Origin of the sequence: Kitasatospora cinereorecta, from assembly GCF_024172095.1 — a bacterium.
Taxonomy (GTDB): domain Bacteria; phylum Actinomycetota; class Actinomycetes; order Streptomycetales; family Streptomycetaceae; genus Kitasatospora; species Kitasatospora cinereorecta.
The window spans coordinates 1,348,839-1,405,515 of sequence record NZ_JAMZDX010000001.1; the positions used below are offsets into that span (position 1 = coordinate 1,348,839).

Sequence of the window (56,677 nt, forward strand, 5' to 3'; positions counted from 1 at the left end):
TGGCGGCGTCGCCGGACTTGGCCGAACCGGCGGAGCCGCAGGCGGACAGGGACAGCGCGGCAACGGTCAGCACGGCCGCGAGAGCAGCGGCGCGGGGGCGGTGCACGGTCACGGGAGGGTCTCCTGGGGGAAGTGGAGCAGAAGGGTTCGCGAAGGTGCGGGTCAGCTGAAGGCTGAGCCAAGTTGGCCAGCCAACTTGGCTGCCGGGGGTAAGTACGCCCGAGTCCGGTGACGGGAAGGTGAACGGATGGCCCAGTACAGGGGGCGGCTGTGGGAACGGTGACTTCGCGAGCGCCCCCGCTTGATCGGCAGCGGCTACAGTCAGTGGTGTACGCGCGGTCTCCTCGCGCCTGCACCGCCCCAGGAGAGGGAACTTGACTCACGTGGCACCCGACCCGGACCGCGCCGCCGGCTCGCTCTACCGCAAGGTGGCCGCCGACCTGCGCGAAGCGATCACCTCAGGCAGCTTCGGGGACGCCGGTCGACTGCCCGCCGAGGGCGCCCTCGCCGAGCAGTACGGCGTCTCCCGCGGCACCGTCCGCCAGGCCCTCGCCATGCTCCGGGCCGACGGACTCGTCACATCCCGTCGCGGCACCCGCCGGGTCGTCCTCGGCAGCGCCCGCGTCCAGAGCTTCTCCGAACTCCTCAGCTTCACCCACTGGGCCCGCTCCATGGGCGAAGAGCCCGGCGGCCGCCTCGAATCCCTCATCCGCCGGCCCGCCGACGCCGCCGAACGCGAACAACTGCGCCTCGAACCCGGCACCGACGTGTACGTCACCCTCCGCCTGCGCACCCTCTCCGGCACGCCGGTCATGGTCGAACGCACCGTCTACCCGCCCCGCGTCGGCGAACTCGTCGCCGAACTCCCGCCGGACGTCGTCTCCCACACCGAACCCCTGCGCGAGCACGGCATCCTGTTCACCGACGCGGACCACACCATCGACGTGGTCGCCGCCAACGCCGACGACGCCCGCCTCCTCGGCTGCCGCCGGGGGAGCCCGCTCCTGCGCGAGAAGCGACGCACCACCGACCCGACCGGCACCCCCGTCGAGTGGTCCCAGGACCGCTACCTGCCGGGGACGGTGGCCTTCTCCATCCACAACTCGCTGGCATCGTCGGCGCTTTCCCGCCACGCGCGGGACTCCGACTAGGTTTTTCAGGGGCGCGAGGAACTGCGCGACCGACCATGCACTCAGGTAGAGCGTGGTTGGTCGCGCAGTTCCTCGCGCCCCTCTTGGGGTTTACGCCATCAGTTCGGCCAGGAGCGGGCGGAAGTGGGCGAACGGGGGAGTCTCCAGGTCCGGGTCCTTCGCCTGCTCGTCCCAGCGGCGGACCGCCACCGCGTCCGTCGCTCCGGGGTGAGCGGCGAACTGCGCCGCCTGCTCCTCCGTCATCGGGCCGCCCTGCACCCGCAGCGTGTACTCGGACGCCTCCGACAGCTTCGCCCGGTAGCCGGGCTCAGCCGTGCACAGGTAGCGCTTGGCGGCGACGTGCAGCCGGATCGGCTCGGTGACGTCGGGGCCGAACCAGCGGCCCAGCCAGTCGGCGCCGGTGTGGCTGTGCCGGTTGTCCTCGCCCTGCATCAGCCGCAGTCCCGCACCGTGGAAATGCCCGACGTCGTGCAGCAGCGCCGCCGCCACCAGGTGCGCGGGGGCGCCCGCCGCCTCGGCGAGGGCGCCGGCCTGCAGCATGTGCCCGGCCAGGGTGACCGCCTCGCCCAGGTACTCGCCGGCGCCCTCGCCCTCGAACAGCTGCTCAAGGGTGTCCAGGGCGGCGGTCCGGCGCTCCAGGACGGCGTGGTGCGAGGCGAGCGAGTCGAGGTCGGCGTAACACCCCTGGAGGTGGCGGTGGCCCTCCCCGGTCTCGAAGGCGGTGCGGGCGTGCAGCAGGCGGGTGTTGTCGAAGACCAGGCAGTCGCCGGGGGCGAGCCGGAAGGTCAGCTGCAGTTCGGGTCGCAGGGTGATCGCGGCGAAGCGGCGGTACGCGGTGTAGAAGGCGTCCAGTTCGGCGGTGGTCAGCCCGCGCAGGGTGGCGATCGAGCGGTTGTTGAACCGCACCTCGCGGATCCGGCCGCGCCCGTCCACGTCGATCAGCGGACGGTCGGCGCGCAGTTCGGTGCGGCGGTCGCGGAAGACGAACGGCACCGGGGTGCGGGTGAGGACGGCGAAGTCCGCCGGGGACTCCTCGCGCAGCACGGCCGCGGCGGTGAACCCGTCCACCAGGCCGGAGTCGCCGCCGGTGGCGTCGCTGCGCAGGCAGTGCAGCAACTGCAGGGTGGGGACCGGGTCGCGGTACGGGTTGTCGGTGTGCGGGGCGATCGCGGCGCCGGTGAACGCCAGGTTGGTCGGGTCGGGCTCGACCCGGACGTCGAACAGCTCGCCGTAGTTGGTCTCGCGCACGTACCCGAAGCTGCGCGCCACCTCCAGCACCTGGCGCTCCACGGCCGGCACGCCGCGCAGCAGCGCGAAGCCGGAGCGGCGGACGGCGGCGAGTACGGCGGCCCGCTCCCGCTCGTCGCCCAGGTAGGCGGACCAGTCGGCCTCCGGCAGGCCGGGCCCGAAGTCGGCAGCCGTCCACAGCTGCTTGCCGTCCTCGGTCCGGCCGTCACCCTCGTCCGTCCCGGCGAGCCAGGCCAGCGGGTACCGTGACCGGTGCCCGTCCGACCAGAGCACGGCCAGGGCGTCCCCGTCCTCGACGGACTCGGCGACGGCCAGCCCGTCCGGCAGGTCGCCGACCTGGAACAGCTTCTGCCCGTTGCGCGGATCGCGGCACTCGACGCACGGACAGTTGTCGCGCAGCCAGTACGGGGACAGGCTCATGGGCGGATCCCTCCAGAGTTGTACAGCCAACTTCGCCAGGTGGATCAGCCAACCGAGCCCGCCCGTCCCCCGAGTGCCCACCGGATGAACACCACCCGGCCGGAACACCAACGATCGGTCCGGGTGTCGCTCGGTAGAGTGCGGGGCATGAGCGATGGCGCGGTGCTGCACATCACGGGTCGGGTGCTGGTCTCGGCGGAGGACGTCCGGGACGAGGTGTGGGTGGTCGACGGGCGGGTGACGTTCGAGCGGCCGACCGGGGCGCGGGACGTGCGGACGGTGACCGGGTGGGTGCTGCCGGGGCTGGTGGACGCCCACTGCCACGTGGGGCTGGACGCGCACGGCGCGGTGGACGAGGCGACCAGCGAGAAGCAGGCGGTCACCGACCGCGACGCGGGCACCCTGCTGATCCGCGACGCTGGGTCGGCCGCGGACACCCGGTGGATCGACGACCGCGAGGACCTGCCCCGGATCATCCGCGCCGGCCGGCACATCGCCCGGACCCGCCGCTACATCCGCAACTACGCGCACGAGATCGAGCCGGGTGACCTGGCCGCGTACGTCGCGGCCGAGGCGCGGCGCGGCGACGGCTGGGTGAAGCTGGTCGGCGACTGGATCGACCGCGAGCGCGGCGATCTGGCGGCGTGCTGGCCCGGGGACGCGCTGCGCGAGGCGATCGCGGCGGCGCACGCGGAGGGGGCCCGGGTGACGGCGCACTGCTTCGCGGCGGAGTCGCTGCCGGACCTGCTGGCGGCCGGGATCGACTGCGTGGAGCACGCGACGGGCCTCACCGAGGAGCTGATCCCGCAGTTCGCCGCCCGCGGGGTGGCGATCGTGCCGACGCTGGTCAACATCGCCACCTTCCCGGCGCTGGCGGCCGGTGGCGAGGGCAGGTTCCCGGCGTGGTCGGCGCACATGCGGCGGCTGCACGAGCGCCGGTACGACACGGTGGGTGCGGCCCACGAGGCCGGCATCCCGGTGTACGTCGGGACGGACGCGGGCGGTTCGCTCGCCCACGGGCTGGTCGCGGACGAGGTGGCGGAGCTGGTGAAGGCCGGCCTGTCGGCCACCGAGGCGGTGTCGGCGGCGAGTTGGTCGGCGCGGGCGTGGCTGGGCCGGGAGGGGCTGACCGAGGGCGCCTCGGCCGACCTGGTGGTGTACGAGGCGGACCCGCGCGCGGACGTCCGGGTGCTGGCGGCGCCGAGCCTGGTGGTGCTGCGCGGCCGGGTGGTCGGCCCGTAGGGGAGGCGGAGCATCGCGGGACCGCGCAGTCAAGTCTGTCCCAGGCGGCCGATAGGGTGATCGTCATGGCACCGCGACCCCTGCACGAGATCGTCGAACCCGGTTGGGCCAAGGCCCTGGAGCCCGTCGCCGGGCGGATCGCCGCGATGGGCGACTTCCTGCGCACCGAGCTGGCGGCCGGGCGCACCTACGTCCCGCCGGGCCCGGTGGTGCTCCGGGCGTTCCAGCAGCCGCTGGACGAGGTGCGGGTGCTGATCGTGGGTCAGGACCCGTATCCGACGCCGGGGCACGCGGTGGGGCTGAGCTTCTCGGTGGCGCCGGAGGTGCGGCCGCTGCCGGGCAGCCTGGTCAACATCTACCAGGAGTACGGGCGGGACCTGGGGTTCCCGCCGCCGTCCAACGGTGATCTCACCCCGTGGACGCGCCAGGGCGTGCTGCTGCTGAACCGGGCGCTGACCACGGCGCCGGGCCGGCCGGCCGCGCATCGCGGCAAGGGCTGGGAGGAGGTCACCGAGCAGGCGATCCGGGCGCTGGTGGAGCGCGGCGGTCCGCTGGTGGCGATCCTGTGGGGGCGTGACGCCCGTAACCTGCGCCCCCTGCTCGGGCAGGTGCCGGCGATCGAGTCGGCGCATCCGAGCCCGATGTCGGCGGACCGGGGCTTCTTCGGATCGCGGCCGTTCAGCCGGGCGAACGAGCTGCTGGTACGGCAGGGTGCGCAGCCGGTGGACTGGCGGCTGGCCTGACCGTCACCCCCGGGCGTCAACCTCACCCGAAGGAGTGAACTGACGCTCTGTGTTGCTCTTGTGACGGATTGTTCGAAGAGACTGGCGTTCAGTCGAGAGCGTACGCCCCTCACCCTCAAGTGCCCTGCGCGCAGGGTGAGTTCGAGGCGCGCTCGGTTCATTCGTCACCTCTGGGGGTTCCGTCATGTCCGCTGTCCTGCGTTCCGTCGTGGCTGCGTCGCTCGCTGCCGGCGCGCTCGCCGTCACGCTGCCGATGTCGGTGGCCCGGGCGGCGGACGCCGCCAGGCCGGGCAAGGCCAGTGCCGTCACCGCCGAGCTCGACCTGGACGTCAGTCTGCTGAACAAAGCGGTGGACGTGCCGGTGAACGTCGCGCTGAACAAGGTGCAGTCCCCGGCCCAGCAGAACGGTGCGATGCTGACCGCCAAGGTCGACGGGGTGGACCAGAACCGCCCGGTCACCCTGGTGAAGGCGCAGGTCGGCCAGTCGGTCACCAAGGCGGACGACAGCGGGGCGAGCGCCTCGGTGAAGCTGGTCGACGCGGACGTCCACGCGCCCGGCCTGCCGCTGACCACGCTGGTCGGCCTGGAGGCGCTGAGCGCCGAGGTGAGCTGTCCGGTCGACGGCCAGCCCACCGCCAAGGTGGTCGCGCCGGCCAAGGTGACGGTGCTGGGCAAGTCGGTCACGGTCGGGCTGAACGGGCCGAGCCACGTCGAGGTGCCCGGGGTCGGCTCGGTGGACGTGGAGTTCTCCAGGCGCACCGTGACCAGCACCACCGCGGCCGCCTCCGCGCTTCAGGTCAAGCTGGTGGTCAACCCGCTCAACCTGAACGTGGCCAAGGTCGAGGGCACCGTCACGGTGGCCTCGGTCAGCTGTGAGAAGCCGGTGCCGGCCTCCGTCCCCTCCTCCTCGGCCCCCGCCGCGGCGCCCACCTCCGCGGCGGCCCGGCCGGTCCCCGCGCAGGCGTCGGAGTCGCTGGCGTCCACGGGTGCCAACGGGACGGTGCCGCTGGTGGCCGGCGGGGTGACCCTGCTGGTGGCGGGCGGCGCGGCGCTCTGGATGACCCGTCGCCGCCGTGCCACGCACGCCCGTCGCCACTGAACGGCCGGCCCGGGCCGGCCCGTCCGTCTCACGGATGCGTCCACCTGGTGGGACTGGCACTGTCCGACCGTGAGCGTGCCGCTGCGGACGGTTGGTTCACATGGGCGTTACATAGGAGGAACAACCGGGAAACGGCGGCTTGCGACGCTACGCGGGCACCCACCACCCAAGCAGTGAGGTTCACCGCAATGGCAATCAAGGCCGAGTACATCTGGATCGACGGCACCAAGCCGACCGCGAAGCTCCGCTCCAAGACTCGGGTGCTGCCGAACGCGGACAAGATCCCCACCTGGGGCTTCGACGGCTCGTCGACCAACCAGGCCGAGGGCCACGCCTCGGACCGTGTACTCGAGCCGGTGAAGGTCTGCAAGGACCCGATCCGCGGTGGTGACAACATCCTGGTCCTCTGCGAGGTCCTGGAGACGAACGGTACCCCGCACGAGACCAACACCCGCGCCCTGCTGCGCGAGGTCGCCGAGAAGTACTCCTCCCAGGAGGCCATCTTCGGCATCGAGCAGGAGTACACCTTCTTCAAGGGCTCCCGCCCGCTCGGCTTCCCGGAGGGCGGCTTCCCGGCCCCGCAGGGCGGCTACTACTGCGGTGTCGGCGCCGAGGAGGTCTTCGGCCGCGAGATCGTCGAGCTGCACCTCGACCGCTGCATCGACGCGGGCCTCGCGATCTGCGGCATCAACGCCGAGGTCATGCCCGGCCAGTGGGAGTTCCAGATCGGCCCGGTCGACGCGCTGACCGTCTCGGACGACCTGTGGATCGCCCGCTACCTGCTCTACCGCACCGCCGAGGAGTTCGGCATCGACGCCACCCTGGACGCCAAGCCGGCGCGGGGCGACTGGAACGGCGCGGGTGCGCACACCAACTTCTCCACCAAGGCGATGCGCGAGGGCTACGACGCGATCATCACCGCCTGCGAGTCGCTCGGCGCCTCGCAGGAGAAGGTGCTGGAGCACGTCAACCAGTACGGTGACGACATCCAGTCCCGCCTGACCGGCAAGCACGAGACCGCCCCGTGGAACGTCTACTCCTACGGCGTCTCCAACCGCGGCGCGTCGGTCCGCATCCCGTGGCAGGTCGAGGTGGAGCAGAAGGGCTACATCGAGGACCGTCGCCCGAACGCCAACGTCGACCCGTACGTGGTGACCCGCCTCCTGGTCAACACCTGCTGCGAGGCGCTGGAGAAGGCCGGCCAGGTCTGATCCCGGCTCCATCGAGCACAACACGCGGCGTCCGCCGGTCCCCTCGGGGCCGGCGGACGTTTCGCGTTGTCCGCAGCTCCGGCCGGACCGCTCGGGCACGGGCCGGTGGACGGGAGAGAATGCGATGCCGCCACACCGGCGGGCCGGGCCGCAACCACGGGGGTGCCGATGCTCGAACTCGCCTTCTCCGCCACCGACCTGGGGCAGACCAGATTCGCCCTCTCGCCGCTCTGGGAGGTCCTGACCAGCCTGCGCACGCTGCACGCCGACGGCGTACGGCCGCTGCACCGGCGCTGGGTGGCGCGCACCCGGCCGCGGCTGAGCGGCGTCGGGCTGCTCACCGAACTCGTCCCGCCGCACGGCTACGCCCCGGACTTCCTCACCCCGCCGCCCGCCGCGCCCGCGCCCACCCTCGACGCGGAACTCGCCGCCCTCGCCCGCACCGACCACACCCGGCTGCGCGCCGACCTCGACCGGCTGCCGCACCTGGGACCGGCCGCGCGCCGGCTGTACGAGGACCCGGCGGACGGGCTGCCGCGGTTGATCGAGGAGATCCGGACCTACTGGGGGATCGCGCTCGCCCCGCACTGGACCCGGCTGCGGGCCGTCCTGGAAGCCGATGTGCTGCACCAGTCACGGCGGTTCGCGGCCGAGGGTGCGGCGGCGGTGCTGCGCGAACTCCACCCGGGGGTGCGGTGGGGCGAGGAGGTGCTCAGCCTGGCCAAGCCCGACTGCGGGCAGTCCGGCAGCCTCGCCGGGCGGGGGCTGCTGCTGGTGCCGTCCGCGTTCGTCTGGCCGTCGGTGCTGATCATCAACGCCGCGCCGGAGGCCGTCCAACTGTGCTACCCGACCCGTGGGGTCGGCTCGCTCTGGGAGCAGGCCCCGGTGCAGGTGCCGGACGCCGTCGCGGGCGTGCTCGGCCGGGCCCGGGCGCTGCTGCTCGCCCAGCTCGCCGAGCCCGCCTCCACCACCGAACTCGCCCACCGCACCGGCATGTCCGCCGGCGGCGTCTCGCAGCACCTCACCGCCCTGCGCGCGGCCGGCATCGTCACCTCGCACCGCGCCGGCCGCTCGGTCCTCTACCGGCGCACCGGCGTCGCCGAGACGCTGCTCGCGGCCGCGGCCGAGACGTGGTCCTGAGGACCTAGGGTCCGTCTTCGAGCCCCCGCCTGCCTGGCGGCGACGGACCCTAGCTGCGGGTGAAGCCGTGGGTGTGGGCGATCGGGGTGAAGCCGCGGCGGGCGTACCACTCGCGGGGCCAGTCGTCGGCGAGGGCGACCAGGAAGGTGAGGCGGTGGCCGGGGGTGGTGGCGGCCCGGTGCAGGGCGGAGGTCAGGACGGCGTCGCCGAGGCCGCGGCCGCGGCGGGGCTCGTCGGTGGCGACGTCCTCGATCTGGGCGATGCCGGTGGTGGTGTCCTGGTAGAGGTCGGCCCAGCTGCCGATCGCGCCGTCGCTGTCCCGGACGGCGAGGAAGTCGACCAGGTCGGCGCCGCGGTGCCGCAGCCGCCGCCGGTTGCAGAGCTGGAGCAGCACCTCCTCGCTGGTGTCGGGCAGCCACCGGCGCCACTGCCCGAGCTCGGCGGGCCGCAGGTCCTCGGCGGTGACGGTGCGTGCCCCGCCGTCGCCGGGCGCCGTACCCGTGTGCACCATCAGCACCTCGGCGCTGTGCTCGTAGCCGACAGCGGTGAGCAGGGGAGCGGCGGCCCGGCCGAGCGCGTCGTCTAGGACGGTGATCCGACGGTGGTTCAGGTGCCCGAGGGTGCGGTCGGCGAGTCCTTCGAGGTCGGTGCCGGAGACGGCCCGTTCGACGAAGAGCTGGTTGTGCTCGTGCGAGCCGCGGAACTCCTCGTCCAGGACGACGAAGCCGCCCGCCACCTCGATCACCCGGGCGGCCTGGCGCCGGGCGAAGGCGATCCGGAAGTCCAGGGCGACACTCAGAAGATCATCAGACATTCCGCCATGGTAAGGAGGCGCGAGCGCGGCGTCCCGGGATTTTCGCCCGCGTAGGGTGGTGCCGTGGCAGAGGACTTCACGGCCGAACAGGTCGCCCGCGGACGCGCTCTGCGCCGGGCGCAGGTGCCCTGGCTGCTCGGCGGCCGGGCGGTCGCACTGGCGCTCACCCTGGTGGTCGGGCTGACCCCGGCCGGGGCCGGCCTGGTGACCTGGGCCGGCGGGCTGTTCGGCGGCTCGCGCACCGCCGAGGTGCTGGCCGGCGCGGCGGCCCTCGTGCTGCTGGGCCAGGCGGTGGGGCTGCCGTTCGGCGCCCGGGTGCGGGTGATCCGCCGCGGCTACGGCCTGGTGACCCAGGGCTGGGCCGGCTGGGCGGTGGACGCGCTGCGGGGGCTGGCGCTCACCCTGGTGCTGGTCCTCCCGCTCGCCTGGGGCCTGTACGCGCTGACCGCGCACGCGCCGCAGCGCTGGTGGGTGCCGGCCGCCGGGGCGGCGGCCGCCCTGACGGTGGCGCTCTCCTTCCTCCACCCGCTGCTGATCGAGCCGGTCTTCAACCGCTTCTCCCCGATGCCGGAGGGCGAACTGCGGTCCGCTCTGCTGGGGTTGGCCGAGCGGGACGCCATCCGGGTGCGCTCGGTGCTGGTCGCCGACGCCTCCCGGCGCACCACCGCGCTCAACGCCTATGTCTCCGGCTTCGGCGCGACCCGGCGGATCGTCGCCTACGACACCCTGCTGACCACCGCCGAGCCGCGCGAGGTCGAACTGGTGGTGGCCCACGAACTCGGCCATGTGAAGCACCGGGACGTGGCCCTCGGCACGGTGCTGGGCGCACTCGGTGCGGCGGTGGCGGTCTGCGTGCTCGGCCTGCTGACCGCGTGGCCGCCGCTGCTGTCGGCGGCCGGCGCCACCGACGCGGCCGACCCGCGCTCGCTGCCGCTGCTGGCCGCGTGCGCGGCGCTGATCGGCGCGGTGTCCGGCCCGGCGCAGTGCGCGGTGAGCCGCCGGATCGAGGCCCGGGCCGACCGGCACGCCCTCGAACTGACCGGCGACCCCGAGCAGTTCATCGCGATGCAGCGCCGCTTGGCGGTGGCCAACGTCGCCGACGTGGACCCGCCGCGGATCCTGGAGCTGCTCTTCGCCACCCACCCGAGCTCGGTCCGCCGGATCGCCGCCGCCCGCGCCTGGCGCCCGCAGACCTGACCCCGCGAATTGCGGTGGCGGCGGCCCACCGCGATCACGGACAATCCCCCGACGACCGAGGGGACCGACCATGCCGCGACCAGCCGGACCGCCGCTGCTGCTGCTCGACGTGGACGGGCCGCTCGTCCCGTACACCGCGACGCCGGACCGCACTCCCGAGGGCTACCTCACCCACTGGGTGAAGCCCGCCTCCTGGGTCGCCCGCCACCGCGACCGGCCGCCGCAGGACGTCCCGCCGCTGCGGCTGTGGCTCAACCCGGCGCACGGCCCGGCACTGCTCGCCCTGCCGTACCGGCCGGTGTGGTGCACCACCTGGCAGGACGAGGCGAACGAGCACCTCTCCCCGCTCCTCGGCCTGCCTCGACTGCCGTACGTGCCCTGGCCGTCGATGCACCACGGCGACCCGGACGGGCTGCACTGGAAGACCCGCCACCTGGTCGCCTGGGCCGCCGGCCGGCCGTTCGCCTGGGTGGACGACGAGGTGGAGCCGCAGGACGCCGAGTGGATCGCCGCCCACCATCCGGCGCCCGCGCTCACCCTGCCGGTCGACCACCGGGTGGGCCTGCGGCCCGCCGACTTCGTCGCCCTGGCCCGCTGGGCCGAGGATCTCTCCGGGAGTGTCGCGTGATCCTGAAGTCCCTGTACCGCTACCCCGTGAAGTCCCTGCTGGGCGAGGAGTTGGCGGAGAGCGCGGTGACCGGGCGGGGCCTGGCGGGCGACCGGGAGTTCGCGCTGCTGGACGTGGAGAGCGGCCGGATCGCCAGCGCCAAGTACCCGCGCACCTGGCAGCGGCTGCTCACCCTCACCGGCGGCCCCGGCGGCGCGGTCACCGGCCCGGACGGCGGCCGGCTCGACGAGGCGGCGCTCACCGCACTGCTCGGCCGGACGGTCACGGTGATCGGCTCCCGGCCGGACGGCGCCGAACTGCAGCGCGCCGTCCCCGAGGAGGTGCTGGCGAGCGGCCCGGACCAGGAGGTGGCGGCCACCGTGCACGCCTTCGGCAGCGCCGCCCCGCCCGGCACCTTCTTCGACTTCGCCCCGATCCACCTGGTCACCACCGCCACCCTGGAGCGGATCGCCGAACTCGGCCCGCGCGGCGCCGCCGAGGCCGAGCGCTACCGCCCCAACCTGGTGCTGGCCGGCGCCGGCGAGCCGTTCGAGGAGAACACCTGGACCGGCCGCGAACTGACCGTCGGCCCGGAGGTGCGGCTGCGCGTGCTGCTGCCCACCCCGCGCTGCGCCGTCCCGACGCTGGCGCACGGCGGGCTGCCGCGTGACCCGGACGCGCTGCGGACCCCCGCCCGCCACAACCGGGTGGAGCCGCTGCCGGGCCTCGGCCCGCTGCCCTGCGTCGGCGCGTACGCCGAGGTGGTGACCGGCGGCCGGATCGCCCGCGGTGACCGGGTCGTCCTCGACTGAGGGTCAGACGCCGACGGCCGCGGCCAGGGCGGCGAGGAAGCGGTCGGTGGTCCGCTCGTCGCGGACCGCGATCCGCAGCCAGTCGGCGCCGAGGCCGGGGAAGGTGTCACCGCGGCGGACCGCGAACCCGGCCGCCCGCAGCCGCTCGCGCACCCCGGCCGCGCCGGCCAGTTCGATCAGCACGAAGGAGGCGGTCGGCTCGCCGTGCACCCGCACTCCCGGCAGCGCGGCGAGGCCCTTGAGCAGGTACGTCCGCTGCTCGGCGGTGGCCTCGGCGGCCTGTTCGGCCTCGGCCAGCGCGGCGGGGGAACTGCACGCCTCGGCGGCGACCAGGGCCGGGGTGGAGACCGGCCAGAGCGGCTGGGCGGCGGCGAGTTCGGCGATCAGCGCGGCCGGGCCGAGGACGTAGCCGATCCGCAGGCCGGCCAGGCCCCAGGTCTTGGTCAGGCTGCGCAGCACCACCACCTGCCCGGGCAGGTCGCGGACGGATGCCAGCGACTCGGGCTCGCCGGGGACGGCGTCCATGAACGCCTCGTCCACCACCAGGGTGCGGCCGGGCCGGGCCAGCGCCGCGACGGCCGCCGCCGGGTGCAGCACGGACGTCGGGTTGGTCGGGTTGCCGACCACGACCAGGTCGGCGTCGTCGGGCACCGCGCCGGGGGTCAGCCGGAAGCCCGCGTCGGCGGTCAGCAGCGCCCGGTGGACCGGGTGGCCGGCGTCGCGCAGCGCCGCCTCCGGCTCGGTGAACTGCGGGTGCACCACGGTCGCCCGGCGCGGCCGGAGCACCCGGGCGAGCAGCACGAACGCCTCGGCGGCGCCGGAGGTGAGCAGCACCTCGGCCACCGGCCGCCGGTGCCGGGCCGCCACGGCCGCACGGGCGGCCGTCCCGTCCGGGTAGGCCGCGAGGTCGCCGAGGGTCGCGGCGAGGCGCTCGCGCAGCCAGTCGGGCGGGGTGCCGGTGCGGACGTTCACCGCGAGGTCGACCAGACCGGGGGTGCGGACCTCGGCGTCACCGTGGTGGCGCAGGTCGGGCTCGGGGCTCACGTCGGGTCTCCTGTCCGCTCGGCGGGGGTGGCTCGGGGCCGGGCCGCCGCGAGGGCCACCGCGACGGTCGGCGAGGTCAGCTTGGGCACCAGCAGGACGCCGCCGGGCGCCGAGGCCAGCGCGGCGGCCTCGGCCACGCTCGGGGTGCCGACGGCCGTACGGGCCGCCCCGGAGGGGTGCGGCACCGGTACGCCGGCCAGCAGCGCGGCCGGAGCACCCGGGCGAGCAGCACGAACGCCTCGGCGGCGCCGGAGGTGAGCAGCACCTCGGCCACCGGCCGCCGGTGCCGGGCCGCCACGGCCGCACGGGCGGCCGTCCCGTCCGGGTAGGCCGCGAGGTCGCCGAGGGTCGCGGCGAGGCGCTCGCGCAGCCAGTCGGGCGGGGTGCCGGTGCGGACGTTCACCGCGAGGTCGACCAGACCGGGGGTGCGGACCTCGGCGTCACCGTGGTGGCGCAGGTCGGGCTCGGGGCTCACGTCGGGTCTCCTGTCCGCTCGGCGGGGGTGGCTCGGGGCCGGGCCGCCGCGAGGGCCACCGCGACGGTCGGCGAGGTCAGCTTGGGCACCAGCAGGACGCCGCCGGGCGCCGAGGCCAGCGCGGCGGCCTCGGCCACGCTCGGGGTGCCGACGGCCGTACGGGCCGCCCCGGAGGGGTGCGGCACCGGTACGCCGGCCAGCAGCGCGGCCGGGTGGCCGACCAGCGGGACGCCCAGTGCCAGGGCGGCCGAGCGCAGGCCCGGCTCACCGGTCTTGGCGTCGAGGGTGGCCAGCAGGACGACCGCGCCCCGCGGCAGAGCGGCCGCGGCGAGCGCGGAGTCGATCAGCCGGAGCACCTCGGCGCCGTCCGCGCCGCGGCGGGCGCCGACCCCGACCACCACGCGCTGCTCCACCGGGTCTTCCTCTCGTGCCCGGTACGTCCGGATCCGGACGATCCCACCACGCACGGCTGATGCGGGTCAATCGACACGGATGTGAGCTGCGCCCCGTCCCGCGACCGGGCCGGTCGCCGGGTCTTCACCCGGCCGCCTCGACCGTTCTTCTGCCCTTCACCCTTCTTGCCGGGTCACGTCAACCCAGCGACCCTAGGGTGACGGCGCTCCACCCCCACACCCTGTCAGTCCCTCGCCAGGAGGACAGCAATGACCGCCGCTCAGAACCCGAAGCGCACCAAGCGCACCCTCACCGCCATCGGCAGCACGGTGGCGCTCGCCGCCGGCTCGCTCGGCCTGTGGGCCGCCACCGGCACCGCCGCCCACGCCGCCACCCTGCCCACCCCCGACCACGTCGTGGTCGTGGTCATGGAGAACCACGCCTACACCCAGGTGATCGGCAGCTCCAGCGCCCCGTACATCAACAACACCCTGAAGGCGGGCGGGGCCAACCTCACCCAGTCGTTCGGCCTGACCCACCCGAGCGAGCCCAACTACTACATGCTGTTCTCCGGCTCCAACCAGGGCCGCACCGACGACAGCTGTGTGGGCGTCGGCTCGATCTCCGCGCCGAACCTGGCGTCCGAGCTGATCGCCGCCGGCCTGACCTGGAAGAGCTACAACGAGTCGCTGCCGAGCCAGGGTTCGACCGTCTGCTCCAGCGGCAACTACGCGCAGAAGCACAACCCGTGGTTCGGCTTCTCCAACGTGCCGACCAACACCGCCATGACCATGACCCAGTTCCCGACCGACTACACCACCCTGCCCAAGGTGTCGTTCGTCGTGCCGAACCTGTGCAGCGACATGCACGACTGCTCGGTCTCCACCGGCGACACCTGGATCAAGAACAACCTGAGCGCGTACGCGACCTGGGCGCAGGCCCACAACTCGATGCTCGTCGTGACCTTCGACGAGGACAACAAGCTGTCCGGCAACCGCATCCCGACCGTGATCTACGGCCAGCACGTCGCCGCGGGCAGCTCCACCGCCACCACCTACAACCACTACAACGTGCTGCGCACCCTGGAGGACCTGGCCGGCCTGTCCACCCACGCGGGCAACGCCGCCTCCGCCTCCGACATCACCGGTATCTGGAACTGACGCCGGATGTACCTCGCGGACTCGCGTCAATCCAAGAGCCGCGCCAGCACCAACGAGGCCGTCGCCCCGGACACCCGTCCGGGGCGGCGCGCCGCCGCGATCCCCGGCACCGTGCTCGCCCTCGGGGCGGTCAGCCTGGTGACCGACGTCTCCTCGGAGATGGTCAGCGCGGTGCTGCCGCTGTACGTGGTCGCCGCGCTGGGCCTGTCCCCGCTCGGCTTCGGTCTGCTGGACGGCATCAACAACGGCGTCGGCGCCCTGGTCCGGCTGCTCGGCGGCCACCTGGCCGACCGCGGCGGCAGCCGGCACAAGGCGGTGGCGGCGGTCGGCTACGGCCTGTCCGCCGTCTGCAAGCCGCTGCTGCTCCTCGTCCACACCCTCCCCCTGATCAGCGGCGTGCTCGCGGTGGACCGCACCGGCAAGGGCCTGCGCACCGCCCCGCGCGACGCGATGATCTCGCTCGCCACCGCACCCGAGCACCGCGGCCGGGCGTTCGGCGTCCACCGCGCCATGGACACCACCGGCGCCCTGCTCGGCCCGCTGCTCGCCTTCGCCATCCTGCGTCTGACGGTCGACGGGTACGACGCGGTGTTCGCGGTCAGCGGCTGCGTGGCCGCGCTCGGCGTGCTGGTGCTGCTGCTCTTCGTCCCCGGCCGGGTGCGCGAGAGCGAGCCCGCCGTCCGGCCCACCCTGCGCGACGCCGTCGTCCTGCTGCGCCGCCCCGCCCTGCGCCGGCTCACCCTGTGCGCGGTGCTGCTGGGCCTGACCACCGTCAGCGACTCCTTCCTCTACCTGCTGCTGCAGCGCGAACTCCACCTCTCCGCCCACCTGTTCCCGCTGCTGCCGCTCGGCACCGCGGCGGTCTTCCTGCTGCTCGCCGTCCCGCTCGGGATGCTCGCCGACACGATCGGCCGGCGCACCCTCTTCCTGGCCGGCCACGGTGCCCTGCTCGCCGGGTACGGCCTGGTGCTCACGCTGCACGGCCCGGCGGTGATCCCGGCGGTCCTGCTGCTGCACGGCACCTTCTACGCCGCCACCGACGGGGTGCTGGCCGCCGCCACCGCCGGGACCGTCCCGGCCGACCAGCAGGGCGCCGGGCAGGCCCTGGTGGGCACCGGACAGGCCCTCGCCCGGTTCGTCTGCTCGCTGGCCTTCGGCGCCCTGTGGAGCGTCTGGGGCGGCCGGACCGCCCTCGCCGTCACCGCCACCGGGCTGGCCGTCGCCGCCCTCACCGCCACCGCCCTGCTCCGCCCGGACCGCTCCGCGCCCACCGACCCGACCGAGGACGAGGTGTCCGCCGCATGACGAGATCCGCCCGCCTGCTCACCCTGCTGATCGCCGTGGTGCTGCTCGGTGCCGTCGGCACCGGGGCGGTGCTGTACGCCGCCGACCGCTCCGGCAGGCGGGACCAGGAGCAGGCCGGCGGTCCGCCCGTGCACCCCGGCATCGTGACCCTGAAGCCCACCGGCCGGCAGCTGGTGGTCCGCAACCTCGCCTGGGGCCCGCACCGCGACGAACTGGCCACCGTCCCGGCCGACCGGCCGGACGGGCCGCGCACGGTCTCCGGCGAGAAGTGCCTGCGCTTCCACGCCGCCGCCGGCACCGGCATCTGCCTGCAGGCCGAGCACGGCGCCCTGGAGGACACCTACCAGGCCGTCGTGCTGGACGACCGGCTGCACGAACTGCACCGCTTCCCGGCCGCCGGCATCCCCACCCGCGCCCGGGTCTCGCCGTCCGGCCACCTGGTCGCCTGGACCGTCTTCGTCAGCGGCGACTCGTACGCCGGCACCGACTTCTCCACCCGCACCGCGATCGTCGACACCCGCGACTGGCGGCTCGAGGACAACCTGGAGACCTTCGCCCTCATCATGGACGGCCACCCCTACCGGGCCTCCGACACCAACATCTGGGGCGTCACCTTCGCCGACGACAACCGCTTCTACGCCACCGTCGCCACCGGCGGCCAGACCTACCTGGTCCAGGGCGACCTGGCCGCCCGCACCCTGACCACCCTGCACCAGAACGTCGAGTGCCCCTCGCTCTCCCCGGACGGCACCCGGATCGCCTACAAGAAGCGTGTCGCCGGCGCCTCCCCGGACGCCCCGTGGCGGCTGTACGTCCTCGACCTCGCCACCATGACCGAGACCGCCACCGCCGAGCAGCGCAACATCGACGACCAGGCCCTGTGGGCCGACGACCACACCCTGGTCTACGCGATGCCCGGCGACTACGGCTCCGACCTGTGGACCACCCCCGCCGACGGCTCCGGCGCCCCCGCCCGCCTGATGACCTCTGCCGTTGCCCCGGCGTACCTCGGCTAGCGCCGAGGAATCCCCTGGTGCCCGGTGCGGCGCAGTGCCAGGATGTGCCGTTCTCCTCGAGAAGGGGCGTGGGTCGGTGGAGCTTCTGCCGGGTGAGCGGTTGGTGTGGGCGAGCGACGCGCGCGGGCGGTCGGTCGACGTCGGTGAGGTGCTGCCGGCGATCTGGGTCCTGGCGGGCCTGACGCTGTGGGCGCGCATGATCGTCGCGACGGACGCCTTCCCCGGGCAACTCGGGGTGGCCATGGGCATCTTCGCGCTGGGCTCGGCCGTCTCCTCCGCGCCGACCCTGTGGCTGCTGCTCACACGGCACGCCCGCGAGTCGTACGTGATCACCGACCGTCGACTGCTGCGCACCGCCCGGCACGGCGGCCAGGGTTGGTGGTTGGACCGGCTGCCGGAGCCCACCGTGCGCGGCTCGCGGGTGCGGTTCGAGTCGGCCACGGGCACCGGCCCGGGCTTCCTCGGCGGCCTGGGCGGTCGCTTCGGGACGGCGGCGGCACCGGCGCTGCGCGACCCCGCGGACCTGGACGGGGCGCTGCGCGCCCTCGCGGCCGGCCGTACCGCCGCCGCGCCGCCGCCGTCCGAGCCGCAGCCCGTGGCCCAGGCGGCGCCGAAGGGCATCGCCCTGCAGCCGTGGGAGCGGGTGCTGTGGACGGGCCGCCCCGGCGGGACACCCTGGATGGACGGGCCGGCGCAGGTCTGCCAGGCGGTCGGCCTGCTGCTGGCGGCGCCGGCGATCCTGCTGTTCGGCCACGGCGGCCCGGCCCCGTTCCAGCTGGTCACCGGGGTGATGGCGCTGGCGGCAGTCGGCTACCCGTGGCTCGTGCAGCCGCTGCTGCGCCGCCGCCGCTTGCAGCGGACCCGGTACGTGCTGACCGACCGCCGTCTGATCACCGACGAGGGCCCGGCCGGGCAGCGCTCGGCGGCGCTGGCGGGCCTGCACCCGCCCACGGTGCGGGGCGGGTCGGTGCTCCTGGAGCCGTTGGCACGCCCGGTCGTCGTCCGGCGCGGTCAGGACCCCGGCACGGTGGTGCTGGTGGCGGTGGCCGACCCGGAGCGGGTGGCCCGGACCGTCGCGGTGGCCCAACTCGCCCATCGGGGACCAGCCGTGGCCGAGGTGCGGCCCGCCGCCGGCCCCGGCGCGGACGACGAGGACGGTGCCTGGTCCCGCTGGATCTGACCCGCCCGGGCCCCGGGCGGGTCAGCCGCTGCCGAGCACCTCGGCACGGCGCGCGCGCCAGCGGCCCAGCAGGGCGGGGAGTTCCTCCCGCATGAAGGCGAAGAAGGCCAGCGACTCGGCGAGCCGGGCGCCGGCCGGCGTGCCGACGCCGACCGCGTCGATGCCCTCCTGGAGGCTGGTCTCCCAGCGGACCAGGGCCTGGTCACGGCTGACGCTGGCCTCGTACCAGGCGTTCTCGTGGACGCGGTAGCGGTCGCGCCGCGAGCCGGCCTCGCGTTCGCGGCTGACCAGGTTGACCTGGGTCAGGTACCGCACCGCGCCGGAGACCGCGGCGGGGCTGACCCGGAGCAGGTCGGCGAGTTCGGCGGCGGTGAGGCGGCCGGAGTCGGTGACCAGCAGGGCGCTGAAGATCCGGGCGGGCATCCGGGGGAAACCGGCGTCCGCCAGGACACCGGCGAACCGTTCGATGAAGGCGCCGACCGCCGTCTCGTCCCGCTCCACCGGCCCGCCTCCCATGATCATCCACCGTCGCGGCCCGTCCTGGCCGGAGCTGATATTTCCTGTGATTCACGAACTTCACGGATCTGTGAAACAAGAGTACGGTCGATTCATGACGACCGCCATCGAAGTGACCGGCCTGGTCAAGACCTTCGGCCGGACGCGCGCCCTGGACGGGCTCGACCTCACCGTCGCCCGCGGCGAGGTGCACGGCTTCCTCGGCCCCAACGGCTCCGGCAAGTCGACCACCATCCGGATCCTGCTCGGCCTGTTCCGTGCCGACTCCGGCACGGCCGTCCTGCTCGGCGGCGACCCCTGGCGCGACGCGGTCGACCTGCACCGCCGGCTCGCCTACGTCCCCGGCGACGTCACGCTCTGGCGCAACCTCTCCGGCGGCGAGGCGATCGACCTGCTCGGGCGGCTGCGCGGCGGCCTCGACCCGGCCCGCCGCACCGAACTCCTGGAACGCTTCGAACTCGACCCCACCAAGAAGGGCCGCGCCTACTCCAAGGGCAACCGGCAGAAGGTCGCCCTGGTCGCGGCCTTCGCGAGCGACGCCGACCTGCTGGTCCTGGACGAGCCGACCTCGGGCCTCGACCCGCTGATGGAGGAGGTGTTCCGCTCCTGCGTCGCCGAGGCGAGGGACCGCGGCGCCACCGTGCTGCTCTCCAGCCACATCCTGTCCGAGGTCGAGGCGCTCTGCGACCGGGTGTCGATCATCCGGGCCGGCCGCACCGTCGAGAGCGGCACCCTGACCGAGCTGCGCCACCTCACCCGCACCTCCGTCGAGGCCGAGCTGGTCGGCACCCCGCCCGAACTGCCCTTCGCCCACGACCTCGTGGTCACCGGCACCCGGCTGCGCTGCCAGGTCGACGCCGAGCACCTGGACGCCCTGCTGCGCGCGCTGACCGCCGTCGGCGTCCGCGGCCTCACCAGCCGGCCGCCCACGCTGGAGGAGCTCTTCCTGCGCCACTACGAGCCGGTCGCGCCCGAGCCGACGGCGGCCACCCGATGAGCGCCTACGCCGCCACCGCCACCCTCCACCGGCTCGCCCTGCGCCGCGACCGGATCGCCCTGCCGGCCTGGCTCTACGCCGTCACCGCGATGGTGCTCTCCACCGCCTTCTCCTTCCGCACGCTCTACGCCACCGAGCAGGACCGCCGCTCCTTCGCCGCCTCGATCGCCGGCAACGGCTCACTGCGCGCCCTGTACGGGCCGGTCCACGACGCGAGCACCATCGGCGGACTGACGGCCTGGCGGATGGGCGTCTTCGGCGCCGTCCTGGCCGGACTGATGTCCACCCTGCTGGTCGTCCGGCACACCCGGGCCGAGGAGGAGGACGGCCGCCTGGAGCTGGTCGCCGCGGCCGCCGTGGGCCGCCGCGCCCCGCTCACCGCCGCCCTGCTGGCCGCCCTCACCGCCGACCTGCTGCTGGGCGCGCTGGTCACCGGCGGCCTGCTGGCGGCCGGTCAGGGCGTCGCCGGGTCGGTGGCCTTCGGCCTGGCCCTGGCCGCCGCCGGCGTGTTCTTCGCCGCCGTCGCCGCGCTCGCAGCCCAGCTGGCCGAGACCGGCCGCGCCGCCAACGGCCTCGCCGGAGCCGCCCTCGGCCTCGCCTTCGTGCTCCGGGCGATCGGTGACGGCGGACCCCACTGGGTCAGCTGGCTCTCCCCGATCGGCTGGGCCGAGCAGGTCCGCGCCTTCGGCGGTGACCGCTGGTGGGTCCTGCTCCTCCCGCTCGCCGGCGCGGCCGCCCTGACCGCCGGCGCGTACGCCCTGGTGGCCCGCCGTGACCTCGGCGCCGGGCTGCTCCCGCAGCGGCCCGGACCGGCCGCCGCCGCACCCTCGCTGGCCACCCCGGCGGCCCTGGCCCGCCGGCTCCAGCGCGGCCCGCTGATCGGCTGGTGCGCCGGGTTCGCCGCCGCCGGCGCCGTCTTCGGCGGACTCGCCCAGGGCGCCGTCGACCTGGTCGGCCAGAACCGGCAGGTCGCCGACCTGATGGCCCGGCTCGGCGGCCGCCAGGGCGTCCTCGACTCCTACCTGGCCGCCATCGTGAATCTGCTGGGCATGGTCGCCGCCGTCTACGCGGTCCAGTCGGTCCTGCGCCTGCGCACCGAGGAGGTCTCCGGCCGGGCCGAGCCGGTGCTCGCCGGCGCCGTCTCCCGGCTCCGCTGGGCGGCCGGCCACCTGCTCTTCCCGCTGCTCGGGACCGCCCTGCTGCTCGCGGTCGCCGGCGCCGTCGCCGGACTCGCCGAGGGCGCCACCGCGGGCGGTCTCGGCCAGGCCCTCGTCCGGCTGCCGCTCGCCGCGCTCGCCCAGCTGCCGGCGGTCTGGTTGACGGCCGCCGCCGCCCTCGCGGTGTACGGACTGCTGCCCCGCTGGACGGCGGCCGGCTGGGCGGTGCTGGCCGTCTTCCTGCTGATCGCCTGGCTCGGACCGATCGTGCGCCTGCCCGGCTGGGCGCTCGACCTCTCGCCGTTCACCCACCTGCCGCACCTGCCCGGCGGCGACGTCACCGCCGCCCCGCTGCTCTGGCTCACCGCCGTCGCCGCCGCCCTCGCGACGGCCGGCCTGGTCGGCCTGCGCCGCCGCGATCTGGGGTAAGGCGTTTCGGGTCAGGCCCGGACGGTGACGGTCGGCTCGTGGTGCACCGGGAAGTTGACCGACGCCGCGATGAAGCAGCCCTGCTGGGCCGGCCCGTGCAGCGCGAGCGCGCGCTCGCGCATCGACTCCTCGGCGATCTCGATGCGCGGGCGCAGCACCACCTCCGTGAAGTGCCCGCCGCCGCCCGCCACCACCATCGTCCCCACCGCGTCGTCGACGTACGAGGTGACCACCACGCCGTTGACGGCGCACTGGTGGAAGTACGACATCATGTGGCACTGCGAGAGCGCCGCCAGCAGCAACTGCTCCGGGTTCCACCGGGACGGGTCGCCGCGGAACGTCGGGTCCGCGCTGCCGAGGATGGGCGGCACGCCCTCGGCGGTGATCTCGTGGGCGCGCTCGTACGACTTGTAGGTGTCGGTCCCGGTACCGAGGTTGCCGGTCCAGGTGACCCGGACCGCGTAGGTGTGCGGCTTCGGCATGGCTACTCCGTCTCGTCGGCGTCGGTGCTGCTGTGGATGGTGCAGGTGTCCAGGACGTGCCGGCGGGCGGCCTCCGCCGCCGCGACCGGATCCCCTGCGGCTATCGCGGTGAGCAGTGCGCGGTGCTGAGCGTCGACCAGGTCGGTGCGGCCCGGCACGCGCAGCGACGTCCGGGTGGAGACCTGGATGCGGTCCCAGAGCCGGTCCAGCGAGTGCAGCGCGACCGGATTGGCGGCCAGTTCCGCCACCCGGCGGTGGAACGCCCGGTTGAGCCGGACCGCCTCGGTCAGCCGGCCCGCCGCGGTCGCCTCGTGGGTACGGTCCGCCAGCCGCTCCAGGTCGGTCAGCTCGGCCGGCGCCAGCCGGCCGGCCCGCTGGCGCGCGGCGGCCAGCTCCCCGGTCAGGCCCTCCAGCGCGGCCCGGACCCGGTAGCAGTGCGCCAGCTCCCCGGCGTCCAGCTCCACCACCCGTACCCCGCGCCCGGCCGCCACCACCAGCCCGTCGGCGGCCAGCGAGCGGAACGCCTCGCGCACCGGCGTCCGGCTCACCTCCAGGGCCGCCGCCACGTCCAGCTCGGTCAGCCGCGAGCCCGGCGGGTACCCGCCGTCGAGGATCAGCTCGCGCAGGCGCTGGTGCGCTGATTCGGTTCGCATGAGGCCACTGTATGCACTGTATGCAATTGACGTAAAGCTGTCAGGGGCGGCGTTGGCCCTGCTAATGGGTGCGCGAAGGGACCCGGCGGTCGGCTATATTCGCGCAGCCGTCGAACAAGTTCTGTGATCAGGGGGTTTCGCCATGTCGGAGGAGAAGGACCGCGTCCCGGAGGGGCCCACACCGGCGTCCCCGTGGGCACCGCCGACCGACGCGATCCCCTCGCAGCCGGAGCCGCAGCCGCAGGCCGCGTACGGGCCCGAGCTGCCGCCCCCGGCCGAGGCCGAGAAGAACCCGTGGGCCGTCGGTCAGGTCCCCGGCCAGCCGGTCCCGCCCGGCTACCCCGTCTACCCGGCCTATCCCGGCTATCCGGGCTACCCGGGCCAACCTGGTTACCCCGGGTGGCCGGCGCAGCCGCAGTCGGGCTGGAACGGCTTCGCGATCACCGCGTTCGTGATGGGCATCTTCGGCGCCTTCTGCATGCTGTTCGTCGGCGGCATCGGCTTCGGCATCGCCGCCCTGCGCGGCATCAAGCGGACCGGTCAGCGCGGCAAGGGCCTGGCGATCGCGGGCATCGTGCTGTCGGCGGTGTGGGGCGTGCTGATCGTCATCGGCATCGCCGCGGGCATCGCGGACCGCTCCTCGTCGGGCGACGACTACGGCGTGCGCCGCACCCCGAGCCGCTCGGAGAGCACGGCGCCCGGCATGGTGGCGGTGCTCGACCTGACGGTGGGCGACTGCTTCGAGAAGTCCTCCGGTGGCATGACCGCGGTCTCGGTGAAGCGGGTGCCGTGCAGTCAGAAGCACTACGGCGAGGTGTTCTACACCGGTTACCTGTCCGGCGGCACGGACTACCCCGGCGACGCCCAGGTGACGGCCGAGGCGACGAAATACTGCGAGCGGGAGCAGGACAACTACGCGATGGACAGCTGGGCCGTGCCGGACTCGGTCGACGTCCACTACTTCCACGCCGACCGCAAGGGCTGGACCAAGCTCGGCGGACACCGTCTGACCTGCATCTTCACCGACTCGGACGCCGGGCTGACCGGCACCCTCCGCAAGGACCGCTCCAACCTGACCGCCGAGCAGGTCGCCTACCTCCAGGGCGCCAACGGCTTCAACCTCGCGCTGGCGCACAGCCCGGACGAGGAGGAGGTCGCCGACAACGTCGAGGGCTACCGGACGTGGGTGAAGGAGATGTCCACCGCGGTGGGGGCGCAGTCGTACCAGCTGCAGAACGGCACCTGGAGCGAGGCCGCCAAGAAGCCGGTCGCCGATCTGCTCGCCGAGCACCGTGAGATGAGCACCCACCTGCGGGCGGCGGAGGCTGCGCCCGACGCGGCCACCATGGAGCGGGAGCTCGGTCTGGCCTTCCGGCACGACGGCTACGAGCAGGCGAAGGCGGTCCGCGCGGTCCTCGGCCTCACCGCCGACAACCGCGCGGGCTCCGGCGGCGGCTCCGGCTCGGGAGGCGGCTCCGCCCCGCAGACGGTCTGAGCCCCCGCGGACGCCCTACGACCCCGCGCTGACCGCGGCCCGCACCAGGCGGGTCGCGGTCTGCGGCGTTCCGGCCCAGTGCAGGTGCAGGTACGAGGCGTGCACCGGGCCCTGGACGAAGCCCTCGGTGTGCGGGCCGGTCGGGGTGCGCCAGGCCCAGGCGGGCTGCTCGCCGGCGCCGGGTTCGGTGACCGTCCGGTGGAACTCGTGGCCGCGGACCCGGGTGCCGGCGGCGGCGAGCGGGCTGTCGGCGAGCGCGACGGCCTCGCGGTAGCCGAGGGTGAGGCGTTCGGTCATCCGGGCGGTGGAGTCCAGCACGCCGCACATCGGCTTGGAGTCCAACTCCCGTCCCAGGTAGAGCAGTCCGGCGCACTCGGCGACCACCGGCGCACCGGAGCGGGCGAGTTGGGCGATGGCGTCGCGCAGCGGCGCGTTGGCGCTGAGTTCGGCGACGTACATCTCGGGGAAGCCGCCGCCGATCACCAACCCGGCGGTGCCGGCGGGGAGTTCCCGGTCGTGCAGCGGATCGAACGGGACCACCTCGGCGCCGGCGGCGGCCAGCAGTTCGGCGTTCTCCGCGTACGAGAAGGAGAACGCGGCGCCGCCGGCCAGGGCGATCCGGGGCCGGCCGGGGACGGGCTCGCCGATCTCGGCGGCCGGGTCCCAGGGTTCGGCGTGCAGGGGCGGCGCCGAGCGGGCCAGGTCGAGCACCGCGTCCAGGTCGACCGAGGCGGCGATCAGGTCGCCCATGTCGCGGACGGCCTGCACGGCCTGGGCGGAGCGCTCCACAGCGGGGATCAGGCCCAGGTGGCGGGAGGGGGTGGCGACCGCGGGCGCCCGCCGGACGGAGCCGAGCACCGGGACGCCGGAGCCCTCCTCCAGGGCCTCGCGCAGCAGCATCTCGTGCCGGTCGGAGGCGACCCGGTTGAGGATCACCCCGGCGAGCCGGACCTCCGGGTCCCAGGAGGCGAAGCCGTGCACCAGCGCGGCCACCGACCGGGACTGCGAGGAGGCGTCCACCACCAGCACCACCGGCGCCTTGAGCAGCTTGGCGACCTGCGCGGTGGAGGCGAGTTCGCCCTGTCCGGCGGCGCCGTCGAACAGCCCCATCACGCCCTCGACCACCGCCACGTCGGCCCCGGCGGCGCCGTGCAGGAAGAGCGGCGCGATACGGTCGGGCCCGCACATCCAGGAGTCCAGGTTGCGCCCGGGCCGGCCGGAGGCCAGCGCGTGGTAGCCGGGATCGATGTAGTCCGGGCCAACCTTGTGCGGCGAGACGGCGAGGCCCCGCGCGGCGAGCGCAGCCATCAGGCCGGTGGCGACGGTGGTCTTGCCCGCGCCGGAGGAGGGCGCGGCGACGACGAGACGGGGGATGCTGGTCACGGAACTACCACTCGATGCCGCGCTGGCCCTTGCGGCCGGCGTCCATGGGGTGCTTGATCTTGGACATCTCGGTGACCAGGTCGGCGAATCCGGTCAGCGCCTCGGGCGCGTACCGGCCGGTGATCACCACGTGCTGGCTGCCCGGGCGGTCCTTCAGCACGGCGACCACCTCGTCCGGGTCGACCCATCCCCAGTGCATCGGGTAGGTGAACTCGTCGAGCACGTAGAAGCGGTAGGTCTCGGCGGCGAGGTCGCGCTTGACCTGCTCCCAGCCCTCCTTGGCCGCCTCCTCACTGGACATCTCGGCCTCGGCGGAGCGCTGGATCCAGGACCAGCCGGAGCCCATCTTGTGCCAGTCCACCGTGCCGCCCTCGCCGGAGGCGCCGAGCACGCGCAGCGCGTTCTCCTCGCCGACCTTCCACTTGGCGGACTTGACGAACTGGAACACCCCGACCGGCCAGCCCTGGTTCCAGGCGCGCAGCGCCATGCCGAAGGCCGCGGTGGACTTCCCCTTGCCGGGGCCGGTGTGCACAGCGGTGATCGGCTGGGTACGGCGCTGACGGGTGGTCAGGCCGTCGTCCGGGACGTTCTCGGCAACACCCTTGGGCATGGGGATCAGGCCGCCTTTCGCGGAGCGGAGGAACGACTGTCGCGGACGAGCGAGGCGACGCCCTCGGCGCGCAGCTCGTCCAGGGTCACGGCGGCGGCGCCGAGGTGGCCCGCCAGGGTCCGGGAGAGGCCGAGCCGCACCGGGCCCGACTCGCAGTCCAGCACCACCGAGGCGATGCCCTGGGCGGCCAGCAGGCCGGCCGCCCGGTGGGACTGCGCCACGGCGTCGCGGCCGCCGGTGGCACGGCCGTCGGTGACCACCACCAGCAGCGGGCGGCGGTTCGGGTCGCGCATCCGCTCCACCCGCAGCACCTCGTGGGCGCGCAGCAGTCCGGCGGCCAGCGGGGTGCGCCCGCCGGTCGGCAGCTGCTCCAGACGGGCGGCGCCGACCTCGACCGAGGAGGTGGGCGGCAGGGCCAGTTCGGCGCCGGTGCCGCGGAAGGTCACCATGCCGATCTTGTCGCGGCGCTGGTAGGCGTCCATCAGCAGGGAGAGCACCGCGCCCTTGACCGCGGTCATCCGCTGCCGGGCCGCCATCGAGCCGGAGGCGTCCACCACGAACAGCACCAGGTTCGACTCCCGGCCGCGGCGCACCTGCTCGCGGAAGTCGTCCCGGTGCAGCACCAGGGCCCGCTCCTGGCGCCCGCGCGCCACCTGGTGCGGGGCGGCGGCGCGCAGCGTGGCGCTCAGGTGCAGGTGGGCGAGGCGGCCCTGCGGACGGCGGGACCGGATGGTGTGCCCGCCGTCGGTCTCGGCGGGGGAGCGGCGCCCCTGGGCGCCCTTGCCGGTGCCCTGCACGGCGAACAGCCGGGTCCGGTACGGGTCGCCGGCGGCCACCGGGGCGCTCTCCCGGCCGCCGCCCGGGCCCTGCGGCGGGACGGCCTCGCCGGGCTGCGCAGCGGCGGGCTCGGAGCCGGGGTCGGTCGAGGCCACCGAGTCCTCGGGCGCGTCACCCGGGGCAGGCGCGCCGCCGTCCGGGCCGCCGCCGTCGGGGCCCTGGCCGCCACCGTCCGGGCCATCGCCGTCGGGGCCGCCGCCGTCGTCCTCGGGGTCCTCGTCCTCGGGCGCGTGCTCCTGGAGGGTGCGGTCGAGCTGCTCCTCGTCCAGGCCCGGCGCGTCGAAGGGGTTGCGGCGGCGGCGGTGCGGCAGGGCGAGCTGGGCGGCCTTGCGGACGTCCTCCTCCAGCACCTCGCGCCGGCCCGCCCACGCGGCCAGCGCCACGGCGGTGCGCGCCATCACGATGTCGGCGCGCAGGCCGTCCACCTCGAACGCGGCGCAGACCGCGGTGATCTGGCGCAGCGCCCCGTCGGTCAGCTCGACCTCGGGCAGCAGCGCCCGGGCGGCGGTGATCCGTTCGGCCAGCGCCCGCTCCTGCCCGGCGAACCGGTCCGCGAAGCCGGCCGGGTCGGCGTCGTAGGCGAGCCGGCGGCGGACCACCTCGGCCCGCTCGGCGGCGTCCCGGGTGGCGGCGATCTCCACGGTCAGCCCGAACCGGTCGAGCAGCTGCGGCCGCAGCTCGCCCTCCTCCGGGTTCATCGTGCCGACCAGCAGGAAGCGCGCCGCGTGCCGCACCGACACGCCCTCGCGCTCCACGTACGAGCGGCCCATCGCCGCCGCGTCGAGCAGCAGGTCGACCAGGTGGTCCTGGAGCAGGTTGACCTCGTCGATGTACAGCACGCCGCGGTGCGCCCGGGCCAGCAGGCCCGGCTCGTACGCCTTGACGCCCTCGGCCAGCGCCCGCTCCAGGTCGAGCGAGCCGACCACGCGGTCCTCGGAGACGCCGACCGGGAGTTCGACCAGGTGGGCCGGGCGCTCGCCGGCGGCCGGGGCGTGGTGCGGGCCGTCCGGGCACTGCGGGTCGGGTGCGGCGGGGTCGCAGGCGAAGCGGCAGCCGTCCACGGTGGCAATCTCCGGCAGCAGGCCGGCCAGCGCGCGCACCATGGTGGACTTCGCGGTGCCCTTCTCGCCGCGCACCAGCACGCCGCCGACGGCCGGCGAGACGGCGTTGAGCAGCAGCCCCAGCCGCAGGTCGGCCATGCCGACGATCGCGGTGAACGGGTAACGGACGTCTGTCACTTGGCAGTCTCCAAAGCTCCCGGCGGGATGAACGGCAGCCCGGCCGGAGCCCCGCCCTCGATCAGCTTCCACAGCGCGTCGGTGTCCGCGTGCTCCTCGATCAGGTCCCCCAGCCGGTCGAGCCGCTCCTCGCGGGCGGCGGCGAACGAGGTGTCCGGCGCCGGGACGAAGTCCCGTCCGGCGACGGCGGCGACGTCCCGCAGGAACGCCCGGCGGAAGCCGTCGTTCTCCAGCGCCCCGTGCCAGGTGGTGCCCCAGACCGAGCCGACCCGGCAGCCGTCGAGGAACGATTGCCCACCCTCGACCGCGACCACACCGTGGTGGATCTCGTACCCCTCGACCCGCTCCCCGTACGCCTCACCGACCGGGCGGGCCAGCACCTTCTCGCGTCCGAACACCACCCGGGTGGGCAGCAGCCCGAGGCCCTCGGCGCCACCGGTCCTCGACTCGACCTCGTCGACGATCTCGCGGCTCAGCATCTGGTAGCCGCCGCACACCCCGAGGATCGGCCGCCCGGCCGCCGCGCGGGCCTTCAGCGGGCCTTCCAGGCCGCGCTCGCGCAGCCAGGCCAGGTCGGCGACGGTCGCCCGGGTACCGGGCAGGATCACCAGGTCGGCGTCGGCCAGCTCCTCGGGCCGGGTGGCCCAGCGGACCAGGACGCCCGGCTCCTGGGCGAGGGCGTCCATGTCGGTGAAGTTGGAGAGCCGGGGGAAGCGCACCACGGCGATCCGCAGCACGTCCGCGCCGACCGGGCCCGCGGCCGCGCCGCCGGCCACCACGGTGGTCAGGTCGAGCGAGTCCTCGGCGTCCAGCCACAGGCCGCTCAGCATCGGCAGGGTGCCCAGCACCGGACGGCCGGTCAGCTCGCGCAGCATGTCCAGGCCGGGGGCCAGCAGCCGGGCGTCGCCGCGGAACTTGTTGACGAACCAGCCCGCCACCAGCGCCTGGTCCTCGGCCGACAGCAGCGCCAGCGTCCCGTACATGGCGGCGAACACCCCGCCGCGGTCGATGTCGCCGACCACCACCACCGGCAGCCTCGCCGCCGTGGCCAGGCCCATGTTGGCGATGTCCCGGTCGCGCAGGTTGATCTCGGCGGGGGAGCCCGCCCCCTCGCAGACCACCACGTCGTACCGGCCGCGCAGGTCCGCCAGGCACTCCAGCGCCCGCTCCAGCAGGTACGGCTTGCGCTCGCGGTAGTCCAGCGCGCCGACCTCGGCCACCGGCCGGCCGAGCAGCACCACCTGGCTGCGGCCGTCGGCGCCGGGCTTGAGCAGCACCGGGTTCATCGACGCCTCCGGTTCGACCCGGGCGGCCTGCGCCTGCATGGCCTGGGCCCGGCCGATCTCCGCGCCGTCGGCGGTCACGAAGGAGTTGAGCGACATGTTCTGCGCCTTGAACGGCGCCACCCGCACCCCCTGGCGGGCCAGCCAGCGGCAGATGCCCGCCGTGACCACGCTCTTGCCCGCGTCCGAGGTCGTCCCCGCGACCAGCACCGCGTTACCCACGCCTGCCTCCCTGAAGCGCCACCCGCGCACCCACCGTCACTGCCAGAGCCAGCGCCCCCACCCGTCGGGAGAGCCGGCACGCCCGCTCGATGTCCGCCACCGCCACCGGCCGGGACTCCCCGCCGAGCACCGGCCGGTGCTCCACCCGGGTGCCGTAGTGGAGGGTCCCGCCCAGCCGTACGCCCAGGGCGCCCGCGAACGCCGACTCGGCCTGGCCGGCGTTGGGGCTGGGATGGGACGAGCCGTCGCGCCGCCACACCCGCCAGGCGGTGCGCGGCGAGGGCGCGGCGGCCACCGTCAGCAGCGCGGTGAGCCGGGCGCCGGGCCAGCCGGCCACGTCGTCGAGCCGGGCCGAGGCCCAGCCGAAGCGCCGGTGGCGCGGCGACCGGTGACCGACCATCGCGTCCAGCGTGTTGACCGCGCGGAAGGCCAGCAGTCCGGGGGCGCCCGCGACGGCGCCCCAGACCAGGGCGTTGACCACGGCGTCGGCGGTGTTCTCGGCCACCGACTCGACCACGGCGCGGGCCAGCTGCTGCTCGTCGAGCGCGCTCGGGTCCCGTCCGCACAGGTGGGGCAGCCGCTCGCGGGCCGCCCCGATGTCCCCGGCCTCCAGCGCCCGGCCGATGGTCCGGGCCTCGCGGGTCAGCGAACTGCCGCCGAGCACGGTGAAGGTGGCGCCGGCCACCAGGGCGGCGCGGCCGAGCGGGGAGCGCTTCAGCGCCCGGTCGGCGGCGACGGCGCCGGCCGCGACGGTGCCCACCAGGGCGGCGGTGTACAGGGTGCCGGTACCGCGGTGGTCGCGCCACAGCGCCCGCTCCAGGCGGGCCGCGGCGCTGCCGAACAGGGCGACGGGATGGCCGCGCCGGGGGTCGCCGAGGGTCGCGTCGGCGAGATAGCCCGCGACGGCGCCCAGCAGGTACGGGGCAGCCCGCATGGCGTGCGTGTCCTCACTCAGGGTCCGCGCCCTGGATCGACGTAGCGGAGACGGGAGTGTCGTGGCTTCCGGGTCGTACCCGGTCACAGTGGCGGGACCGCGCCGGAATCTCACCGGCTTCCTCTGCATGCCTCCGTATGGCCCATGGATCCCATCACGCGCCGAGACGGGCAGTCAACCGAGGTGGCGGAGGGTTCGGTCACACCGAGCCACCGCCGGGAGGCGCCCCGGCGCTCGCGCTACCCGCGTAGTTCGCGCCGCCGTGAACCGCCGTCACTACCTCCGAGTAGGGGGCCGATTCGCCCGCGAGGTCTCGGACGATCGTCCAGTTACCGGCGGGGGTCCCCACCTGCGCTTCGTGTCTTCAGCGGGTGTGTGATCCGACAGGCGCACCCCTACGTTCTTGTGTCATGCGACGTAGACAGCCGCCCACCCCCACCCCGGTGCCGTTCTCCCCGACGGCCGCGCGCGCCCACCGGGCCGGGCTCGGTCTGACGCCGGAACAGGTCGCCGAAGGCATGGCCGCCCACGGCGTCCGCCTGCTGCCCTCCCACGTGCTCGGCTGGGAGAGCGGCGGGATCCGTCCGTCGGAGGAGGAGTTCATCGCCCTCTCCCGCGCCCTGTGGTGCCCCCCGGTCCAGCTGATGGGCGCCCCGCCGGCCACCCTGCGCGACTTCCGGGTCGCCCGGGAGCTCAACCAGGAGCAGGCCGCCCGCCGGATCGGCATCGGCCTGGCCGTGTACCAGAAGGCCGAGACCACCGGGAAGTGGACCGGCGACGAGGAGCAGACGTACGCGCTGGCGCACGTGCTCGGCCTCACCCTCCGGGCCCTGGTCCACGTCACCAACCGGCAGGCCGACCTGGACCTGCGGCTCAAGCAGGTGATCGACGGGCGCTGGCAGGCCCAGCTGAAGGCGATCGGCCGGATCGTGCCGGCCGAGCCGCACGCCCTGGAGGCGGCCCTGACGGAGCTGCAGAACGAGTACCTGGTGCCGATGCACTGGGGTGCCTCGGGCCCGGCCGCCGAACCGCGGCCCCGGCGTCCGCTGGCCGAGCGGTTCTGGGAGCTGCTCGCCGCCCGGGCCACCACGATCCCGGTCTGAGGCGGCAGCCCGAACGGCCCGCCCCGGGTGGCCGGGCCGCCACCGGGCGGCTGGACTGGTGACCGTAGCGAGTCCATGCCCAGCCCACCGGGGAGCGCTCATGCGTTGGGGAACCGCCGCCATCGTGGCCGCCGCCGCCGTCGGGACCGGAGCGGCGGTCCTGCTGCTCGGGCGCCGGGTCTCGGACCGGGTGGTCCGGCCGGGCGCGGTCGAGCCCCACGTCGCGGCCGCCCTGCGGATCCACGACCTCGGCGCCGGGCGGGTCACCGTCACCCGCAGCCCCGAGTCGCTCCGCCCCGGCCACTACGCCCTGGAGTGGGAGGACGGCGGGCACGCCGTGGTCGGCGAGATCCTCACCACCGACACGCAGAGCGTCACCCGCCGCCTGGAGCGCGCCGACCGCGGCACCCTGGCGATCGGCACCGAGGTCCGGATCACCCCCCGGGTGCACGTCGGCGACCCGCGCAGCGCGCTCGGCATCGACTTCGCCGAGCCCGCCGTCCCGGGCGAACTCGGCGCGATGCCCGCCTGGTACACGATCGGCGTCCGCGGCACCTGGGTGGTCCTGGTGCACGGCCCGGCCGCCGACCGCACCCAGGCGCTGCCCGTCCTCCCGGTGCTGCACACCCTGCGGCTGCCCACGCTGACCGTCACCCACCGCGGCGACGAGGGCGCGCCCGCCTCGCCCGACGGCCTCGGGCACTTCGGCGAGACCGAATGGCGCGACGTGGAGTCGGCGCTGCGCTTCGCCCTGGACAACGGCGCCGGCCGGGTGGTGCTGTACGGCTGGTCGCTGGGCGCCACCATGGTGCTGCAGACCGCCGCCCGGTCCGCCTGGAAGGACCGGATCGGCGGCCTGGTGCTGGACTCCCCGGTGCTGGACTGGTCGGACACCGTCCGCCGGGAGACCCGCCGCTCCGGCGCGTCCGCCGCCCTCGCCGAGCTGGGCGCGCTGGCCGCCGAGGGCCGGACCAAGGTCGACCTCGCCGACTTCGCCCGCCTCGCCGAGGGCCGCGACCTCGCCGCGCCCACCCTGCTGCTGCACAGCCCGGACGACAGCGTGGCGCCCTGGGCCGCCGCCCGCCGCCTCGCCGGGCGCCGCGAGGACCTGGTCAGCCTCCACCCCGTCCCCGGCGCCGAGCACGCCGCCCTGTGGAACGTCGACCCGGAGGCCTACACCGAGGCCCTGCGGCGCTTCTTCACCCCGCTGATCTGATCCGCCCCGGCCCGTCGGTCATGGCGTGAGCGCGTCAAGATGTGCCCAGCTCAGGCCCGGTTTGCGCGCTGTTGCCCGGTCTGCGGCGCATCCGCGGCCGAACCGGTCGAGACGGTGGCGGATCCGATGTGACAGAACGCCCGTGCACGGGGAAGACTGCTCGGCGTGACGTCTCGGAACCCGCGCGACCGTGATGCCTCGCCCCAGCCGATCGGGCTCGGTGCGACGGTGACCCGTCTGCCTGGCACGGCCGGACGGGGCGACGGCACACCCCCGGGCGTTCCCGGGGCCCCCCGCCGCCGCATCCCCGCCAAGCCCGGCCGTGGCCGGGTGCCGGTGCCCGACGGCTTCCCCGCGCCCGCCGAGCTCGCTCCGCTGGCCCGCCGGATGCTCGCCGACGCCGTCCGCGTCGCCCGCTGGGCCGGCGAACTCGACCACGTCGACAAGCGCGGCGAGCTGCTCCCCGACGACGCCCGCGCCGCCGGGCGCGCCCTCGCCATGACCGTCGGCGCCGCCGCCAAGGCCTGGGGCCAGGCCCTGCTGGTCGGCCTGGTGGAGCTGCGCGACGGCGGCGCCGGCCCCGGCTGGCGCCTGCACGCCTGGGAGCACGACGACGAGGCGGTGATCCGCGGCTGGTCCGCGCTGTTCGACGCCTGGACGCTGCTCGCCCCCGTCCCGCCTGCCGCCCTGCGCGGCGTCTTCGCCCAGCTCGCCGGGCAGGCCGTCGACCTCGCCCCGCAGCTGCTCTCCTTCCTCCACCTGGTGGACGGCCCGGTCGCCGACGGCGAACTGCTCGAACTGCTCCGCCGCGGCCTCGACGAGCGCCGCCACGGCATCATCGGCGGGGCGCTGAGCCTGTCGCCCGTCCCGCACGCCGCCTCCGCCGTCTCCGCCGTCCGCGGCACCTGCCGCGAGCCGCAGATCGACACCCCGCACCTGCCCAGCGACGTCGCCGCCGTCCTCGACTGGATGCTCGACGGCCTCGCCGCCGTCGGCGCCCTCGGCCGCAAGGACGACGCCGCCGAGCTCTCCCCGCTCGGCCACTGGGCGGTCCGCGCCAAGCTGGAGGAGATCTGCACCGTCGCGCAGACCGCCGCCGGCCACATCGAGCAGAGCGCCCCCGAGCTGCTCTCCGCCTGCGCCGACTACTCGCCCGGCCCCGCCCGCGCCGAGTACCGCGCCTGGGTCGCCGCCCGCCCGGTCGACCGCGCCGTCGCCGAGCTGCTGGACGCCGCCCGCGGCGAGGACGCGCTGGTGCGCGGGCTCGCCTTCGAGGCGCTGCGGGTCGCCGGTGGCACCGCCGAGCAGGCCGTCCGCGCCGCCGTGGAGGAGGCCGTGCTGCGGCCGTACGCCCTGCTGTGGCTCGCCGAGCAGCTCGACGAGGGGGGAGTCTCCCCGGCCGACGTCCTGGGCGCCCAGGACGCCGCCTGGCTCTGGGTGGACACCGCCGCCGCCGTCCTCGACCACGGCGACACCGCGCTCCTCGTCGGCCACGTCGAGGGCGCCTCCGCCGGCGAGCCGGTCCGCCTCTTCAACCGCGCCCGCCAGTCCGGCCACCCCCGCGCCGCGAGCGTCCTCACCGCCGTCGCCGGAGTCCACCCGGACCCGGCCGTCGCCCGCGCGGCACGCCGATCGGCCTTCTCCGTCGTCCGGTAGGTCATATCCAGGGGCTCGGGGAACTGCGAGGCCCGCCCCGTGGCTGGCGCACCTTGCTGGTATCGCCGACCACGGGGCGGGCCTCGCAGTTCCCCGAGCCCCTGTAAAGATGCCCCCAAACGAGAAAAGGGCCCCGAAGGACCCTTTCCCGTGCAGAGAAGTCTCAGCCGCGCGACTCCGCGCGCTTCGCGCGGACGTCGCCGACCTTCTGCCCCACCTTGCGGCGGATGACCAGCAGCGGCGCCATCGCGGCCAGCGTGATCTGCGCGACCGCCCCGATGTGCATCAGGGTGTCGCCACCGGGCAGGCCCGCCGCCCAGGCGGCGAGGCAGCCGATGGAGAACACGATCCAGGCCAGCGTCGCGGTGGCGAGCAGGCCCTGCGGCTTCGGGTACTCGATGCGGCTGACCATCAGGTACGCCACACCGAAGATCATCAGCAGACCCGGCACGAACGGCGGGTCGAGCAGCACGATCGCGATGACGGTCATGGCGCCCATCGGGCACGGCATGCCCTGGAAGATCCCCGGCCGCATCTTGACCGCCGAGAACCGGGCCAGCCGCAGCACCACGGCCAGCAGCACGGTGAGCGCGATCAGCGCCGAGAGGCGCTGGTCGGACCCGGGCGAGACGATGCCCCAGACCGCCACGAAGTAGGCGGGTGCGATGCCGAAGCTGATCAGGTCGGCGAGGTTGTCCAGCTCCGCGCCCAGCGCCGAGGAGCGCAGCTTGCGGGCCACCAGGCCGTCGAACAGGTCGCACATGGAGCCGATCAGCAGCAGCGTCACCGCGGTGGCGGCGCTGTGCTTGACCGGGGCGTTGGACTCACCGGTGAGGTGCGGCATCAGGATTCCGGTGGTGATCGAGTAGATCGCCAGGAAGCCGCAGACGGCGTTGCCCAGGGTCAGGAAGTCGGCGGTGGAGAGGTGCTGCGGCGAGCGCGGGGCCCGCAGCTCGCGGTCACGGGCCCAGCGGCGACGGCGGAGGGAGGTCTCCTCCTCCTCGCCCAGCCCGACAAGGGTCTCAGGATCAGTCACGGTCAAGGCGAGTCACCCCGGCTGTGGTCTTCTGGCCGACCTGGACGCCGACCTCGACGCCTGCCGGCAGGTAGGTGTCGACGCGGGAGCCGAAGCGGATCAGACCGATCCGCTCGCCCTGCTCGACCTTGGTGCCGGCGGGCACGTACGGCACGATCCGGCGGGCCACGGCCCCCGCGATCTGCACCATCTCGATGTCGCCGAGCTCGGTGTCGAAGTGCCAGACGACCCGCTCGTTCTGGTCGCTGTCCTTGTTGAACGCCGGGACGAAGCCGCCGGCGACGTGCTCCACGGACGTCACCGTGCCCGGCAGCGGGGCGCGGTTGACGTGGACGTTGAGCGGGCTCATGAAGATGGCGACGCGGGTGCGGCCGTCCGGCCAGGCGTCGATGGACTGGACCACGCCGTCGGCCGGGGAGATCACTCTGCCCGCACCGATCTCACGCTCGGGGTCGCGGAAGAACCACAGCATGCCCGCGCTCAGCGCACAGGCGGGAACGGCCGCCAGGGCCCACTTGCCGGAGCGCCGGGTGAGGGCGGTCGTCACGGCGGCGGTGGCCAGGGTCGGGACGAACCACGGGGTGGCACCGCGCGCGATGGTCACGCGGGGACGCCGACCGGCGGGGCCGTGACCCGAGGCGGAGGTGTGAGGGGACGGGCTGAGGGGCATCGAGGACCTTTAGTCGCGGGGGATCTTGGCCACTGGACGGGGGCCACCGCGGGGATCGAGTGATAAGGGGACGGCTGCTGTCCCGGTGGATGCTATCGGGACCAGGCGGTAGGTGGGCAAGCCGCCTGCTCGGGGAACTGTGCGCGGCTGTTCCGGTGTGCACCTGCTATGTGTACGACCGTAACCGGGGTCGGTCCGGTTCCCCAAGAGGTCGGAAGGCCTGCGTGACCCACGTCTCAGCGCCACGCGGGCGACACGAGGGTGTGCGGAAGCGGCCGCAGGGCGCGTACCTGCATAAATGCGCCCCACGGCCGCTTCCGGGCCACCGCACCGCCCCCCTCGGCTGACCAGGCCGGGTCGGCGCGGCGGAGGTCGTAGCGGGCCCGCACGCCCGCTCCGACCGTGACGGAGAGTTCCGGGTGCCGTCAGTCGGCGAGCTTGTACTCCTCGAGCAGGCGGCGGCCCACGATCATCTTCTGGATCTCCGCCGTTCCTTCACCGATCAGCAGCATCGGGGCCTCGCGGTAGAGGCGCTCGATCTCGTACTCCTTGGAGAAGCCGTAGCCGCCGTGGATGCGGAAGGCGTCCTCCACGACCTCCTTGCAGTACTCGGAGGCGAGGTACTTCGCCATGCCGGCCTCGAGGTCGTTGCGCTCGCCGCTGTCCTTCTTGCGGGCGGCCATCACCATCATCTGGTGGGCGGCCTCGACCTTGGTGGCCATCTCGGCGAGCTTGAACTGGATCGCCTGGTGCTCGGCGATCTTCTTGCCGAAGGTGGTGCGCTGCTGGGCGTAGGCGATGCCCAGCTCGAAGGCGCGGCGGGCGACACCGCAGCCGCGGGCGGCGACGTTGACGCGGCCGACCTCGACGCCGTCCATCATCTGGTAGAAGCCCTTGCCCGGGACGCCGCCGAGGATGCGGTCGGCCGGGATCCGGACGTCCTGCAGCACCAGCTCGGTGGTGTCGACGCCCTTGTAGCCCATCTTCTCGATCTTGCCGGGCACGGTCAGGCCGGGAACCTTGGGGTTCGGGCCGAAACCGGCCTCCTTCTCGATCAGGAAGGTGGTCATGTTCCGGTACGGGGTGTTGCCGCCCTCGTCGGTCTTGCACAGGACCGCCACCAGCGTGGAGGTGCCGCCGTTGGTCAGCCACATCTTCTGGCCGTTGAGGACGTAGAAGTCACCGTCCTTGACGCCCTTGGTGGAGATCGCCGCCACGTCGGAGCCGAGGGCCGGCTCGGACATCGAGAAGGCGCCGCGGATCTCGCCGGCCGCCATCCGGGGCAGGAAGTAGTCCTTCTGCTCCTGGGTGCCGTGCGCGTTGATCATGTGCGCCACGATGAAGTGGGTGTTGACGATGCCGGAGACGGACATCCAGCCGCGGGCGATCTCCTCGACCACCAGGGCGTAGGTGAGCAGCGACTCGCCGAGGCCGCCGTACTCCTCGGGGATGGTCAGACCGAACAGGCCGAGCTGCTTCATGCCCTCGACGATGGCGGTCGGGTACTCGTCCTTGTGCTCCAGCTCGGTCGCGACCGGGATGATCTCCTTGTCGACGAAGTCCCGCACGGTGGCGAGGATGTCCCGCTGGATCTCGGTGAGGCCGTCGGTCTGTGCGAGGCGTCCCATCGCGCGGCTCCCTATCTGAAGGCTGAGGGTGGGGGAGAAAGAAGTCTGTGACGGGGGCCCTGCCGGCGTGGCTGCGGCAGCAGGGCCCCCGTGGCCGGGTTCGGGGTCGGCCGATGACGGCGGCCTGCCCGTCCGGGGTCAGGGGTGGCTACGCGAGCGGCTCGGGGCGACCGGGCTGGTCGCCGCCGCGCTCCTTGAGGTACTGCTCGGTCGGCACCATCACCTTGCGGCGGAAGATGCAGACGACCGTGCCGTCCTGCTTGTAGCCCTTGGTCTCGACGTAGACGATGCCGCGGTCGGGCTTCGAGGTCATGTTCTTGTCGAGGACCGTGGTCTCGCCGTAGATGGTGTCGCCGTGGAAGGTCGGCGCGATGTGGCGCAGCGACTCGATCTCCAGGTTGGCGAGCGCCTTGCCGGACACGTCCTCGACGCTCATGCCGAGCAGCAGCGAGTAGATGTAGTTGCCGACCACGACGTTCTGGCCCTGCACGGTGGTGGTCGCGTAGTTGGCGTCCATGTGCAGCGGGTGGTGGTTCATGGTGAGCAGGCAGAAGAGGTGGTCGTCGTACTCGGTGACCGTCTTGCCGGGCCAGTGCTTGTAGATGGCACCGACCTCGAACTCCTCGTAGGTGCGTCCGAACTGCATGGCTCAGCTCTCCGGGATCTCGAACTTGGTGGTGCGCTCCATGCCGGCGGCCCGGCCCTTGCCGGCGATGACCAGGGCCATCTTGCGGCTGGCCTCGTCGATCATCTCGTCGCCGAGCATCGCGGAGCCCTTGGCGCCGCCGGCCTCCGAGGTGCACCAGTCGTAGGCGTCCAGGATCAGCTCGGCGTGGTCGTAGTCCTCCTGCGAGGGCGAGAAGATCTCGTTCGCGGCGGCGACCTGGTCCGGGTGGAGCACCCACTTGCCGTCGAAGCCGAGCGCGGCGGCGCGGCGGGCGACCGCCTTGTAGCCCTCCTGGTTGCGGATCTGCAGGTAGGGGCCGTCGATCGCCTGCAGGTCGTTGGCGCGGGCGGCCATCAGGATGCGCATCAGGATGTAGTGGTAGGCGTCGGCGTCGTAGCCGGGCGGCTGCTCGCCGACCACCAGGGACTTCATGTTGATCGAGGCCATGAAGTCGGCCGGGCCGAAGATGATGGTCTCCAGCCGGGGCGAGGCCTCGGCGATCGCGTCGACGTTGATCAGGCCCTTGGCGTTCTCGATCTGCGCCTCGATGCCGATCTTGCCGACCTCGAAGCCCATGGTCTTCTCGATCTGGGTGAGCAGCAGGTCGAGCGCCTTGACCTGCTCCGCGGTCTGCACCTTCGGCAGCATGATGCAGTCGAGGTTCGGGCCGGCGCCCTCGACGACGGTGATCACGTCGCGGTAGGTCCAGTGGGTGGTCCAGTCGTTGACCCGGACGACCTTGGTCTTGTTGCCCCAGTCGCCGTTGTTCAGCGCGTCCACGATGTTGTGGCGGGCGCTCTCCTTGACCAGCGGGGCGCAGGCGTCCTCCAGGTCGAGGAAGACCTGGTCGGCCGGGAGGCCCTGGGCCTTCTCCAGGAAGCGCGGGTTGCTGCCCGGTACGGCGAGGCAGGAACGGCGGGGCCGCAGGCGGTTGACGGTCATGTGCGGTGGGGTTCCTTCCGGGGGGTCAGCTGGTCGCGCTGGTCGTGGTCGCGGCCCAAGGCTGGAGCCTGTTGGCGAGCCGGATCTCGTCCACGATCCGGCCGATGATGGTCGTGATACCGAAGTCCTTCGGGGTGAAGACCGCGGCGACACCGCCGGCCTTGAGGGCCTCGGCGTCCGCAGCGGGGATGATGCCTCCGACGATCACGGGCACATCCTCCACCCCGGCGCGGCGCAGCCGCTGTATGACGTCCGGCACAAGCTCGGGGTGGGCGCCGGAGAGGATCGACAGGCCCACGCAGTGGACGTCCTCCGCGACGGCCGCGGAGACGATCTGTTCGGGCGTCAGCCGGATGCCCTGGTAGACCACCTCGAACCCGGCGTCGCGGGCCCGGACGGCGATCTGCTCGGCGCCGTTGGAGTGGCCGTCCAGGCCGGGCTTGCCGACCAGCAGGCGCAGCTTGCCGGTACCGAGCTCCGCGGCGGTCGCGGCGACCGCCTCGCGGACCTGGGCCAGCTCGCCGCCCGGCTCGGCCGCCACGGCGACCGGGGCGCCGCCGACGCCGGTGGGGGCGCGGTACTCGCCGAACACCTCGCGCAGGGCGAAGGACCACTCGCCGGTGGTCACCCCGGCGCGGGCACAGACGAGGGTGGCCGCCATCAGGTTCTCGTCGGTCGCGGCGACCGCCTTGAGCTCGGCCAGCGCCTGCTGGGCGGCGGCCTCGTCGCGCTCGCCGCGCCACTTCTCCAGCGAGGCGAGCACCGAGCGCTCGGAGGCCGGGTCGACCACCATGATGGCGTCGTCGAGGTTGGCCGTGAGCGGGCTGACCTCGGTGGTGTCGAAGCAGTTGACGCCGACGATCTTGTCCTGGCCGGCCTCGATCCGGGCCCGGCGCTCGGCGTGCGAGGCGACCAGGTTGGACTTCAGGTAGCCGGACTCGACGGCCGGGATGACCCCGCCCATCTCCAGCACCTTGGCGATCTCCGCCTCGGCGCCCTCCAGCAGCTCCCGGGTCTTGGCCTCGACCACGTGCGAGCCGTTGAAGATGTCGCCGTACTCCAGCAGGTCCGACTCGTAGGCCAGCACCTGCTGGATCCGCAGCGACCACTGCTGGTCCCACGGGCGGGGCAGGCCGAGCGCCTCGTTCCACGCGGGCAGCTGGACGGCGCGGGCGCGGGCGTCCTTGGACAGCGTGACGGCGAGCATCTCCAGCACGATGCGCTGGACGTTGTTCTCCGGCTGGGCCTCGGTCAGGCCGAGCGAGTTGACCTGCACGCCGTAGCGGAACCGGCGCTGCTTGGCGTCCTCGATGCCGTACCGCTCGCGGGTGACCTTCTCCCAGAGCAGGTTGAAGGCCCGCATCTTGCACATCTCCTCGACGAAGCGGACGCCCGCGTTCACGAAGAAGGAGATGCGGGCGACCACCTCGCCCATCCGCTCGGCCGGCACCTGGCCGGAGTCGCGGACGGCGTCCAGCACGGCGATCGCGGTGCACATCGAGTACGCGATCTCCTGGACCGGGGTGGCCCCGGCCTCCTGGAGGTGGTAGCTGCAGATGTTGATCGGGTTCCACTTGGGGATGTTGCCGACCGTGTAGGCGATCATGTCGGTGATCAGCCGGACCGACGGCCCCGGCGGGAAGACGTGCGTCCCGCGCGAGAGGTACTCCTTGACGATGTCGTTCTGGGTGGTGCCGGTGAGCTTGGCGATGTCCGCGCCCTGCTCCTCGGCGACCACCTGGTAGAGCGCCAGCAGCCACATCGCGGTGGCGTTGATCGTCATGGAGGTGTTGGTCTGCTCGAGCGGGATGCCGTCGAACAGGGTGCGCATGTCGCCGACGTGCCCGACCGGCACGCCGACCCGGCCGACCTCGCCGCGGGCGAGGACGTGGTCGGAGTCGTACCCGGTCTGGGTCGGCAGGTCGAACGCCACCGACAGACCGGTCTGACCCTTCGCCAGGTTCCGCCGGTAGAGCGCGTTGGAGTCGCTCGCGGTGGAGTGTCCGGCGTAGGTCCGCATCAACCACGGACGGTCACGGTCGGCCATGTCAGATGTCCCGGAAGCGGTTGATCGCCGGCAGGTGCTTGGCGCGCAGCTCGTGGTCGCGGACGCCCATGCCCTCCTGGGGCGCCAGGCAGAGCACGCCGACCTTGCCCTGGTGCTTGTTCTGGTGCACGTCGAGGGCGGCCTGGCCGGTCTCCTCCAGGGAGTAGACCTTGGACAGGGTCGGGTGGATCTTGCCCTTGGCGACCAGGCGGTTGGCCTCGAACGCCTCGCGGTAGTTGGCGAAGTGCGAACCGACGATGCGCTTCAGCGACATCCACAGGTAGCGGTTGTCGTACTGGTGCATGAAGCCGGAGGTCGAGGCGCAGGTGACGATGGTGCCGCCCTTGCGGGTGACGTAGACCGACGCGCCGAAGGTCTCGCGGCCCGGGTGCTCGAAGACGATGTCGACGTCCTCGCCGCCGGTGAACTCGCGGATCTTGGAGCCCAGGCGCTTCCACTCGCGCGGGTCCTGGTTGTTCTCGTCCTTCCAGAACTTGTACCCCTCGGCGGAGCGGTCGATGATCGCCTCGGCGCCCATGGCGCGGCAGATCTCGGCCTTGGCCTCGCTGGAGACCACGCAGATCGGGGTGGCGCCGCCGGCCAGCGCGTACTGCGTGGCGTAGGAGCCGAGGCCGCCGCTGGCGCCCCAGATCAGCACGTTGTCGCCCTGCTTCATGCCGGCGCCGTTCTGCGACACCAGCTGGCGGTAGGCGGTGGAGTTGACCAGGCCCGGGGAGGCGGCCTCCTCCCAGGTGAGGTGCTTCGGCTTGGGCAGCAGCTGGTTGGTCTTCACCAGGGCGATCTGGGCCAGGCCGCCGAAGTTGGTCTCGAAGCCCCAGATGCGCTGCTCCGGGTCCATCATCGTGTCGTTGTGGCCGTCCGGGGACTCCAGCTCGACCGAGAGGCAGTGCGCGACGACCTCGTCGCCCGGCTTCCAGGCGTTGACGCCGGCGCCGGTGCGCAGCACGACGCCCGCGAGGTCCGAGCCGAGGATGTGGTACGGCAGGTCGTGGCGCTTGGTCAGCGGCGACAGGCGGCCGTAGCGCTCCAGGAAGCCGAAGGTGGAGACCGGCTCGAAGATCGAGCTCCACACGGTGTTGTAGTTGACGGAGCTCGCCATGACGGCGACCAGGGCCTCGCCCGGGCCGAGCTCCGGCAGCGCCACGTCGTCCAGGTGGAGCGACTTGCGCGGGTCCTTGTCGCGGCTGGCGAGGCCGGCGAACATCTGCTCCTCGTCCTTGTGGAGCGTCACGGCCCGGTAGGACTCGGGCAGCGCGATGTTGGCGAAGTCAGCCGACGTGGCGTCGGTGCTGAGGATCGCGTCGAGAATTTCCTGCATGGCTGCCTCCGAAGGCGTACCTGTGTGAGGGGCACAGGGCGTCTGGGGGAGCCGGGAGCGGACACCGGCTTCGCTGAATGGCTGTGGGTGGGACGGGCTGTGAGGTGCGACGGATGGTGGGTCGCGCGAGGTGGTGCTGGTGGTGCTCGTCCCCGCGGTGTGGGGACGCCGGACGCGGCGCGCCGAGGTGGGGAGCCGCGGCGCCGCGACTGGTGGGTAACAAGGTAATGGCACGCTGTGCCACTCGTAAAGACACCGGGTGTCATCAGTTCGAGTGAGCCGGACCACTGTTCGGGCCCGGCTCGCCGGACATGCCGAAGGCCCGCCCCCGGAAACCGGGAGCGGGCCTTCGAATCGTTCCTGACCTGCGGAAACCGCCTGCGTTAGCCAGCCGGGCGACCGGCCAGCGCGGCCCGGATCTGGTCGACCACCAGATCCAGCGGTGCGTCCGTCCGGGCGACTGTGATGAGCACCTCACCGCCCGGGCTGGCACTCAGTGCGCTCACCGCCGCCGCCTCGAGTGGTGACCCTGAGTCACTCGTGGCACCCGGTGCCACCGGAGTGCCGCGCCGTCTCGCGCCGCTCGGCGGGGTCGGCCAGAAGGTCCCGCGGATCACGTCGAAGGAGTGGTCCAGCTGCGCCTCCACGTCGCCGTGCCCGCCGGCCCGCAGCCAGCGCCGCAGCACGTGGTTGTGGGCCGCGACCACCGCCGCCGCCGACACCTCGGCCAGCATCGAGTCGTCGTCCCCGCCGCGCTGCCAGCCCGGCGGGGTCTCCTCGGCCGCGTCGAACCGGCCCAGCAGGTACCGGGTGAACAGCCGCTCGTAGCGGGCCACCACCGCGATCTCCCGCTCGCGCAGCGCCGGCACCTGCCGGATCAGCTGGTAGCGGGCCACCGAGACGCCCGGCGTGGAGGCGTACATCCGGAGCACCTCCTTGATGCCCCGGCACACCACGTCCAGCGGGTGCTCCTCCGGCTCGGCGCTGGCCAGCAGGTCGGCCACCCGCACCAGGGTGTCGTCGTGGTCCGGGAAGATCGCCTCCTCCTTGGACCGGAAGTACCGGAAGAAGGTCCGCCGGGCCACCCCGGCGGCCGCGGCGATCTGATCGACCGTCGTCTCCTCGTACCCCTGCGTCGCGAACAGCTCCATCGCCGCCGTCGCCAGGTCCTGGCGCATCTGCTGGCGCTGCGCCGCCGCCCGGCGGCCGCCCGGACCGCCTTCCGCCGCCGGCCGGGCCGGCTCGGACCGTTCCTGGGACGGCTGCTGCTCCGCGATTGAGGTGTGGCGCTCCATGCTCGGAACGCTACACGCACCCGGGGCCGCCGCCGCAGGCCTGGCCCGCCGCACCGGCGCCGCCGGCGGGACCACCGCCGGGCGCGGCCACCGCGAGGACACCGCGCCGCCGCCCCACGCGGTCCGCTGCTGCGGGTTGACGCCCGGCTGCGGGCCGATCGGTCGCCCGGTCATCGGCGTGCGTGGTCGCGGAAGCCCCGGCCACTCTTGCGGCCCAGGCAGCCGGCCGCCACCAGGTGCTCCAGCAGCGGCGCCGCCGCCAGACCCGGCTCGCGGAACTCCTGGTGGAGCACCTGCTCGATGGTCAGCGAGACGTCCAGGCCGACCACGTCCAGCAGCTCGAACGGACCCATCGGGTAGCCGCAGCCCAGCTTCATCGCGGTGTCGATGTCGTCCACCGTCGCGTAGTGCTCCTGCAGCATCCGCACCGCGTCGTTCAGGTACGGGAACAGCAGCGCGTTGACGATGAAGCCGGCTCGGTCGCCGCACTCCACCGGGTGCTTCTTCACCTTCGCGCACAGCTCCAGCACGGTCGAGGTGACGTCCTCGGCGGTCAGCACGGTGGAGACCACCTCGACCAGCTTCATGGCCGGCGCCGGGTTGAAGAAGTGCATGCCGATCACGTCCTGCGGCCGCGAGGTCGCGGTCGCGCAGCTGATCACCGGCAGCGAGGAGGTGGTGGTGGCCAGCACCGCACCCGGCTTGACGATCTTGTCCAGGGCGGCGAACAGGTCCCGCTTGACCCCCAGGTCCTCGGCCACCGCCTCGACCACCAGGTCCACCTCGGCCAGGTCGGCGTACGTGCCGGTCGCGGTGACCAGCGCCAGCGCCGCGTCCCGGGCCTCCTCGGTCAGCCGGCCCTTGGCCACCGAGCGCTCCAGCGACTTCGCCAGCTGCGCCTTGGCCTTCTCCGCCTTCTCCTGGCTGCGGGCGGCCAGGAACACCTGGTACCCCGCCTTGGCGAACACCTCGACGATGCCGGTCGCCATCGTGCCGCTGCCGCACACGCCGACGCTGTGCACCTCGCGGCCGGCCACCCGTCCGCTGCCGCCGGCGGAGGCCTCGGCCACCACCTTGGACGAGCCCGGGGCCTCGTACGTGTAGAAGCCGCGGCCCGACTTGCGGCCCAGCAGGCCCGCCGCCACCAGCTGGCCGAGGATCGGCGCCGGGGCGTGCAGCCGGTCCCGCGACTGCTCGTACATCGCCTCCAGGACGGTCCGGGCGGTGTCGACGCCGATCAGGTCCAGCAGTGCGAGCGGGCCCATCGGCAGGCCGCAGCCCAGCCGCATCGCCGCGTCGATGTCCTCCCGGCTGGCGTACTTCGACTCGAACATCGCCGCGGCCTGGTTCAGGTACGCGAACAGCAGGCCGTTGACGATGAAGCCCGGCCGGTCACCGGCCGCCACCGGCTCCTTGCCGAGGCTGCGGGCGAACTCCGCGACGTCCGCGGCCGCCTGCGGGGCCGTCAGCACCGTGCGGACCACCTCGACCAGCTTCATGCTGTGCACCGGGTTGAAGAAGTGCACGCCCAGCACCCGCTCCGGGCGGGCCGTCGCGGCGGCGATCCGGGTCACGCTGAGCGCGGTGGTACCGGTCGCCAGCACCGTCTCCGGCGGGCAGATCCGGTCCAGCTCGGCGAAGATCTCCCGCTTCAGCTCCAGCTGCTCCGGGACCTCCTCGATCACCAGGTCCGCCTCGGCGGCCCGGCCGAGGTCGTGGCCGACCGAGATCAGCGCCAGCAGGGCGGTCCGCATCTCGGCCGTCAGCCGCTCGCGCTCCACCGCCCGCGCGGTCGCCTCCTCGATCCGGGCCAGCGCCCGGGCCGCCTGGTCCGGCCCGGCCTCGATGCCGATCACCCGCCGGCCGCTCCTGGCCACCGCGACGGCGATACCCGCACCCATGGTGCCGAGGCCGACGACAGCGACAGTGGGGAAGGGACGCTCCATGGTCCAGACTCCTTGTGTCATGGGCCCGCGCCGCGCTCCCGCACGGCCGGGCGCGCGCTCGACGGACGGCGAGCGGGCTGGATCCGGGTGTGCGGGAGGAGGGTCCGACGGCGCGGGACGGAAGGGAAGACGGTGCGCGGCACACCGGGCGGCGACCGGTCCGCTCCGGTCCTGCCGCGGGTGTGCCGTGGTGCGTTGACGCGCTGAAGAAGACGTGAAGCGACGCTGACGCTGACGTACGGCGCTGAAGTGAAGAAGCACCGGGGCGGCCGACGGTTGACACGGCCACGCGCCCGCCGGTGCGGCTCCCGAGGCCCGGCGGTGGTGCGTGCGGTCACTGTAGCGGAGTTACCCGCCAGTAGGAAGGGTGCAATCTGTCAGGTCCGCCCGCTCGGGTTTCCGCTGTGGAAAGTGGAAAGCCGACAGCCCCCGGCCGGGTGGGCCGGGGGCTGTCGGGTGGTGCGGGTGTCGTCAGTGGGCCATGACGGGGACGGCGTCCTCGATGTTGCCCTCGGCGACGGTGTGGGGCTGCGGGCGGCCGGCGTTGATCAGGGTGAAGGCGACCAGGCCGGCCGTGATCAGGATCCCGAAGGACCACCAGATGGCGGTGGTGTAGCTGTGCACCATGGCCTGCGCCTGGACCAGCTTCTCGGGGCCGGTGTGGTGCGAGGTCAGGTACGCGGTGAACGCGCTGGTGGCGATGGTGTTGAGGAGGGCGGTGCCGATCGCGCCGCCGACCTGCTGGGAGGTGTTGACCATCGCGGAGGCGACACCGGCGTCCCGCGGTTCGACGCCGTAGGTGGCCAGGCTCATCGCGGGCATGAACGCGGTACCCATGCCGAGGCCCATCAGGACCAGGCCCGGCAGGATCGCCCAGTACGAGGTGTTCAGGTCGATCTGGGTGAGGATGAGCATGCCGAGCGAGGCGACCAGGAAGCCGGGCGCCATCAGGTAGCGCGCGGGCATCCGGGTCATCAGGCGGGCGCCGATCTGGGTGGAGCCGGTGATCATGCCGGCGACCATCGGCAGGAAGGCCAGGCCGGTCTTGACCGGCGAGTACCCCAGGACCACCTGCATGTAGTAGGTGAGGAAGAGGAACAGGCCGAACATGCCGATCACGGCGAGGCCGAGCGAGGCGTAGACACCGCCGCGGTTGCGGTTCAGGACGACGCGCAGGGGCAGAAGCGGGGCCTTGACCCGGCTCTCGACGAAGACGAAGGAGGCGAGCAGCACGGCGGCGGCGACGAACAGGCCGATGGTGACGCCGGAGGACCAGCCGTCCGACTCGGCGCGGGTGAAGCCGTACACCAGAGAGACCAGGCCGGTGGTGACCAGCAGGACGCCCGGGACGTCGAGGCGGCTGCGGTTGCGGCCCTCGGCGGGCTCGCGGATGACCAGGATCGCGCCCAGGATGGCGACCACGGCGAACGGGATGTTGACGTAGAAGGTCCAGCGCCAGTTCATGTACTCGGTGAGCAGACCGCCCAGGATCAGGCCGATCGCGCCACCGCCACCGGCAATCGCGCCGTAGATGCCGAAGGCCTTGGCACGCTCCTTGCCGTCGGTGAACATCACCGCGAGCAGCGACAGGGCGGCAGGGGCGAGCAGGGCGCCGAAGACGCCCTGGAGGGCGCGGGCGCCGAGCAGCATCGCGGTGTTGGCGGCGGCGCCGCCGAGCGCGGAGGCCAGGGCGAAGCCGCCGAGGCCCACCAGGAAGGTGCGGCGGCGGCCCCACAGGTCGGCGATCCGGCCGCCGAACAGCAGGAGTCCGCCGAAGGCCAGCGCGTAGGCGGTGATCACCCACTGGCGGTTGCCGTCGGAGATGCCGAGGTCCTGCTGGGCGGACGGGAGCGCGATGTTCACCACGGTCGCGTCGAGGACGACCATCAGCTGAGCCAGGCCGATGAAGATCAGCGCCTTCCATCGGCGCGGATCGGGCTGGAGGGCGTTCAGAGACACAGGGGTACCCACTTGTGTGTGCGAGAGCGTACGAAGATCAGGGGTGGAGCGGGGTCAGACGCGCTTCTTGAGGTCGTCCAGGGTGGCGGGGCGGCCGGGCAGTTCGGATCGGGCAGGGTTGCGCAGGCCGTCCAGGAACAGCTGGAGGTGACGGTGCACGAACTGGTCGAGGTCCGGGCAGGCGGTGCCGGGAAGCGGTCGGGTGAGCTGGGTGATCGCGATGATGACGTCGCCGGTGCCGACGTCGGCGCGGAGCAGGCCGTCGGCGTGGGCGCGGGCGATCAGGTCGTTGGTGACCTGTTCCAGGCGCACCCGGGAGGCCTCCAGTTCGGGGTCGTCGGGGTCGAAGTGGTCGGAGAGCAGCGGGCAGAGCGCGCCGATCCGCTCGTCGGCCGACGCGTGGACGAAGCGGACCAGCGCGGCGAAGGAGTCGGGCTCCTCGGCCGTGGCGGCCTCGGCGTGTTCGATCACGCGGGCGATCACGGAGAGGGCGACCTGGTGGATCAGCGTCCTGCGGTCGGCGAAGTTCCGGTACAGCGTCGCATTGCCGACCCCGGCCCGGCGAGCGATTTCGTCGAGCGGAGCGAGCGCGCCGTGCTCGACGAACGCCTCCCGGGCGGCGGTGATGATCCGCGCGCGGTTGCGGGTGGCGTCCGCCCGCTGCTTGGGCGCCGGACCGGCGCCAAGTGCGGTGGTCACGGTGCTCACTCCCTCTCAGCATACCGGGGACTTGTTCCCCACTTCGACCGACGCAGGGGTAAACGGGGAATCTGTCCCCGGAAATTTCCTGCGCGAATGTGACCTGCGTCACATCGTCGAATGCGGTGGACCCGATCGGAGCGGGCACCGATGATCGGGTCCGCGGGGGCCGCCGGCTCCTAGCGTGGTGCTCACCAAGGAAGGGGACCGGACGTGCTCGACCGGCTGAACGAGGTCATGGACCACATCGAGGGCCGGCTGGCGGGAACGGTCGATCCGGCGGAGCTGGCGCGGACCGCGCTGACCTCCGAGTACCACCTGCGGCGGATGTTCTCGGCGCTCGCCGGGATGCCGCTGTCGGAGTACGTGCGCCGCCGGCGGATGACCGTGGCGGGGGCCGAGGTGCTCGCAGGCGAGCGTACCCTGCTCGACATCGCGGTGCGGTACGGCTACGGATCGGCCGAGGCGTTCGGGCGGGCGTTCCGCTCGGTGCACGGGATCGGCGCCGGCGAAGCCCGCCGGACCTCGGCCGCGCTCACCGCGCAGCCCCGGCTCTCCTTCCGTCTCACCGTCGAAGGGAGCACCACCATGCGGTACCGCATCGTCGAGAAGCCCGCATTCACCGTCGCCGGCCGCAGGGGCCGGGTGCCGATGATCCACGAAGGGGTCAACCCGCACATCGCCGACCTGATCCGGAGCATCCCGCCGGAGACCGTCGGACGGATCGCGGCCCTCTCCGACCAGCAGCCGCAGGGCATCGTGCAGGCCGTCGTCCACCTCACCGACAGCCGCGAGGAGGGGGTCGAACTCGACTACTACCACGCGGTGTTGACCGGTGGGCCGGTGCCGGAGGACCTGGACGCGCTGCCCGTCCCGGCCGGCAGCTGGGCGGTGTTCGAGAACAGCGGCCCGTTCCCGCAGGCGCTGCAGCACCTGTGGCGGGACGTGTTCACCCAGTGGTTCCCGTCCAACCCGTACGAGAGCCGCCCCGGGCCGGAGATCCTGCGGGTCGCCGCCTCGGCGGACGGGACGGGGGCCGACGCGGAGCTGTGGATCCCGGTGCAGCGGACGGACCGGGGTATCTGAAATCCGGCCCCGGCCGGACCGGGGTCGGCGAGGATGGGCTCCCCGGTGCACCACCGGGGAGCCCGCCCCGGCTGTACTCCGTCCGACCTCGAAGGAGCCAGCGATGAGCACCACCATGACCGCCGCCGTCCTCGACGCCCCCGGCCCGGCCGACAGCCTGCGGCTGCGCCGGCTGCCGGTGCCCGAGCCGGCGCCCGGCTGGGTGCGGATCAAGGTCGAGGCGTTCGGCCTGAACCGCTCCGAGCTGCACACCCGGCTCGGCCTCGCCCAGGGCGTGACCTTCCCCCGGGTGCTCGGCATCGAGGCCACCGGCACCGTGGACGCCGACCCGGACGGCGTCCTGCCGGCCGGGCAGCAGGTGGTGGCGATGATGGGCGGCATGGGCCGCACCTTCGACGGCGGCTACGCCGAGTACACCGTGGTGCCGCGCACCCAGGTGATCCCGTTCCGCTCCGAGCTGCCCTGGGAGACCCTCGGCGCCGTCCCGGAGACCCTGCAGACCGCGTACGGCTCGCTCACCACCGGCCTCGACCTGCGGCCCGGCCAGTCGCTGCTGATCCGCGGCGGCACCTCGGCGCTCGGGCTGGCCGCCACCACCCTGGCCAAGGACCTCGGTGCCACCGTCCTCGCCACCACCCGCGACCCCGAGCGGCTGAAGGCGCTGGCCGAGCACGGTGTCGACCACCCGCTGCTCGACGACGGCGGGGTCGCCGCCCGGGTCCGGGAGATCCTGCCCGAGGGCGTGGACGCCGGCCTCGAACTGGTCGGCACCCCCACCCTCCCGGACACCCTCGCCGCCACCCGGGTCCACGGCACGGTCTGCTTCACCGGGATGCTCTCCAACCGGTGGACGGTGCCGGACTTCTACCCGATCGGCTACCTCCCCCGCGGGGTGCGGCTGGCCGCCTACTCCGGCGACGCCGCCGACCTCCCCGCCGAGGTGCTCCAGCGCCACCTGGACCGGATCGCCGCCGGCGAGATCACCCTCGGCCCGGTCCACGCCTACCCGCTGGCCGACATCCAGCAGGCCCACCGCGACCTCGAGGACGGCCGGCACGTCGGCAAGCTGGTCGGCCGCACCGGCTGAGCCCGGCCCGGAGACCCCGCGCGCCGGCACCCCGTCCGCCCGGGCCCTGTCGGCGGGGACCCCTTCCACGGGGACCCCGCCCGCCGCTCGGACGAGTGAACTGCCCGGCCCGGCGGGGTGATCCGGGCCGCGCCGCCGGGCAGCATGGAGACATGACCACCGCAGACAGCCGTGCCGAGCGAGCCGCCCGAGCCCGGGTGGCCGCCACCCGGATCGAGGCCGAGGGCGTGGACGGGGTGGTGCTCGGCTGGGTCGACAACGCCGGCGTCGGACGGGTGAAAGCCGTCCCCGTCCGGCAGTTGGAGCACGCCGCCGCGTGGGGCGTCGGCGCCTCCCCCTGCTTCGACCACTTCCTGGTGGACGACGGGATGGCCCCCGGCGGCGGACCGCTCGGCGATCTGCGCCTGGTGCCGGACCTCGCCGCGCTCACCCGGCTCGCCGCCCAGCCCGGCTGGGCGTGGGCACCGGTCGACCGCTACGCGCAGGACGGCACCCCGCACCCCGGCTGCCAACGCCTCTTCGCCCGACGGATGGTGGAGGCGGTCGAACAGCGCGGGCTGAGCGTGCGGGCCGGCATCGAGGTCGAGTGGGTGGTGAACGGCGGCGGCGAAGGGCCCGCGTACGGGATGCGGCGGCTGATCGGCTCCTCCGACTACCTGCGCGACGTCCTGCGCGCGCTCCACGAGCAGCACCTCGACGTGCTGCAGCTCCACCCCGAGTACACCACCGGCCAGTTCGAGGTCTCGGTGGCCGCGGCCGGACCGCTGCGCGCCGCCGACGACGCGCTGCTGGTCCGGCACACCGTCCAGGCGGTGTCCGCCCGCCACGGGCTGGACGCCTCCTTCGCCCCCGCGGTCGCCCCCGGCGGCGTCGGCAACGGCGCCCACCTGCACCTCAGCCTCTGGCGCGACGGCCACAACCTCGGCCACGGCGGACTCGGACCGCACGGCCTGACCCGGGAGGCCGAGGCCTTCCTCGCCGGGGTGCTCGCCGAACTCCCCGCCCTGCTCGCCCTCGGCGCCCCCTCGGTGGCCAGCTACCTGCGGCTGGTGCCCGGCCGCTGGAGCGGGCCGTACCGCTGCTGGGGCCTGGAGAACCGGGAGGCCGCACTGCGGCTGATCACCGGCTCGACCGGCGAGCAGGCCAACGCCGAGGTCAAGTGCTTCGACGGCGCCGCCAACCCCTACCTCGCGGTCGGCGGCGTGCTCGCCGCCGGACTGGCCGGCCTGGACGGCGCGCTGCGCCTGCCACCGGAGGTGCCCGACGACCCGACCGGCTCCACCGCGGTCGAGCGGCTGCCCGACAGCCTCGACCAGGCGGTGAAGGCGTTCCGCGGCTCCGAGGTGCTGCGCGCAGCGCTCGGCGAGGAGCTGCACGCGGCGGTGCTGGCCGTCCGCGAGGCCGAGATCGCCCTCTTCGCGGGCCGCACCGACGAGGAGATCATCGACGCGACGCGCCGGCGCTACTGATCAGGGGGCCGGATGATGATCGACCAGCACTGCCACAGCGTGGTCGCCGGAGAGGTGGACGACGACGCCTTCGCCGCCCTGCTCACCGAGTCCGACCGGCCGCCCGCCCCGGGCACCACCCCCTGGGACAGCGCGCTGGGGCTCGCCGTCCGCCGCTGGTGCCCGCCGGCCCTGGGCCTGCCGGCCCACGCCGGGCCGGCCGACTACCTGGCCCGGCGCCGCGAACTCGGCGCGGCCGCCGCCACCCGCACCCTGCTCCGGGCCGCCGGGCTCACCACCCTGCTGGTCGACACCGGCCTGACCGAGGCCGCCGGGCATCCGCTGCTCCCGCTCGCCGACCTCGGCAGCGCCGCCGGGGCCGCCACCGGCGAGGTGGTCCGGCTGGAGTGGGTCGCCGAGCAGGCGGCCCGCGGCGCGGTCAGCGCCGCCGGCTGGCTCGCCACCGTCGGCGATGCGCTGCGCTCCGCCGCCGGACGGGCCGTCGCGGTCAAGTCCGTCCTGGCCTACCGCTACGGCCTGGCCGTCCCGCCGGAGCCGCCCACCGACGCCGAGGTGCTGCGCGCCGCGGGGGAGTGGCTGCGCGGCCCGCGTACCCGGCTCGCCGACCCGGTGCTCGAACGCCACCTGCTCTGGAGCGCCCTCGACCTCGGCCTGCCGATCCAGCTGCACACCGGCTTCGGCGACCCCGACCTGCGCCTGGGGCAGGCCGATCCGGCGCTGCTGGTCGACTTCGTCCGCGCCGCCGAGCCCAGCGGCGTGCCGATCGTGCTGCTGCACTGCTACCCGTACCACCGCCAGGCGGCCTGGCTGGCCCAGGCGTTCCCACAGGTCTACGTGGACGTCGGGCTGACCCTCTCGTACACCGGGCCGCGGGCGGCGGCCGTGCTCGGCGAGGTGCTCGAACTGGCCCCGTTCGGCAAGGTGCTGTTCTCCACCGACGCGTACGGCCTGCCCGAGCTGTACCTGGTCGGCGCCGCCCAGTACCGGCACGCCCTGGCCGCGCTGCTGGGCGAGTGGCAGCGCGACGGGGCGTGCACGGCGGCGGACGCGGAGCGGATCACCGGACTGGTCTCGGCCGGCAACGCCCGCCGCCTGTACGGCTGTTAGCCGTCGATCAGCCCAGACCGGCGAGGTGGTCGCGCAGGCCGGCGCCGAAGGCGGTCGGGGTGCCGTCGTACGAGGTGATCAGCGACGGGCCGGAGCCGCAGTTCCAGGTGTTCCAGGTCCAGCCGAGGTAGGAGATCCGCCGGCTGTCGAGCCAGCTCATCACCTGGTCGATGAAACCGTGGGCGCAGTCACTCTCGCCGATCTCGCCGGCCGCCAGCGGCACCTGGTCCGCCACCGGGGCCACGGTGGAGGCCCAGCAGGAGCTGTTGGCACAGGAGTTGAAGTTGTAGACGTGCCAGGCCGCGCCCAGGTTGCCGGTCGGATCGGTCGGCCGGTGGGCGAGCCATTGGCCGAGGTCGTTGGAGTAGGCGATGCCGCCGAGCAGGACGACGTTCCGCGCGCCGGTGGCCCGGACGGTGTCGAGCAGGGTCTGCATGCCGCTCACCCGGTACCCGATGCCCGGGCAGTTCCCGTCCCGCCAGCACAGCCAGGCCTGGGCGGTGGAGGACTCCGAGCGGTCCGGGTAGGGCTCGTTGAAGAGGTCGAGGACCACGGCGGGGTCGGCCTTGAAGGTGTCGGCGACCGAGGTCCAGAACGGCACCGCCTCGGCGCCCGGCATCGGCTTCTGGCAGGTGGCGGCGAGGCCGGCGCAGCCCGCCGAGTTGCCGGTGTACTGGCCGCGGCTCCAGTGCAGTTCGACGATCGGGGTGAGCCCGCCGGTGCGCAGCGCGTCCACCCAGGTCTTGATCGCCGTGCGATAGTTGGCGCCGGCGTAGGCGGGGTTGACGTCGGACTGGCCGAGCCAGCAGTCCTCGTTGAGGGGGACGCGGACGGCGTTGACGCCCTTCCAGCTCTTGATGGCGGCGATGGCGGCGGCGTCGGTGGGGCCGTCGAAGAAACCGTGGCCCTGGACGCACATGAACTCGGTGCCCGACCGGTTGACCCCGTGCAGGGTGACGCGCGAACCGGCGTCGTCCACCAGGGAGTTGCCGGACACGCGCAGGGCCGGTGCGGAGCCGGCCGGCGGCGGGGTGGTGGTGGCCGTGGGGGAGGGCGACGGCGACGGGGAGGGGGACGGGGAGGGTGCGGGGGCGCCGGTGCAGGGGGTGCCGTTGACGGTGAAGGCGGTGGGGGCGGTGTTGGTGCCGGTGTAGGCGAAGTTGGCGCCGGCACCGACCGATCCGCCGGGGGCGATGGTGGCGTTGTAGGCGGCGTTGGTGACGGTGACGTTCCTGCCGGACTGGGTCCAGGTGCCGTTCCAGCCGGTGCCGGAGAGGGTCTGGTTGCCGGTGTAGGCGTAGCCGAGGGTCCAGCCGTTGATCGGCGTGGTGCCCTTGTTGCTGATCGCCACGTTGGCGGTGAAGCCGCTGCCCCAGTCGTTGACGCCGTAGTCGACCGTGCAGGCGACGGAGGCGGCCGAGGCGCCCGATGCGGCGGTCAGCGAGAGGGTTGCGGCGGCGGTGGCGGCGAGTGCCGCGCCGAGCGCCAGGGCGGTGGTGCGGACGGACATGTCCCGCTCCTAGGGGTGGCAGTAGTGGGCGCGCTCCCACAGGCCCGCCCCGAACCATAGTCAGCGTCAAGGGAGTTGCCAACACCGTGTGCTGCACGATCTCTTGACAGCCTCTCGCCTGCTGCCGATATTTGGGAGCGCTCCCACACTTTCGGCCCCCATTCGCAAGAAGGCCTTCGACAGCTGACGATCCGTCACTCCGACCCGGGTGCCCGGTCCGACCGACAGCGGACCGGGCATCCGACCATGTGTCCGAAGTGTGTGCGTACCCCTTGCGGGTGACAACGATCGTTCACTAGCGTCCCACCCACTCATGTGTTCCCGTCACCACGGGTACGCACCACGAGACTCGGGAGGGCCAACCCCTATGAGAGTTCCTCGGATACGTCGGGCCCGGCTCGGCGCGGCGGTCATCGCCCTGGCCACGACCGGCGCCCTCGCGCTGCCGGTCGCCACCGCGGCGGCCGCCACGGAGAGCGCCTCGGCATCCGGGCCGCTGCTCAGCTACATCGTGAACACCAGGGCCAACCACGGGCAGGTGCAGAAGGCCGAGCGGGAGATCGCGGCGGCCGGCGGCACCGTGGTCGTCTCGTACGAGCAGATCGGCGTGGTGATCGCCCGCTCCGCCGACACCTCCTTCGCGGCCAAGCTGCGCCAGTCCAAGACCATCGAGTCGGTCGGCGCCAGCCGCACCAAGGGCATCGAGGCCGCGGACGTGGAGGCCACCGTCGAGGCGACCGTCCCCACCGCCGCGCCCACCGACGGCAGCGAGCCGCTCTGGGCCAACCAGTGGGACATGAAGCAGATCGGCGTGGACCAGGCCCACACCAAGACCCTCGGCAGCCGCGACGTGGTGGTCGGCGTGCTGGACTCCGGCATCGACGCCACCCACGAGGACCTCGCGCCCAACGTGGACGCCTCGCTCTCGGCCTCCTGCCTCAGCGGCAAGCCGGACACCAGCTGGAACTCCTGGCAGCCCACCACCAGCGACCACGGCACCCACGTGGCCGGCACCATCGCCGCCGCCAAGAACGGCAAGGGCATGGTCGGCATCGCGCCGAACGTCCGCCTCGCCGCGGTCAAGGTCGTCGACGACGGCGGGTTCATCTACCCCGAGTACGCCATCTGCGGCTTCGTCTGGGCCGGTGAGCACCACTTCAAGGTGACCAACAACAGCTACTACATCGACCCGTGGCTGTTCAACTGCCAGAACGACCCCGACCAGGCCGCCGTGATGACCGGTGTCCGCCGGGCGGTCGAGTTCTCCCGGCGCGGCGGCGTGCTCAACGTCGCGGCCGCGGGCAACGAGAACTACGACCTCGCCCACAAGACCACCGACGTCAGCAGCCCCGACGACACCACCCCGGCGCCGCGCCCGGTCGACGACAACTGCCTGTCGCTGCCGACCGAGCTCCCCGGCGTCGTGGTCACCACCTCGGTGGGCGTGAAGGGCGACAAGTCCTACTACTCCAGCTACGGCCTGGACAAGGCGACCGTGGCCGCCCCCGGCGGCGACGCCCGCTACCAGCTGCCGGACACCCCGGACAAGAACGGCCGCGTGCTGTCCACCATCCCGGGCAACAAGTACGGCTACAAGCAGGGCACGTCGATGGCCTCGCCGCACACCACCGGCGTGGTCGCCCTGCTCGCCTCCACCCACCCGTGGGCCGGTCCGGACGAGCTGCGCTGGATGCTGACCCACCAGGCCGACGAGCACGCCTG

Annotated in this window: 50 protein-coding genes and 1 riboswitch (2 of these 51 only partly in view); of the genes, 24 read left to right on the top strand and 26 right to left on the bottom strand. The window is 73.7% G+C overall.

The window, feature by feature from the left end:
* A protein-coding gene (locus FHR36_RS05955; protein ID WP_253794349.1) for an ABC transporter substrate-binding protein crosses the window boundary here: on the bottom strand, positions 1–112 show its beginning. 1,055 nt of this gene lie to the left of the window's left edge; 112 of the gene's 1,167 nt are visible here — the first part of the coding sequence; the start codon lies at positions 110–112; the stop codon falls past the left edge of the window.
* A gap of 271 nt (positions 113–383) precedes the next feature.
* On the opposite strand from FHR36_RS05955, the gene FHR36_RS05960 reads away from it, so the two are divergent.
* Entirely contained in the window at positions 384–1,151 is a 768-nt protein-coding gene (locus tag FHR36_RS05960; RefSeq protein WP_253794790.1) for a GntR family transcriptional regulator, read from the top strand.
* A gap of 90 nt (positions 1,152–1,241) precedes the next feature.
* Here the strand turns inward: FHR36_RS05960 and tmpA are convergent, their stop codons facing one another.
* On the bottom strand, positions 1,242–2,819 hold the full coding sequence (tmpA, locus tag FHR36_RS05965; protein WP_253794351.1) for a 2-trimethylaminoethylphosphonate dioxygenase: 1,578 nt from the start codon (positions 2,817–2,819) through the stop codon (positions 1,242–1,244).
* Between the two features lie 147 nt (positions 2,820–2,966).
* Between tmpA and FHR36_RS05970 the strand changes: the two genes are divergently transcribed.
* The 5 genes from FHR36_RS05970 (at position 2,967) to FHR36_RS05990 (ending at position 8,254) form a co-directional block, all read left to right on the top strand.
* Positions 2,967–4,061 carry an amidohydrolase family protein gene (locus FHR36_RS05970; protein ID WP_253794354.1) on the top strand — a complete coding sequence of 365 codons (1,095 nt, stop codon included), beginning with the start codon at positions 2,967–2,969 and terminating at the stop codon, positions 4,059–4,061.
* 65 nt (positions 4,062–4,126) lie between these two features.
* Entirely contained in the window at positions 4,127–4,804 is a 678-nt protein-coding gene (locus FHR36_RS05975; protein ID WP_253794356.1) for a uracil-DNA glycosylase, read from the top strand.
* A 184-nt stretch (positions 4,805–4,988) separates the two neighbouring features.
* Entirely contained in the window at positions 4,989–5,903 is a 915-nt protein-coding gene (locus FHR36_RS05980) for an SCO1860 family LAETG-anchored protein (protein ID WP_253794358.1), read from the top strand.
* Between the two features lie 188 nt (positions 5,904–6,091).
* Positions 6,092–7,114 carry a glutamine synthetase gene (glnII, locus tag FHR36_RS05985; RefSeq protein ID WP_253794360.1) on the top strand — a complete coding sequence of 341 codons (1,023 nt, stop codon included), beginning with the start codon at positions 6,092–6,094 and terminating at the stop codon, positions 7,112–7,114.
* Positions 7,115–7,282: 168 nt separating this feature from the next.
* Positions 7,283–8,254, top strand: coding sequence for an ArsR/SmtB family transcription factor (locus tag FHR36_RS05990; protein WP_253794362.1), 972 nt, complete (start codon positions 7,283–7,285; stop codon positions 8,252–8,254).
* A gap of 49 nt (positions 8,255–8,303) precedes the next feature.
* Here FHR36_RS05990 and FHR36_RS05995 read toward each other — a convergent pair whose 3' ends face one another.
* On the bottom strand, positions 8,304–9,068 hold the full coding sequence (locus FHR36_RS05995) for a GNAT family N-acetyltransferase (protein ID WP_253794364.1): 765 nt from the start codon (positions 9,066–9,068) through the stop codon (positions 8,304–8,306).
* A gap of 63 nt (positions 9,069–9,131) precedes the next feature.
* Between FHR36_RS05995 and FHR36_RS39835 the strand changes: the two genes are divergently transcribed.
* The 3 genes from FHR36_RS39835 (at position 9,132) to FHR36_RS06010 (ending at position 11,684) form a co-directional block, all read left to right on the top strand.
* On the top strand, positions 9,132–10,265 hold the full coding sequence (locus FHR36_RS39835) for a M48 family metallopeptidase (RefSeq protein ID WP_253794366.1): 1,134 nt from the start codon (positions 9,132–9,134) through the stop codon (positions 10,263–10,265).
* Positions 10,266–10,335: 70 nt separating this feature from the next.
* Positions 10,336–10,893 (top strand): hypothetical protein, encoded by a 558-nt coding sequence (locus tag FHR36_RS06005; RefSeq protein ID WP_253794368.1) that lies wholly within the window; start codon positions 10,336–10,338, stop codon positions 10,891–10,893.
* On the top strand, positions 10,890–11,684 hold the full coding sequence (locus tag FHR36_RS06010; RefSeq protein WP_253794370.1) for an MOSC domain-containing protein: 795 nt from the start codon (positions 10,890–10,892) through the stop codon (positions 11,682–11,684). Before FHR36_RS06005 ends, FHR36_RS06010 begins: the two co-directional genes overlap by 4 nt.
* A 3-nt stretch (positions 11,685–11,687) precedes the next feature.
* Here the strand turns inward: FHR36_RS06010 and cobC are convergent, their stop codons facing one another.
* The 3 genes from cobC to FHR36_RS40250 all read right to left on the bottom strand — a co-directional run bounded on the left by cobC (position 11,688) and on the right by FHR36_RS40250 (position 13,616).
* Positions 11,688–12,728 carry an Rv2231c family histidinol phosphate aminotransferase CobC gene (gene cobC, locus FHR36_RS06015; protein ID WP_253794372.1) on the bottom strand — a complete coding sequence of 347 codons (1,041 nt, stop codon included), beginning with the start codon at positions 12,726–12,728 and terminating at the stop codon, positions 11,688–11,690.
* Positions 12,725–12,913, bottom strand: a complete 189-nt coding sequence (locus FHR36_RS06020; RefSeq protein ID WP_407660787.1) for a cobalamin biosynthesis protein — start codon at positions 12,911–12,913, stop codon at positions 12,725–12,727. Before FHR36_RS06020 ends, cobC begins: the two co-directional genes overlap by 4 nt.
* A gap of 286 nt (positions 12,914–13,199) precedes the next feature.
* The gene (locus FHR36_RS40250) at positions 13,200–13,616 is read right to left on the bottom strand and encodes a cobalamin biosynthesis protein (protein ID WP_344586031.1); all 417 of its coding nucleotides are present in this window, start codon (positions 13,614–13,616) and stop codon (positions 13,200–13,202) included.
* Positions 13,617–13,865: 249 nt separating this feature from the next.
* On the opposite strand from FHR36_RS40250, the gene FHR36_RS06030 reads away from it, so the two are divergent.
* From FHR36_RS06030 to FHR36_RS06045, 4 genes are all read left to right on the top strand, one after another.
* Entirely contained in the window at positions 13,866–14,756 is an 891-nt protein-coding gene (locus FHR36_RS06030; protein WP_253794374.1) for an alkaline phosphatase family protein, read from the top strand.
* 6 nt (positions 14,757–14,762) lie between these two features.
* Positions 14,763–16,061, top strand: coding sequence for an MFS transporter (locus tag FHR36_RS06035; RefSeq protein ID WP_253794376.1), 1,299 nt, complete (start codon positions 14,763–14,765; stop codon positions 16,059–16,061).
* Complete coding sequence (locus FHR36_RS06040) at positions 16,058–17,077, top strand: TolB family protein (protein WP_253794378.1); 1,020 nt, start codon at positions 16,058–16,060, stop codon at positions 17,075–17,077. The genes FHR36_RS06035 and FHR36_RS06040 overlap by 4 nt, the downstream gene beginning before the upstream one ends.
* 76 nt (positions 17,078–17,153) lie before the next feature.
* Positions 17,154–18,257: a hypothetical protein gene (locus FHR36_RS06045; RefSeq protein WP_253794380.1), complete on the top strand. Its 1,104-nt coding sequence runs from the start codon at positions 17,154–17,156 to the stop codon at positions 18,255–18,257.
* Positions 18,258–18,278: 21 nt separating this feature from the next.
* On the opposite strand, the gene FHR36_RS06050 is transcribed toward FHR36_RS06045, so the two are convergent.
* Positions 18,279–18,773: a GbsR/MarR family transcriptional regulator gene (locus FHR36_RS06050; protein ID WP_253794382.1), complete on the bottom strand. Its 495-nt coding sequence runs from the start codon at positions 18,771–18,773 to the stop codon at positions 18,279–18,281.
* Between the two features lie 94 nt (positions 18,774–18,867).
* On the opposite strand from FHR36_RS06050, the gene FHR36_RS06055 reads away from it, so the two are divergent.
* The gene (locus tag FHR36_RS06055; protein WP_253794384.1) at positions 18,868–19,770 is read left to right on the top strand and encodes an ABC transporter ATP-binding protein; all 903 of its coding nucleotides are present in this window, start codon (positions 18,868–18,870) and stop codon (positions 19,768–19,770) included.
* A complete protein-coding gene (locus FHR36_RS06060; protein ID WP_253794385.1) occupies positions 19,767–21,356 on the top strand; it encodes an ABC transporter permease in 1,590 nt (529 codons plus the stop codon). Before FHR36_RS06055 ends, FHR36_RS06060 begins: the two co-directional genes overlap by 4 nt.
* Before the next feature lie 11 nt (positions 21,357–21,367).
* Here FHR36_RS06060 and FHR36_RS06065 read toward each other — a convergent pair whose 3' ends face one another.
* Together FHR36_RS06065 and FHR36_RS06070 are read right to left on the bottom strand one after the other, a co-directional pair.
* Entirely contained in the window at positions 21,368–21,838 is a 471-nt protein-coding gene (locus tag FHR36_RS06065; RefSeq protein WP_253794387.1) for an OsmC family protein, read from the bottom strand.
* A gap of 2 nt (positions 21,839–21,840) precedes the next feature.
* Positions 21,841–22,491 carry a GntR family transcriptional regulator gene (locus FHR36_RS06070; RefSeq protein ID WP_253794389.1) on the bottom strand — a complete coding sequence of 217 codons (651 nt, stop codon included), beginning with the start codon at positions 22,489–22,491 and terminating at the stop codon, positions 21,841–21,843.
* 142 nt (positions 22,492–22,633) lie between these two features.
* Between FHR36_RS06070 and FHR36_RS06075 the strand changes: the two genes are divergently transcribed.
* Positions 22,634–23,986, top strand: coding sequence for a DUF4190 domain-containing protein (locus tag FHR36_RS06075; RefSeq protein ID WP_301329714.1), 1,353 nt, complete (start codon positions 22,634–22,636; stop codon positions 23,984–23,986).
* A 15-nt stretch (positions 23,987–24,001) separates the two neighbouring features.
* Here FHR36_RS06075 and FHR36_RS06080 read toward each other — a convergent pair whose 3' ends face one another.
* The 5 genes from FHR36_RS06080 to FHR36_RS06100 are packed head-to-tail and all read right to left on the bottom strand — an operon-like array spanning position 24,002 to position 30,493.
* On the bottom strand, positions 24,002–25,369 hold the full coding sequence (locus FHR36_RS06080) for a cobyrinic acid a,c-diamide synthase CobB (protein WP_253794391.1): 1,368 nt from the start codon (positions 25,367–25,369) through the stop codon (positions 24,002–24,004).
* A gap of 4 nt (positions 25,370–25,373) precedes the next feature.
* Positions 25,374–25,979 carry a cob(I)yrinic acid a,c-diamide adenosyltransferase gene (gene cobO / locus FHR36_RS06085; RefSeq protein ID WP_253794393.1) on the bottom strand — a complete coding sequence of 202 codons (606 nt, stop codon included), beginning with the start codon at positions 25,977–25,979 and terminating at the stop codon, positions 25,374–25,376.
* 5 nt (positions 25,980–25,984) lie between these two features.
* Positions 25,985–28,015, bottom strand: a complete 2,031-nt coding sequence (locus FHR36_RS06090; protein ID WP_253794794.1) for a putative cobaltochelatase — start codon at positions 28,013–28,015, stop codon at positions 25,985–25,987.
* 35 nt (positions 28,016–28,050) lie between these two features.
* Positions 28,051–29,559, bottom strand: coding sequence for a cobyric acid synthase (locus FHR36_RS06095; protein ID WP_253794395.1), 1,509 nt, complete (start codon positions 29,557–29,559; stop codon positions 28,051–28,053).
* Positions 29,552–30,493, bottom strand: a complete 942-nt coding sequence (locus FHR36_RS06100; protein WP_253794397.1) for a cobalamin biosynthesis protein — start codon at positions 30,491–30,493, stop codon at positions 29,552–29,554. The genes FHR36_RS06095 and FHR36_RS06100 overlap by 8 nt, the downstream gene beginning before the upstream one ends.
* Before the next feature lie 35 nt (positions 30,494–30,528).
* A riboswitch (cobalamin riboswitch) is annotated at positions 30,529–30,664 on the bottom strand.
* 239 nt (positions 30,665–30,903) lie between these two features.
* Here FHR36_RS06100 and FHR36_RS06105 point away from each other — a divergent pair.
* The 3 genes from FHR36_RS06105 to FHR36_RS06115 all read left to right on the top strand — a co-directional run bounded on the left by FHR36_RS06105 (position 30,904) and on the right by FHR36_RS06115 (position 34,468).
* Positions 30,904–31,596, top strand: a complete 693-nt coding sequence (locus FHR36_RS06105; RefSeq protein ID WP_253794399.1) for a helix-turn-helix domain-containing protein — start codon at positions 30,904–30,906, stop codon at positions 31,594–31,596.
* A gap of 100 nt (positions 31,597–31,696) precedes the next feature.
* Positions 31,697–32,812 (top strand): alpha/beta hydrolase family protein, encoded by a 1,116-nt coding sequence (locus FHR36_RS06110; RefSeq protein WP_253794401.1) that lies wholly within the window; start codon positions 31,697–31,699, stop codon positions 32,810–32,812.
* A gap of 228 nt (positions 32,813–33,040) precedes the next feature.
* Positions 33,041–34,468 (top strand): hypothetical protein, encoded by a 1,428-nt coding sequence (locus FHR36_RS06115; RefSeq protein WP_253794403.1) that lies wholly within the window; start codon positions 33,041–33,043, stop codon positions 34,466–34,468.
* 163 nt (positions 34,469–34,631) lie between these two features.
* Here the strand turns inward: FHR36_RS06115 and FHR36_RS06120 are convergent, their stop codons facing one another.
* From FHR36_RS06120 to FHR36_RS06170, 11 genes are all read right to left on the bottom strand, one after another.
* The gene (locus FHR36_RS06120) at positions 34,632–35,510 is read right to left on the bottom strand and encodes a CDP-alcohol phosphatidyltransferase family protein (protein ID WP_380232355.1); all 879 of its coding nucleotides are present in this window, start codon (positions 35,508–35,510) and stop codon (positions 34,632–34,634) included.
* Positions 35,497–36,174, bottom strand: a complete 678-nt coding sequence (locus FHR36_RS06125) for a phosphatidylserine decarboxylase (RefSeq protein ID WP_253794405.1) — start codon at positions 36,172–36,174, stop codon at positions 35,497–35,499. Before FHR36_RS06125 ends, FHR36_RS06120 begins: the two co-directional genes overlap by 14 nt.
* A gap of 425 nt (positions 36,175–36,599) precedes the next feature.
* A complete protein-coding gene (locus FHR36_RS06130) occupies positions 36,600–37,802 on the bottom strand; it encodes an acyl-CoA dehydrogenase family protein (RefSeq protein WP_253794407.1) in 1,203 nt (400 codons plus the stop codon).
* A 148-nt stretch (positions 37,803–37,950) separates the two neighbouring features.
* Positions 37,951–38,448: a MaoC family dehydratase gene (locus tag FHR36_RS06135; protein ID WP_253794409.1), complete on the bottom strand. Its 498-nt coding sequence runs from the start codon at positions 38,446–38,448 to the stop codon at positions 37,951–37,953.
* A gap of 3 nt (positions 38,449–38,451) precedes the next feature.
* A complete protein-coding gene (locus FHR36_RS06140) occupies positions 38,452–39,411 on the bottom strand; it encodes an HpcH/HpaI aldolase/citrate lyase family protein (protein ID WP_253794411.1) in 960 nt (319 codons plus the stop codon).
* A 25-nt stretch (positions 39,412–39,436) separates the two neighbouring features.
* Complete coding sequence (locus FHR36_RS06145) at positions 39,437–41,458, bottom strand: protein meaA (protein ID WP_253794413.1); 2,022 nt, start codon at positions 41,456–41,458, stop codon at positions 39,437–39,439.
* A gap of 1 nt (position 41,459) precedes the next feature.
* Positions 41,460–42,797, bottom strand: a complete 1,338-nt coding sequence (ccrA, locus tag FHR36_RS06150; RefSeq protein ID WP_253794415.1) for a crotonyl-CoA carboxylase/reductase — start codon at positions 42,795–42,797, stop codon at positions 41,460–41,462.
* Positions 42,798–43,180: 383 nt separating this feature from the next.
* Positions 43,181–44,092, bottom strand: a complete 912-nt coding sequence (locus tag FHR36_RS06155) for a TetR family transcriptional regulator (protein ID WP_253794417.1) — start codon at positions 44,090–44,092, stop codon at positions 43,181–43,183.
* 170 nt (positions 44,093–44,262) lie between these two features.
* Positions 44,263–46,038: a 3-hydroxyacyl-CoA dehydrogenase family protein gene (locus FHR36_RS06160; RefSeq protein WP_253794419.1), complete on the bottom strand. Its 1,776-nt coding sequence runs from the start codon at positions 46,036–46,038 to the stop codon at positions 44,263–44,265.
* Positions 46,039–46,509: 471 nt separating this feature from the next.
* Positions 46,510–47,997 carry an MFS transporter gene (locus FHR36_RS06165; RefSeq protein WP_253794421.1) on the bottom strand — a complete coding sequence of 496 codons (1,488 nt, stop codon included), beginning with the start codon at positions 47,995–47,997 and terminating at the stop codon, positions 46,510–46,512.
* Positions 47,998–48,051: 54 nt separating this feature from the next.
* Entirely contained in the window at positions 48,052–48,696 is a 645-nt protein-coding gene (locus tag FHR36_RS06170; RefSeq protein WP_253794423.1) for a TetR/AcrR family transcriptional regulator, read from the bottom strand.
* A gap of 213 nt (positions 48,697–48,909) precedes the next feature.
* Here FHR36_RS06170 and FHR36_RS06175 point away from each other — a divergent pair, with 213 nt between their 5' ends.
* From FHR36_RS06175 to FHR36_RS06190, 4 genes are all read left to right on the top strand, one after another.
* Positions 48,910–49,782, top strand: a complete 873-nt coding sequence (locus tag FHR36_RS06175; protein WP_253794425.1) for an AraC family transcriptional regulator — start codon at positions 48,910–48,912, stop codon at positions 49,780–49,782.
* 103 nt (positions 49,783–49,885) lie between these two features.
* Positions 49,886–50,869, top strand: a complete 984-nt coding sequence (locus tag FHR36_RS06180) for a zinc-binding dehydrogenase (RefSeq protein WP_253794427.1) — start codon at positions 49,886–49,888, stop codon at positions 50,867–50,869.
* A 152-nt stretch (positions 50,870–51,021) separates the two neighbouring features.
* On the top strand, positions 51,022–52,338 hold the full coding sequence (locus FHR36_RS06185; protein ID WP_253794429.1) for a type I glutamate--ammonia ligase: 1,317 nt from the start codon (positions 51,022–51,024) through the stop codon (positions 52,336–52,338).
* Between the two features lie 12 nt (positions 52,339–52,350).
* On the top strand, positions 52,351–53,445 hold the full coding sequence (locus FHR36_RS06190; protein WP_253794431.1) for an amidohydrolase family protein: 1,095 nt from the start codon (positions 52,351–52,353) through the stop codon (positions 53,443–53,445).
* A 7-nt stretch (positions 53,446–53,452) separates the two neighbouring features.
* Here FHR36_RS06190 and FHR36_RS06195 read toward each other — a convergent pair whose 3' ends face one another.
* Positions 53,453–54,955, bottom strand: coding sequence for a cellulose binding domain-containing protein (locus FHR36_RS06195; protein WP_253794433.1), 1,503 nt, complete (start codon positions 54,953–54,955; stop codon positions 53,453–53,455).
* Positions 54,956–55,322: 367 nt separating this feature from the next.
* Between FHR36_RS06195 and FHR36_RS06200 the strand changes: the two genes are divergently transcribed.
* On the top strand, positions 55,323–56,677 hold the 5' portion of the coding sequence (locus FHR36_RS06200; RefSeq protein WP_253794435.1) for a S8 family peptidase. Its footprint extends 130 nt past the window's final position; 1,355 of the gene's 1,485 nt are visible here — the first part of the coding sequence; its start codon is at positions 55,323–55,325; the stop codon falls past the right edge of the window.

What these genes read in the sequence shown, in the direction of transcription:
- tmpA (WP_253794351.1), bottom strand. Translation starts at nt 2,819, where the DNA reads ATGAGCCTGTCCCCGTACTGGCTGCGCGACAACTGTCCGTGCGTCGAG.
- FHR36_RS05970 (WP_253794354.1), top strand. Translation starts at nt 2,967, where the DNA reads ATGAGCGATGGCGCGGTGCTGCACATCACGGGTCGGGTGCTGGTCTCG.
- FHR36_RS05975 (WP_253794356.1), top strand. Translation starts at nt 4,127, where the DNA reads ATGGCACCGCGACCCCTGCACGAGATCGTCGAACCCGGTTGGGCCAAG.
- FHR36_RS05980 (WP_253794358.1), top strand. Translation starts at nt 4,989, where the DNA reads ATGTCCGCTGTCCTGCGTTCCGTCGTGGCTGCGTCGCTCGCTGCCGGC.
- glnII (WP_253794360.1), top strand. Translation starts at nt 6,092, where the DNA reads ATGGCAATCAAGGCCGAGTACATCTGGATCGACGGCACCAAGCCGACC.
- FHR36_RS05990 (WP_253794362.1), top strand. Translation starts at nt 7,283, where the DNA reads ATGCTCGAACTCGCCTTCTCCGCCACCGACCTGGGGCAGACCAGATTC.
- FHR36_RS05995 (WP_253794364.1), bottom strand. Translation starts at nt 9,068, where the DNA reads ATGTCTGATGATCTTCTGAGTGTCGCCCTGGACTTCCGGATCGCCTTC.
- FHR36_RS06005 (WP_253794368.1), top strand. Translation starts at nt 10,336, where the DNA reads ATGCCGCGACCAGCCGGACCGCCGCTGCTGCTGCTCGACGTGGACGGG.
- FHR36_RS06030 (WP_253794374.1), top strand. Translation starts at nt 13,866, where the DNA reads ATGACCGCCGCTCAGAACCCGAAGCGCACCAAGCGCACCCTCACCGCC.
- FHR36_RS06035 (WP_253794376.1), top strand. Translation starts at nt 14,763, where the DNA reads ATGTACCTCGCGGACTCGCGTCAATCCAAGAGCCGCGCCAGCACCAAC.
- FHR36_RS06040 (WP_253794378.1), top strand. Translation starts at nt 16,058, where the DNA reads ATGACGAGATCCGCCCGCCTGCTCACCCTGCTGATCGCCGTGGTGCTG.
- FHR36_RS06050 (WP_253794382.1), bottom strand. Translation starts at nt 18,773, where the DNA reads ATGGGAGGCGGGCCGGTGGAGCGGGACGAGACGGCGGTCGGCGCCTTC.
- FHR36_RS06055 (WP_253794384.1), top strand. Translation starts at nt 18,868, where the DNA reads ATGACGACCGCCATCGAAGTGACCGGCCTGGTCAAGACCTTCGGCCGG.
- FHR36_RS06060 (WP_253794385.1), top strand. Translation starts at nt 19,767, where the DNA reads ATGAGCGCCTACGCCGCCACCGCCACCCTCCACCGGCTCGCCCTGCGC.
- FHR36_RS06065 (WP_253794387.1), bottom strand. Translation starts at nt 21,838, where the DNA reads ATGCCGAAGCCGCACACCTACGCGGTCCGGGTCACCTGGACCGGCAAC.
- FHR36_RS06070 (WP_253794389.1), bottom strand. Translation starts at nt 22,491, where the DNA reads ATGCGAACCGAATCAGCGCACCAGCGCCTGCGCGAGCTGATCCTCGAC.
- FHR36_RS06075 (WP_301329714.1), top strand. Translation starts at nt 22,634, where the DNA reads ATGTCGGAGGAGAAGGACCGCGTCCCGGAGGGGCCCACACCGGCGTCC.
- cobO (WP_253794393.1), bottom strand. Translation starts at nt 25,979, where the DNA reads ATGCCCAAGGGTGTTGCCGAGAACGTCCCGGACGACGGCCTGACCACC.
- FHR36_RS06090 (WP_253794794.1), bottom strand. Translation starts at nt 28,015, where the DNA reads ATGGCCGACCTGCGGCTGGGGCTGCTGCTCAACGCCGTCTCGCCGGCC.
- FHR36_RS06100 (WP_253794397.1), bottom strand. Translation starts at nt 30,493, where the DNA reads ATGCGGGCTGCCCCGTACCTGCTGGGCGCCGTCGCGGGCTATCTCGCC.
- FHR36_RS06105 (WP_253794399.1), top strand. Translation starts at nt 30,904, where the DNA reads ATGCGACGTAGACAGCCGCCCACCCCCACCCCGGTGCCGTTCTCCCCG.
- FHR36_RS06110 (WP_253794401.1), top strand. Translation starts at nt 31,697, where the DNA reads ATGCGTTGGGGAACCGCCGCCATCGTGGCCGCCGCCGCCGTCGGGACC.
- FHR36_RS06125 (WP_253794405.1), bottom strand. Translation starts at nt 36,174, where the DNA reads ATGCCCCTCAGCCCGTCCCCTCACACCTCCGCCTCGGGTCACGGCCCC.
- FHR36_RS06130 (WP_253794407.1), bottom strand. Translation starts at nt 37,802, where the DNA reads ATGGGACGCCTCGCACAGACCGACGGCCTCACCGAGATCCAGCGGGAC.
- FHR36_RS06135 (WP_253794409.1), bottom strand. Translation starts at nt 38,448, where the DNA reads ATGCAGTTCGGACGCACCTACGAGGAGTTCGAGGTCGGTGCCATCTAC.
- FHR36_RS06140 (WP_253794411.1), bottom strand. Translation starts at nt 39,411, where the DNA reads ATGACCGTCAACCGCCTGCGGCCCCGCCGTTCCTGCCTCGCCGTACCG.
- FHR36_RS06145 (WP_253794413.1), bottom strand. Translation starts at nt 41,458, where the DNA reads ATGGCCGACCGTGACCGTCCGTGGTTGATGCGGACCTACGCCGGACAC.
- ccrA (WP_253794415.1), bottom strand. Translation starts at nt 42,797, where the DNA reads ATGCAGGAAATTCTCGACGCGATCCTCAGCACCGACGCCACGTCGGCT.
- FHR36_RS06155 (WP_253794417.1), bottom strand. Translation starts at nt 44,092, where the DNA reads ATGGAGCGCCACACCTCAATCGCGGAGCAGCAGCCGTCCCAGGAACGG.
- FHR36_RS06160 (WP_253794419.1), bottom strand. Translation starts at nt 46,038, where the DNA reads ATGGAGCGTCCCTTCCCCACTGTCGCTGTCGTCGGCCTCGGCACCATG.
- FHR36_RS06180 (WP_253794427.1), top strand. Translation starts at nt 49,886, where the DNA reads ATGAGCACCACCATGACCGCCGCCGTCCTCGACGCCCCCGGCCCGGCC.
- FHR36_RS06185 (WP_253794429.1), top strand. Translation starts at nt 51,022, where the DNA reads ATGACCACCGCAGACAGCCGTGCCGAGCGAGCCGCCCGAGCCCGGGTG.
- FHR36_RS06190 (WP_253794431.1), top strand. Translation starts at nt 52,351, where the DNA reads ATGATGATCGACCAGCACTGCCACAGCGTGGTCGCCGGAGAGGTGGAC.
- FHR36_RS06195 (WP_253794433.1), bottom strand. Translation starts at nt 54,955, where the DNA reads ATGTCCGTCCGCACCACCGCCCTGGCGCTCGGCGCGGCACTCGCCGCC.